Origin of the sequence: Dickeya sp. MK7, assembly GCF_000406305.1 — a bacterium.
GTDB classification, from domain to species: Bacteria; Pseudomonadota; Gammaproteobacteria; order Enterobacterales; family Enterobacteriaceae; genus Dickeya; species Dickeya fangzhongdai.
This window is the reverse complement of sequence record NZ_CM001984.1, coordinates 412,241-469,149: the sequence shown is the minus strand read 5'-3', so window position 1 is coordinate 469,149 and position 56,909 is coordinate 412,241. Positions and strand designations below refer to the sequence as shown.

Annotated in this window: 53 protein-coding genes, 1 tRNA gene and 1 CRISPR repeat array (1 of these 55 cut by a window edge); of the genes, 22 read left to right on the top strand and 32 right to left on the bottom strand. The window is 57.0% G+C overall.

From position 1 onward, the window contains the following. Together DXXMK7_RS02220 and DXXMK7_RS21520 are read right to left on the bottom strand one after the other, a co-directional pair. Positions 1 to 1,201 carry the 5' portion of an MFS transporter gene (locus DXXMK7_RS02220; protein ID WP_049842612.1) on the bottom strand. Its footprint begins 137 nt before the window's first position, so only the first 1,201 of its 1,338 coding nucleotides appear in the window; it begins with the start codon at positions 1,199 to 1,201; its stop codon lies off the left edge, out of view. Between the two features lie 188 nt (positions 1,202 to 1,389). Beyond that, positions 1,390 to 2,700 carry an MvaI/BcnI family restriction endonuclease gene (locus DXXMK7_RS21520; RefSeq protein ID WP_198677313.1) on the bottom strand — a complete coding sequence of 437 codons (1,311 nt, stop codon included), beginning with the start codon at positions 2,698 to 2,700 and terminating at the stop codon, positions 1,390 to 1,392. A 239-nt stretch (positions 2,701 to 2,939) separates the two neighbouring features. Here DXXMK7_RS21520 and DXXMK7_RS02210 point away from each other — a divergent pair, with 239 nt between their 5' ends. From DXXMK7_RS02210 to DXXMK7_RS02205, 3 genes are all read left to right on the top strand, one after another. Next, complete coding sequence (locus tag DXXMK7_RS02210) at positions 2,940 to 4,367, top strand: DNA cytosine methyltransferase (protein WP_038917662.1); 1,428 nt, start codon at positions 2,940 to 2,942, stop codon at positions 4,365 to 4,367. A 6-nt stretch (positions 4,368 to 4,373) separates the two neighbouring features. After that, positions 4,374 to 4,853 (top strand): very short patch repair endonuclease, encoded by a 480-nt coding sequence (locus tag DXXMK7_RS21515; RefSeq protein ID WP_071605141.1) that lies wholly within the window; start codon positions 4,374 to 4,376, stop codon positions 4,851 to 4,853. A 205-nt stretch (positions 4,854 to 5,058) separates the two neighbouring features. Next, positions 5,059 to 5,685 carry a LysE/ArgO family amino acid transporter gene (locus DXXMK7_RS02205; protein WP_049842614.1) on the top strand — a complete coding sequence of 209 codons (627 nt, stop codon included), beginning with the start codon at positions 5,059 to 5,061 and terminating at the stop codon, positions 5,683 to 5,685. On the opposite strand, the gene DXXMK7_RS02200 is transcribed toward DXXMK7_RS02205, so the two are convergent. The 9 genes from DXXMK7_RS02200 to DXXMK7_RS02160 all read right to left on the bottom strand — a co-directional run bounded on the left by DXXMK7_RS02200 (position 5,645) and on the right by DXXMK7_RS02160 (position 14,848). Then, positions 5,645 to 6,658: a ribokinase gene (locus DXXMK7_RS02200; RefSeq protein WP_038917660.1), complete on the bottom strand. Its 1,014-nt coding sequence runs from the start codon at positions 6,656 to 6,658 to the stop codon at positions 5,645 to 5,647. The two genes, DXXMK7_RS02205 and DXXMK7_RS02200, sit on opposite strands and share 41 nt — an antisense overlap. Positions 6,659 to 6,696: 38 nt before the next feature. After that, the gene (gene alsK / locus DXXMK7_RS02195) at positions 6,697 to 7,593 is read right to left on the bottom strand and encodes an allose kinase (protein WP_123130538.1); all 897 of its coding nucleotides are present in this window, start codon (positions 7,591 to 7,593) and stop codon (positions 6,697 to 6,699) included. Further along, on the bottom strand, positions 7,590 to 8,282 hold the full coding sequence (gene alsE / locus DXXMK7_RS02190; RefSeq protein WP_038662881.1) for a D-allulose 6-phosphate 3-epimerase: 693 nt from the start codon (positions 8,280 to 8,282) through the stop codon (positions 7,590 to 7,592). The genes alsK and alsE overlap by 4 nt, the downstream gene beginning before the upstream one ends. Continuing rightward, the gene (locus tag DXXMK7_RS02185; protein WP_038662884.1) at positions 8,282 to 9,346 is read right to left on the bottom strand and encodes an ABC transporter permease; all 1,065 of its coding nucleotides are present in this window, start codon (positions 9,344 to 9,346) and stop codon (positions 8,282 to 8,284) included. Before DXXMK7_RS02185 ends, alsE begins: the two co-directional genes overlap by 1 nt. Positions 9,347 to 9,365: 19 nt before the next feature. Further along, positions 9,366 to 10,355, bottom strand: a complete 990-nt coding sequence (locus DXXMK7_RS02180; RefSeq protein ID WP_038917658.1) for an ABC transporter permease — start codon at positions 10,353 to 10,355, stop codon at positions 9,366 to 9,368. Beyond that, positions 10,348 to 11,853 carry a sugar ABC transporter ATP-binding protein gene (locus DXXMK7_RS02175; RefSeq protein ID WP_038662890.1) on the bottom strand — a complete coding sequence of 502 codons (1,506 nt, stop codon included), beginning with the start codon at positions 11,851 to 11,853 and terminating at the stop codon, positions 10,348 to 10,350. The genes DXXMK7_RS02180 and DXXMK7_RS02175 overlap by 8 nt, the downstream gene beginning before the upstream one ends. Positions 11,854 to 11,856: 3 nt before the next feature. Beyond that, entirely contained in the window at positions 11,857 to 12,837 is a 981-nt protein-coding gene (locus tag DXXMK7_RS02170; RefSeq protein WP_038917657.1) for a substrate-binding domain-containing protein, read from the bottom strand. After that, positions 12,837 to 13,682, bottom strand: coding sequence for a DeoR/GlpR family DNA-binding transcription regulator (locus DXXMK7_RS02165; protein WP_038917656.1), 846 nt, complete (start codon positions 13,680 to 13,682; stop codon positions 12,837 to 12,839). Before DXXMK7_RS02165 ends, DXXMK7_RS02170 begins: the two co-directional genes overlap by 1 nt. Positions 13,683 to 14,044: 362 nt before the next feature. After that, positions 14,045 to 14,848, bottom strand: coding sequence for a hypothetical protein (locus DXXMK7_RS02160; RefSeq protein WP_038917654.1), 804 nt, complete (start codon positions 14,846 to 14,848; stop codon positions 14,045 to 14,047). Between the two features lie 549 nt (positions 14,849 to 15,397). Here DXXMK7_RS02160 and DXXMK7_RS02155 point away from each other — a divergent pair. The 3 genes from DXXMK7_RS02155 to DXXMK7_RS02145 all read left to right on the top strand — a co-directional run bounded on the left by DXXMK7_RS02155 (position 15,398) and on the right by DXXMK7_RS02145 (position 17,175). Continuing rightward, complete coding sequence (locus tag DXXMK7_RS02155; protein ID WP_038917653.1) at positions 15,398 to 15,736, top strand: hypothetical protein; 339 nt, start codon at positions 15,398 to 15,400, stop codon at positions 15,734 to 15,736. 451 nt (positions 15,737 to 16,187) lie between these two features. Continuing rightward, positions 16,188 to 16,445 carry a YjhX family toxin gene (locus tag DXXMK7_RS02150; protein WP_038917652.1) on the top strand — a complete coding sequence of 86 codons (258 nt, stop codon included), beginning with the start codon at positions 16,188 to 16,190 and terminating at the stop codon, positions 16,443 to 16,445. 10 nt (positions 16,446 to 16,455) lie between these two features. Further along, positions 16,456 to 17,175, top strand: coding sequence for a cyclopropane-fatty-acyl-phospholipid synthase family protein (locus tag DXXMK7_RS02145; protein ID WP_193745933.1), 720 nt, complete (start codon positions 16,456 to 16,458; stop codon positions 17,173 to 17,175). Positions 17,176 to 17,268: 93 nt separating this feature from the next. Here DXXMK7_RS02145 and DXXMK7_RS02140 read toward each other — a convergent pair. The 3 genes from DXXMK7_RS02140 to lptF form a co-directional block, all read right to left on the bottom strand. After that, a tRNA-Leu gene (locus tag DXXMK7_RS02140) sits at positions 17,269 to 17,353 on the bottom strand. 190 nt (positions 17,354 to 17,543) lie between these two features. Then, a complete protein-coding gene (lptG, locus tag DXXMK7_RS02135; protein ID WP_038917650.1) occupies positions 17,544 to 18,614 on the bottom strand; it encodes an LPS export ABC transporter permease LptG in 1,071 nt (356 codons plus the stop codon). Between the two features lies 1 nt (position 18,615). Continuing rightward, the gene (gene lptF / locus DXXMK7_RS02130; RefSeq protein ID WP_038917649.1) at positions 18,616 to 19,734 is read right to left on the bottom strand and encodes an LPS export ABC transporter permease LptF; all 1,119 of its coding nucleotides are present in this window, start codon (positions 19,732 to 19,734) and stop codon (positions 18,616 to 18,618) included. 283 nt (positions 19,735 to 20,017) lie between these two features. Here lptF and pepA point away from each other — a divergent pair, with 283 nt between their 5' ends. The 3 genes from pepA (at position 20,018) to DXXMK7_RS02115 (ending at position 24,977) form a co-directional block, all read left to right on the top strand. Then, positions 20,018 to 21,526, top strand: coding sequence for a leucyl aminopeptidase (gene pepA, locus DXXMK7_RS02125; protein ID WP_013316104.1), 1,509 nt, complete (start codon positions 20,018 to 20,020; stop codon positions 21,524 to 21,526). 114 nt (positions 21,527 to 21,640) lie between these two features. Then, positions 21,641 to 22,108: a DNA polymerase III subunit chi gene (locus tag DXXMK7_RS02120; RefSeq protein ID WP_038917648.1), complete on the top strand. Its 468-nt coding sequence runs from the start codon at positions 21,641 to 21,643 to the stop codon at positions 22,106 to 22,108. 13 nt (positions 22,109 to 22,121) lie between these two features. Next, a complete protein-coding gene (locus tag DXXMK7_RS02115; RefSeq protein ID WP_038917647.1) occupies positions 22,122 to 24,977 on the top strand; it encodes a valine--tRNA ligase in 2,856 nt (951 codons plus the stop codon). A 156-nt stretch (positions 24,978 to 25,133) separates the two neighbouring features. Here the strand turns inward: DXXMK7_RS02115 and DXXMK7_RS02110 are convergent, their stop codons facing one another. The 4 genes from DXXMK7_RS02110 to DXXMK7_RS02095 form a co-directional block, all read right to left on the bottom strand. Then, entirely contained in the window at positions 25,134 to 26,753 is a 1,620-nt protein-coding gene (locus DXXMK7_RS02110; protein ID WP_038662925.1) for a methyl-accepting chemotaxis protein, read from the bottom strand. Between the two features lie 155 nt (positions 26,754 to 26,908). Continuing rightward, entirely contained in the window at positions 26,909 to 27,976 is a 1,068-nt protein-coding gene (locus tag DXXMK7_RS02105) for an alpha/beta fold hydrolase (protein WP_038917645.1), read from the bottom strand. A gap of 282 nt (positions 27,977 to 28,258) precedes the next feature. Further along, a complete protein-coding gene (locus DXXMK7_RS02100) occupies positions 28,259 to 28,741 on the bottom strand; it encodes a GNAT family N-acetyltransferase (protein WP_038917644.1) in 483 nt (160 codons plus the stop codon). A 27-nt stretch (positions 28,742 to 28,768) separates the two neighbouring features. Further along, entirely contained in the window at positions 28,769 to 29,356 is a 588-nt protein-coding gene (locus DXXMK7_RS02095; RefSeq protein WP_038917643.1) for a helix-turn-helix domain-containing protein, read from the bottom strand. Between the two features lie 340 nt (positions 29,357 to 29,696). On the opposite strand from DXXMK7_RS02095, the gene DXXMK7_RS02090 reads away from it, so the two are divergent. Beyond that, complete coding sequence (locus tag DXXMK7_RS02090) at positions 29,697 to 30,200, top strand: GNAT family N-acetyltransferase (protein WP_038917642.1); 504 nt, start codon at positions 29,697 to 29,699, stop codon at positions 30,198 to 30,200. Between the two features lie 75 nt (positions 30,201 to 30,275). Here DXXMK7_RS02090 and rraB read toward each other — a convergent pair whose 3' ends face one another. Then, positions 30,276 to 30,704 (bottom strand): ribonuclease E inhibitor RraB, encoded by a 429-nt coding sequence (gene rraB / locus DXXMK7_RS02085; protein WP_038917641.1) that lies wholly within the window; start codon positions 30,702 to 30,704, stop codon positions 30,276 to 30,278. Between the two features lie 162 nt (positions 30,705 to 30,866). On the opposite strand from rraB, the gene argF reads away from it, so the two are divergent. Continuing rightward, on the top strand, positions 30,867 to 31,883 hold the full coding sequence (gene argF, locus DXXMK7_RS02080) for an ornithine carbamoyltransferase (protein ID WP_038917640.1): 1,017 nt from the start codon (positions 30,867 to 30,869) through the stop codon (positions 31,881 to 31,883). Between the two features lie 105 nt (positions 31,884 to 31,988). Here argF and DXXMK7_RS02075 read toward each other — a convergent pair whose 3' ends face one another. Both DXXMK7_RS02075 and DXXMK7_RS02070 read right to left on the bottom strand, forming a co-directional pair. After that, positions 31,989 to 33,425 carry a 6-phospho-beta-glucosidase gene (locus tag DXXMK7_RS02075; protein WP_038917639.1) on the bottom strand — a complete coding sequence of 479 codons (1,437 nt, stop codon included), beginning with the start codon at positions 33,423 to 33,425 and terminating at the stop codon, positions 31,989 to 31,991. A 66-nt stretch (positions 33,426 to 33,491) separates the two neighbouring features. Continuing rightward, positions 33,492 to 34,916, bottom strand: coding sequence for a PTS transporter subunit EIIC (locus DXXMK7_RS02070; RefSeq protein WP_038917638.1), 1,425 nt, complete (start codon positions 34,914 to 34,916; stop codon positions 33,492 to 33,494). A 71-nt stretch (positions 34,917 to 34,987) separates the two neighbouring features. Between DXXMK7_RS02070 and DXXMK7_RS22770 the strand changes: the two genes are divergently transcribed. Then, on the top strand, positions 34,988 to 35,140 hold the full coding sequence (locus DXXMK7_RS22770; protein WP_157987366.1) for a hypothetical protein: 153 nt from the start codon (positions 34,988 to 34,990) through the stop codon (positions 35,138 to 35,140). A gap of 8 nt (positions 35,141 to 35,148) precedes the next feature. Here DXXMK7_RS22770 and DXXMK7_RS02065 read toward each other — a convergent pair whose 3' ends face one another. After that, positions 35,149 to 35,616: a YhcH/YjgK/YiaL family protein gene (locus tag DXXMK7_RS02065; protein ID WP_038917637.1), complete on the bottom strand. Its 468-nt coding sequence runs from the start codon at positions 35,614 to 35,616 to the stop codon at positions 35,149 to 35,151. A 410-nt stretch (positions 35,617 to 36,026) separates the two neighbouring features. Between DXXMK7_RS02065 and pyrB the strand changes: the two genes are divergently transcribed. From pyrB to ridA, 3 genes are all read left to right on the top strand, one after another. Beyond that, on the top strand, positions 36,027 to 36,962 hold the full coding sequence (pyrB, locus tag DXXMK7_RS02060) for an aspartate carbamoyltransferase (RefSeq protein ID WP_038917636.1): 936 nt from the start codon (positions 36,027 to 36,029) through the stop codon (positions 36,960 to 36,962). 16 nt (positions 36,963 to 36,978) lie between these two features. Continuing rightward, the gene (gene pyrI, locus DXXMK7_RS02055; protein ID WP_038662952.1) at positions 36,979 to 37,443 is read left to right on the top strand and encodes an aspartate carbamoyltransferase regulatory subunit; all 465 of its coding nucleotides are present in this window, start codon (positions 36,979 to 36,981) and stop codon (positions 37,441 to 37,443) included. 113 nt (positions 37,444 to 37,556) lie between these two features. Further along, positions 37,557 to 37,943, top strand: a complete 387-nt coding sequence (gene ridA / locus DXXMK7_RS02050) for a 2-iminobutanoate/2-iminopropanoate deaminase (RefSeq protein ID WP_033570393.1) — start codon at positions 37,557 to 37,559, stop codon at positions 37,941 to 37,943. Positions 37,944 to 38,029: 86 nt separating this feature from the next. Here the strand turns inward: ridA and DXXMK7_RS02045 are convergent, their stop codons facing one another. Together DXXMK7_RS02045 and DXXMK7_RS21510 are read right to left on the bottom strand one after the other, a co-directional pair. Continuing rightward, the gene (locus tag DXXMK7_RS02045) at positions 38,030 to 38,359 is read right to left on the bottom strand and encodes a type II toxin-antitoxin system RelE/ParE family toxin (protein WP_038920775.1); all 330 of its coding nucleotides are present in this window, start codon (positions 38,357 to 38,359) and stop codon (positions 38,030 to 38,032) included. Next, positions 38,328 to 38,564, bottom strand: a complete 237-nt coding sequence (locus DXXMK7_RS21510; RefSeq protein ID WP_071605140.1) for a ParD-like family protein — start codon at positions 38,562 to 38,564, stop codon at positions 38,328 to 38,330. The genes DXXMK7_RS02045 and DXXMK7_RS21510 overlap by 32 nt, the downstream gene beginning before the upstream one ends. 450 nt (positions 38,565 to 39,014) lie before the next feature. On the opposite strand from DXXMK7_RS21510, the gene DXXMK7_RS02040 reads away from it, so the two are divergent. From DXXMK7_RS02040 to DXXMK7_RS02025, 4 genes are read left to right on the top strand one after another with little or no spacing between them, the layout of a single operon-like run. Further along, positions 39,015 to 40,454: a circularly permuted type 2 ATP-grasp protein gene (locus DXXMK7_RS02040; RefSeq protein ID WP_038917635.1), complete on the top strand. Its 1,440-nt coding sequence runs from the start codon at positions 39,015 to 39,017 to the stop codon at positions 40,452 to 40,454. Continuing rightward, entirely contained in the window at positions 40,448 to 41,377 is a 930-nt protein-coding gene (locus DXXMK7_RS02035; RefSeq protein ID WP_038917633.1) for an alpha-E domain-containing protein, read from the top strand. Before DXXMK7_RS02040 ends, DXXMK7_RS02035 begins: the two co-directional genes overlap by 7 nt. Then, complete coding sequence (locus DXXMK7_RS02030; RefSeq protein ID WP_038917632.1) at positions 41,374 to 42,195, top strand: transglutaminase family protein; 822 nt, start codon at positions 41,374 to 41,376, stop codon at positions 42,193 to 42,195. The genes DXXMK7_RS02035 and DXXMK7_RS02030 overlap by 4 nt, the downstream gene beginning before the upstream one ends. A gap of 29 nt (positions 42,196 to 42,224) precedes the next feature. Then, positions 42,225 to 42,974, top strand: coding sequence for a proteasome-type protease (locus DXXMK7_RS02025; protein WP_038917631.1), 750 nt, complete (start codon positions 42,225 to 42,227; stop codon positions 42,972 to 42,974). Between the two features lie 78 nt (positions 42,975 to 43,052). Here the strand turns inward: DXXMK7_RS02025 and DXXMK7_RS02020 are convergent, their stop codons facing one another. The 5 genes from DXXMK7_RS02020 to DXXMK7_RS02000 all read right to left on the bottom strand — a co-directional run bounded on the left by DXXMK7_RS02020 (position 43,053) and on the right by DXXMK7_RS02000 (position 49,148). Further along, complete coding sequence (locus DXXMK7_RS02020; protein WP_038917629.1) at positions 43,053 to 44,648, bottom strand: ABC transporter ATP-binding protein; 1,596 nt, start codon at positions 44,646 to 44,648, stop codon at positions 43,053 to 43,055. Continuing rightward, complete coding sequence (locus DXXMK7_RS02015) at positions 44,641 to 45,462, bottom strand: ABC transporter permease (RefSeq protein WP_038917627.1); 822 nt, start codon at positions 45,460 to 45,462, stop codon at positions 44,641 to 44,643. Before DXXMK7_RS02015 ends, DXXMK7_RS02020 begins: the two co-directional genes overlap by 8 nt. A 27-nt stretch (positions 45,463 to 45,489) precedes the next feature. Beyond that, positions 45,490 to 46,488 carry an ABC transporter permease gene (locus DXXMK7_RS02010; RefSeq protein WP_049842618.1) on the bottom strand — a complete coding sequence of 333 codons (999 nt, stop codon included), beginning with the start codon at positions 46,486 to 46,488 and terminating at the stop codon, positions 45,490 to 45,492. A 16-nt stretch (positions 46,489 to 46,504) separates the two neighbouring features. Next, on the bottom strand, positions 46,505 to 48,046 hold the full coding sequence (locus DXXMK7_RS02005) for an ABC transporter substrate-binding protein (protein WP_038917623.1): 1,542 nt from the start codon (positions 48,044 to 48,046) through the stop codon (positions 46,505 to 46,507). Between the two features lie 193 nt (positions 48,047 to 48,239). Continuing rightward, the gene (locus tag DXXMK7_RS02000) at positions 48,240 to 49,148 is read right to left on the bottom strand and encodes a homocysteine S-methyltransferase family protein (protein ID WP_038917622.1); all 909 of its coding nucleotides are present in this window, start codon (positions 49,146 to 49,148) and stop codon (positions 48,240 to 48,242) included. 379 nt (positions 49,149 to 49,527) lie between these two features. Here DXXMK7_RS02000 and nrdD point away from each other — a divergent pair, with 379 nt between their 5' ends. Next, positions 49,528 to 51,666 carry an anaerobic ribonucleoside-triphosphate reductase gene (gene nrdD, locus DXXMK7_RS01995; protein ID WP_038917621.1) on the top strand — a complete coding sequence of 713 codons (2,139 nt, stop codon included), beginning with the start codon at positions 49,528 to 49,530 and terminating at the stop codon, positions 51,664 to 51,666. Between the two features lie 98 nt (positions 51,667 to 51,764). Then, positions 51,765 to 52,229: an anaerobic ribonucleoside-triphosphate reductase-activating protein gene (nrdG, locus tag DXXMK7_RS01990; RefSeq protein ID WP_038917620.1), complete on the top strand. Its 465-nt coding sequence runs from the start codon at positions 51,765 to 51,767 to the stop codon at positions 52,227 to 52,229. Between the two features lie 111 nt (positions 52,230 to 52,340). On the opposite strand, the gene DXXMK7_RS01985 is transcribed toward nrdG, so the two are convergent. The 3 genes from DXXMK7_RS01985 to DXXMK7_RS01975 form a co-directional block, all read right to left on the bottom strand. Continuing rightward, positions 52,341 to 52,793 (bottom strand): YhbP family protein, encoded by a 453-nt coding sequence (locus DXXMK7_RS01985; protein WP_038917619.1) that lies wholly within the window; start codon positions 52,791 to 52,793, stop codon positions 52,341 to 52,343. A 223-nt stretch (positions 52,794 to 53,016) separates the two neighbouring features. Then, entirely contained in the window at positions 53,017 to 53,592 is a 576-nt protein-coding gene (locus DXXMK7_RS01980; RefSeq protein ID WP_038917617.1) for a putative toxin-antitoxin system toxin component, PIN family, read from the bottom strand. Further along, a complete protein-coding gene (locus DXXMK7_RS01975; RefSeq protein ID WP_038917616.1) occupies positions 53,592 to 54,053 on the bottom strand; it encodes a helix-turn-helix domain-containing protein in 462 nt (153 codons plus the stop codon). Before DXXMK7_RS01975 ends, DXXMK7_RS01980 begins: the two co-directional genes overlap by 1 nt. Positions 54,054 to 54,600: 547 nt before the next feature. Here DXXMK7_RS01975 and DXXMK7_RS01970 point away from each other — a divergent pair. Further along, on the top strand, positions 54,601 to 56,277 hold the full coding sequence (locus DXXMK7_RS01970) for a methyl-accepting chemotaxis protein (protein WP_038917615.1): 1,677 nt from the start codon (positions 54,601 to 54,603) through the stop codon (positions 56,275 to 56,277). Between the two features lie 59 nt (positions 56,278 to 56,336). Next, positions 56,337 to 56,909: direct repeats of the CRISPR family, unit length 24 nt; unit sequence CGGTTTATCCCCGCTGGCGCGGGG.

Here is a 56,909-nt window from a genome sequence, read left to right as displayed (position 1 = left end):
CGGCGGTCTGCCCCACCAGCCGGGCCGTGCCCAGCATACCGCTGGCGCCGCCGCTGCGATGACGGGGCGCCGCGCTGATGATGGTGTGATTATTCGGTGACTGGAACAGCCCGAAACCGATGCCGCACAGCACCATCCGCAGGCAGATATCCAGATAGCCCGGCGAAGCCGGCAGCCAGGCCAGCGAGAACAATCCCAGCGCGAACAACGACAGCCCGATGGTGCACAATACCCCGGCGTTAACGCGTTCAAGCCAGCGCCCCGCCAGCGGCGCCGTCGCCATGATCGCCAGCGGCCAGGGGGTGAGCAGCAGGCCGGTTTCGATTTCATTCATCCCCAGCGCGCTCTGGAAATAGAACGGCAGCGACACCATCGCCAGCATCTGGGCGCAGAACGAACCGATCGACGTGCCCATCGACAACGCAAACACCGGGATGCGCAGCAAGTCCACCGGCAGCAGCGGGTAAGACTGATTCAGTTGCCGCCGGAAGAAATAGCCGCCCACCAGCAGCGTCAGCGCCAGTTCGCCCAGCACCAGCCACAGATTTTGACCGTGAGCAAATCCGCCCAGCGCAATGAAAAACAGCCCGAAAGTCAGCGCGTTCAGCAACGCGCTCGGGGTGTCGAAGCGCTGCGCCCTCACCCCGTCGTTACGCGGCAGGAAACGCCAGCCCAGCAGCAGCGCCACAATACCGAACGGCACGTTGATGGCGAACAGCCACTGCCACGACGCCACGCCCAGAATTCCCGCCGCGACGGTCGGCCCGGCGGCGGTGGACACCGCCACCACCAGCGAGTTGATCGCCATGCCGCGCCCGAGCCGGACTTTGGGGTAAATCAACCGGATCAGCGCGGTGTTGACGCTCATCAGCGCCGCGGCCGCCAGCCCTTGCAGAATGCGCGCCAGCGTCAGCGTCGGCAGCGAATCCGCCAGCGCGCACACCACCGACATCAGCGTAAACAGCACCAGTCCCACCAGATAGACGCGGCGATAACCGACGATATCGCCAAGCGACGACAGCGACAGCAACGTCATGGTGATCGCCAGCTGATAGGCGTTGACGATCCAGATCGACGACGCCGGGCTGGTGTTGAAATCGGCGGCGATGGTAGGCAGCGCCACGTTGACCAGCGCCCCGTCCAGCACCGCCATAGCGATGCCGAAGGCAATAGCGAAAATGGCGCCGATACGCGCCGGCATCGGTAATCCGTCGACGGCGGATCCCGCGCTCTGAGAGGTAACAGCAGCGTTCAAAATAATGTCCGAAGATGAAAGGCGTGGAGTGCGCGGCAGGCCGCCGCCGCACGTTTTTCGTACCCGTTACCCTACTGGGTTTGGACGGGGGGTGCAATTGATGCATCAAAATATAATTGATTATATAATTCGTATCAGAGTTCACTGATATTAATATTTTCTATATTATCATATATATCTCCAACATCCTTCCATTTCATTCTAAACTGATTCCTCTTTTTAGCCCTCCACTCTTCATTATTATATTTAATATTAACACCCGGATCATAATATATTTTATTCGTAAAAAATGCAGAAATGAACTTTTTAATATTATTACCCTCAGCCAAAGTAACATTTGGCCCGAAGTGATATTCAGGATGCTCACCGGATAACTTATCATAGGAAACAAAACATGTTTTGCTATGCTTACGCCTCCAGTGATCGATTATTTTACTAAAACTCCATCCAGCGGCAATTATTCCACTTGTATTTTTTAGAAAAATACCGCCTTCCGGATCAATAATTTTATCCGCGTGAATATCATAGCCATCAATGCATAAAGTCAGGCCGGTTTTTTGATTATACTCTGATACTTTATGCATCCCTGTAAAATCTATACGTTCAGGCTTCTTACTGCTACCGTAACTATTCATAAACCCATAAATATCAGAAAGATATAATCCTGAATCAGGTTCTGGAGTCATCAATGTTACTACACTGCCAGAATGGGCTTTAAGTTCCCAGTCCATAAAATCAGGCTCAGAACGGCCATTGGGGATTATATTGAACAGACTTTCCAGCGTTAAGCCTGCACCATTTTGTGCTTTATATGGTATTATTGAACCTAAATAATTCATTCGCTGTGAACGTACATAGCCCATATTATAAATCTCTTTAAGATTTTTAATGAGAATGTGTCGGCTATCCTGTAGTAAATAGTAATACTCATAAAATACAGAAAAAACAGAGCGAAGAACACTATTCTCTATAAGATATTTTAATTCACAAGACAGCTCGTCATCCCATGCACTAACATAGGATAAGACTCGGCCTTTACCAATACCCATAACAAGATAGCGATTACTATTTATACGCTGCTGCCGCTCCTCTCCAGTTGGAGGACGCATCAAATGAGACGGGGCAGTAGAGCATCCCTGAAGGATGCCTGAAAGACGCACTTCTGGATAGTCTGGATATAATATAATTTGGGCGCCTTTAGCTTGTTCAGTTGAACCATCAAACGATAACCAGAACCAATCTATTTTCGCTTTAAATATAGCACCTTTTTCAGAAAGTCCCGAACTAACGATATTCCATAAAGGTAAGCCTTTTATCACACTGAAGTCTTTTCCAAAATATATTTGTTGTTTTGAATTATCGTTGTTAGCCAAAGGCTTAACAATAATTCTTGTAACTCCAAGGCTCTTCATCAGCTCAGATAAGCGAGTCATTCCACTAGCCACACCACTCTCCCATGAAAAAGATAATTGGCTTTGTAATTTTATAATGCCATCACAAAAAATATGATTCCATCAAAATAATGCGAGTAAACACACGGTTAGATTCAGATGGCATCATAAATTTCACACTTTTTTCAGACGATAATTCCATAACTGTATATTTATACACCCACAGTCTTTCCTCTGGGTCAATTGAGTGATAAGCTATCACTCAAAATTCCCTTTTAAAATGGCGTAATGTTATGAGTCAGTTGGAATTAGTCCCACAAGAACTACTTGAACAACATGAGCAAGATCAGATACAAAAACTTGAAGAAGATAAAACACTTATAGATCAACTTGTTGAGATCTATGACCAGAAGTACATCGCTGCTGTTTTACGCTCTGTTGGACAAAACGACTGGACCAGAGAAACATTGAATCGGTGGTTGAATGGCAAAGCAGCACCAAAACCGTTTACAAATGCGGAGATCATAAAACTCAAGGGATTACTGCCATCGCCTCCGGCATGTCATCCACACTATCATTTTCGTTTCATTGACCTTTTTGCCGGTATTGGTGGTATTAGAAAAGGATTTGAAGAGATCGGGGGAGAGTGCGTTTTTACTAGTGAATGGAACAAAGACGCAGTAAGAACTTACAAAGCGAATTGGTTTTGCAACCCCAAAAACCATAAATTTAATAATGACATTCGGGATATCACGTTGAGTAATGATCAGACGATAAGCGAGCAACAAGCTTACCAAAACATTGATCAGGAAATACCCGACCATGACGTTCTGCTGGCTGGATTTCCATGTCAGCCGTTCTCTCTTGCGGGCGTATCTAAGAAAAACTCGCTGGGCAGAGCACATGGGTTTGAATGTGAAACGCAGGGCACTCTCTTTTTTGATGTTGCACGAATTATTGCATCTAAGAAGCCGGCTATTTTCCTTCTCGAAAATGTAAAAAACTTAAAAAGTCATGATAAGGGAAAAACGTTTCGGATTATTATGGAAACGTTGAATGAACTTGGTTATATCGTAGCTGATTCAGAACACATTGGCTCGGATGATCCTAAAATTATTGATGGAAAAAATTTCCTTCCTCAACATAGAGAGCGTATTGTATTAGTTGGATTCAGAAAAGATATGAATATACACAAAGGCTTTACACTAAAAGACATTAAAAAACTCATACCAGAAAGCCGCCCAACGCTGTCTGAACTATTAGATAATAACATAGATAGTAAATATATATTAACACCATTACTATGGAAGTATCTTTATAATTACGCAAAGAAACATCAGGCTAAAGGAAATGGCTTTGGTTTTGGTCTCGTAAATCCGCATGATAAAAATAGCACAGCACGAACTCTATCGGCACGCTATCATAAAGATGGCTCAGAAATTCTGATAGACAGAGGCTGGGATAAAGAACTAGGTGAAAAAGATTTCGATAATAGCCTAAACCAGGACAAGCGTCCGCGCCGTCTGACCCCCAGAGAATGCGCACGTCTCATGGGCTTTGAGAAACCCGGGAAGTCTGAATTTAAAATCCCTGTTTCTGATACACAAGCATACCGCCAGTTTGGTAATTCTGTTGTAGTACCCGTATTTTCTGCTGTAGCTAAATTACTAAAACCATATATCGAAAAGGCTATCGAAAATACAGAAAAAAAGGAGATTTGATAAAAAATGGCTGATGTTCATAAACCAGAAATTCGCAGAAAAAACATGAAAGCGATTCGCAATCATGACACAGCCATTGAATTAAAAATATCCGATATACTCGTTCAACTTGGGTTCGAATTTCGAACCCAGGTTAAAGATATGCCGGGAAGGCCTGATTTCGTAATCGATGAATATCACAAAGTCATCTTCACTCATGGTTGTTTCTGGCATCATCATAACTGTTATCTATTCAAAGTCCCCGCAACAAGAACTGAGTTCTGGTTAGAAAAAATAGGCCAGAATGTCACCAGAGACAGAAGGAATAATGAAGAATTAACTTCTGGTGGATGGAGTATTTTGCTTATATGGGAGTGTGCTATTCGTGGCCGACATAAACTTTCAGATCAGAGTATTTCTGAACGTATAGAAGAATGGATCTGCGCAGGAGACTATTCAGCTGAAATAAACACATCAGGATTGCATCATCTTAAAATTTCGTTTTGATACCCCACAAAATTCTTCTTATCAACATATTACTATCGCTGTAATAATATATATTATTAAAAAAACTGATTGCCGATTAAATCTATTCATTGGCCTTAGCGCCGTAATTTATCAATGATGCACGCCGAGCGCCGGACGCGGGGAATAATGCCCGCCCCGGCCTCATTCCTCACGTTATTGATTCATTAGGGATTAAAGAGAAACCATGCCAATGCCTGTTTTTATCACCGGTTTTATGACCAGTGCCGGTTTGATCGTCGCGATCGGCGCGCAGAATTCGTTCGTGTTGCGTCAGGGGATGCGCCGGGAGCACGTGTTCTGGGTCAGTTCGGTGTGCTTTTTATGCGATATGGCGCTGATGACGCTCGGCGTGCTGGGTCTTGGCAAAATCATCAACGACAGCAAACCGGCGATCACCGCGCTGACGCTGGCCGGGGTGCTGTTTCTGCTGTGGTACGGTTATAACGCGCTGAAAAGCGCCTGGCGCGGCAACAATCAGCTGACGCTCACCACGCAGGGCGACGGCCTGCGCCGCCGGCGCACGGTGATCGGCGCCTGTCTGGCGGTCAGCCTGCTGAATCCACATGTCTATCTGGACACGGTGGCGATCATCGGCGGCATTTCCTCCGGCATCGCCCCCGACCTGAAACTGTTTTATCTGGCCGGCTCCATCAGCGCGTCGTTGATCTGGTTCTACACCATCGGCTACACGGCCGCCGCCTGCTCGCGCTATTTCTCCAACCCGCTAACCTGGCGCATCATCGATAGCCTGATCGGCTGCTACATGATTTTTATGGCGTTTCAGCTGTGTCGTTTTCTGTATCAGCAATAACGCTATCCGACGCGGTCGCTCCGCCGCGCAGCCACTCGATTGCCAGCGCCGGCCAGGCTTGCAGGCGCGCCAGCGCATCGGCGTAGAGCGGCATGGCGTTGGCTGCGCCTTCCCGTTCAACGCACACCGCCGCGTAGGCGGAGGCGAACAGCGCCGCCTCGGCCAGCGCTTCCCCCGCCGCCAGCCGGGCCGCCAGCGCGCCGTTGAAGGCATCGCCCGCGCCGGTGGTGTCTTTCGGTTGCGCCGGGAATACCGGAATACGCGCCAGACTGTCGCCGGTGGACAGCAGCGCGCCCTGCGTGCCCAGCGTAATCAGCAGTGTCGCCACGCCCTTGTCGTGCAGCACCTCGGCGGCGCGTTGGGCGCTGTCCCAGTCACTGACGGCGACGCCGGTGAGTTGAGCTGCTTCGGTGCTGTTGGGGGTGAGCAGATCGACGTGACGCAGAAAAGCGTTGCTGACCTTCTGCCACGGCGCCGGGTTGACGATGACGTAGGTGCCCGCCTCGCGGGCGGTGTCCATCATGCGCTGAATGGCGCTCAGATTATTTTCCAGTTGCATCAAAAGGATGTCTGCCGCCGCCACCGTCGGCCGACAGCGGGCGACTTCGACGGCGGTGACGGTGAGATTGGCGCCGGGGTAGACCGAAATCATGTTCTCGGCGTCGTCGCCCGCCACATAAATCAGCGCGTTGCCGGTCGGTTTTTCCTTGCAGGTGAACAGGGTGATGGCGTCAAAACCGCTGTGTTCCAGATGGCGACGGGCGTAGGAGCCGAAATCATCCCGCCCGACCTTGCCGATATAGTGCACCCGCGCCCCGGCCCGCATCGCCGCCATCGCCTGATTGGCGCCCTTGCCGCCCGGCCCCATCATACTGTGCTGGGCAATCAACGACTCGCCGGGTGCCGGAAAGCGCTGCATGTGCGAGACGATATCCAGATTGAACGAGCCAAACACGCACACCTTACCTTTCATACCTGCTCTCCCCAAATATGTCATCGCCCCACATCACGTTATCTCCCGAAATAACGTTCCGCCGCCAGACAGGCGCCGCGGCATCCGGTGTGATCGGTGGCGGCGCTGACGACCAGTTTCAGCCCGCGCCGGGTCACCGGCGGGCGCAGATGGCGCACCAGCAGCGACTGAAGCTGTTCGAGCGGGAAGTCCGTCATCGCCAGCACCCCGCCGCCCAGAATCAGGTATTCCGGGTCCAGAATATTCATTTCCGCCGCGATGGTTTTCGCCAACCGGTCGATGAACGCGCGCAGATCCGGGTGGTCGCGCTGTGCCGAAAACAGCGCTGAGAGCGGCAGCTCCGGGCAGTGCGCCTGCGCCCACTGACTCAGCCAGTGACCGCTGGCGATAGTCTCTACGCAGCCTTCGTTGCCGCACGGGCAGGCCAGCGGATTGTCCGGCCACGGAATGTGCCCCAGTTCGCCGGAGCCGCCGTGCCGGCCGTGGTAGAACTGGCCGTTGAGCCACAGGCTGTTGCCCATGCCGGTGCCGAGGTACACCCCCACCGCATGCTGCGGCAGGCGTTCCAGTTGCAGCAGGTCCCACAGCATCAGGTGGTTGACGTCTTTGTCCATCGCCACCGGCACGCCCACCCGCTCCGCCAGTTGGCGCGCTACCGGTTGATCATCCAGCGCGGGGATAAACGGCAGCGACACCACCTGCTGGCGGTCGTGGCTGAGGATACCCGGCAGCCCCAGCATTACGCCGCCGATGGCGCAGTCAGCCGCCGCCAGCGCCGGACGCAGCACCCCGGCCAGCGCGCCGAGCGCGTCCGGCTGACGCGCCCAACTGGCGGTAGGCACTTTGTGAAATCCTGACCAGCGACGCTGCGCGTCCATCACCAGCAACCGGGTGCTGGTGCCGCCGATATCCACCCCCAACCAGCCGGTCATCACGCGGACTCGCTTAGCGCGCCCTTCGCCTGCGCGATGTGTCCTTGCATCAGGTCCCACGCCTGCTCCAGCCGGTCGTGCAGGCCGAACAGACCGGAGGTGCCGACGATCAGCACCTCGGCTCCCGCCGCCAGCAACGTGCCGTAAGTGCGCTGGTTGCAGGAGCCGTCCACCTCGATCAGATAGCGGTGGCCGTGCCGCGCTTTCAGATCGCGCAGTTCCGCGATCTTGTTCACCATTTCCGGAATAAACGGCTGGCCGGCGTAACCGGGATCCACCGTCATCACCGTGATCTTGTCCAGCAGGTGAATGTAGTGACGAATAAACGACACCGGCGTCGCCGGGTTGAGCACCACGCCGACCCGGCGATTCAGCGCGCGGATCTGGTTGATGACCCGGAACGCATCGCGGTTGATGGTTTCGGCGTGCGGGCAGATCACGTCCGCCCCGGCCTTCGCCACCGCGTCGATAAAATCGGTCGGCGCTTCCACCATCAGATGCACGTCGATAGCCACGCGGGTAAACGGCCGAATCTGCTCGATGAAAAACGGCGACAGGGTGATGTTCTTGACGTAGTGCCCATCCATGATGTCCACGTGCAGAAAATCGGCCCGGGTGTCCAGCACCGCCAGTTGCTGCTTAATCTCCATGAGATTCATGCACATCAGCGAGGGGGAGAGTTGAGTACGCATCAGACGTCCTTTTTATCGTTTAACGGTGACTGGCGGGCCAGCCGCACGCTGCGGCGCACGGCCCGGTAATGGATGTACTGGTTTTTGAAGAACTTGAGCGACAGCACCACGATCAGCACCGCGCCCCACATCGCCAGGCTGAAGTGCTGGCTGATGTTCAGCAGGTTGAAACCGGTGGAGAGGATCTGTAGCGCCACCAGCGCCAGCACCACGCCGGTGACGCGGCCGAAACCGCCGTTGGGGTCGGCGCCGCCGAGAATGATCGCCAGCACCGTCAGCAGCAGGTAGGAATCGCCGTAGCCGATGCGCGCCGAGTTAAAGCGCGCCATCATCACCAGCCCGGCCAGCACGCACAGCAAGCTGGAGATGACGTACACCAGCACCAGCATGCGGTGGGTGTTGATGCCGCTGAACCAGGTGGCGTTGATGTTGCTGCCGCCCATATAGATGCACTTGCCGGCGCGGGTTTTGCCGAGGAACAGCGCCATCGCCGCGGCCGCCAGCAGGAACAGGTAGAGCGGCAGCGGCACGCCGAGCAGGGTGCCGGAACCGAGCGTGCGCACCACCTCCGGCATACCGCTCACCGCCGCGCCGCGCGTCAGCCAGATGCCGATGCCGTTGACCGTCATCATGGTGGCGAGCGTCACCAGAATCGGGTGCGCGCCCACTTTGGTCACCATCAACCCGGTGACGCCGCCGATCAGCACCGCAATCGCCACCGCCCCCAGCACGCCGATGCCGAGCCACAGCAGTTGCAGCGCGGTGCCCGCGCCGGACGGCAGATAATTCAGCAGCACCCAGGCGATAAACAGGCTGGTAAGGTTGGCGGTGGCGATGATGCACAGATTCAGGCCGCCGCTCAGGATGGCGACGAACATCGCCAGCGTGAACAGCCCCAGTTCCGGCAACTGGAACGCCATGCTCATGAAGGTGGAGCCGGTGAAAAAGCGCCCCGGCAGCGCCAGCGTAAAGGCGGCGACAGCAACGGCGATCAGCAGCAACAGACCGGGATGCGCGCCGCCCGCCAGACGGACAGCGGCGCGTAACCGGGTAACGGGGTTCATGGCGGAATACGCCTGTCGTTCAGGTAAAACTGACATCGGTTTCCTTCCGTTTCTTGTAGTGGGTAACGGTTATCGCCAGCATGATCACCGCGCCGATGACGATGTTCATGAAGTAGCTGGAGACGCCAATCAGGTTGAGGCCGTTTTTGAGGATGGCGATCAGAAATACGCCCATCAGCGTACCGGTGACGGTGCCTTTGCCGCCCATCAGGCTGGCGCCGCCCAGCACGGTGGCGGCCAGCACATCCAGTTCGCCGCCCACCAGTGCGTTCGGCACCACCTCGCCGACGCGGTAGACCTGCACCAGCCCGCCAACCGCCGCCATCACGCCGAGGTAACCGTAAGCCAGCAGGTGGATCAGCCCGACGCGAATGCCGATGCGCCGCGCCGACTCCTGATCGCCGCCGGTGGCGTACAGCTGGCGGCCAAGGTGGGTTTTGTTGAGCAGGATCCAGGTGAACAGCGCGATCGCCAGCATCAGCGTCAGCGGCAGGCCAAGCTGATAACTCTGACCATTGACGCTAAACGGCAGCACGCTACGCAATGTCACCCACCACTCCGGCAGGCTATACAGGCTGTGGCCGTTGGTGAGCCACATCAGCAGCCCGAACAGCAGCGACTGCATACTGATGGTGATGATGATCGACACGATGCGCAGCGAATAGATCAGCACCGCGTTGATCATGCCGAACAGCGCGCCGCACAGCACCGCCAGCCCGACGCCGAGCAGCGGATTGTCGATGCCGGCGCGTACGAACAGCGAGGCGATCAGGTACTGCGTCACCGAGGCCACCGCCGCGAACGAAATGTCGATGCCGCCGGTCACCAGCACCACGAACAGCCCCAGCGCGAAAATACCGGTGACGGCGTAGGTATCCGCCAGGTCGAGCAGGTTCTGCAACGTCAGGAACTGGTCGCTGGCGAGCGAGAAAAACACCACGAAACACAACAGCACCCAGGCCAGCCAGCCCTGACTCGACTGCGGTTTCAACCAGGATACGTCAGGCATTGATCACCTCCGCCAGTTGCTGCTGCGCGATGTCGTGCGGCCGGTATTCGGCGTGGATGGTGCCGTCCTGAAAATGCAGTACCCGGTCGCAGTTGTAGTAGACCTCCGGCACTTCATCGGAAATCAGGATGATGGCCAGCCCCTCGCGGGCCAGTTGGTGGATCAACTGATAGATGCTGGCCTTGGCGCCCACGTCCACCCCGACGGTAGGCGAGTCGAGGATCAGGATCCGCGGTTGGGTCAGCACCCATTTCGCCAGCACGATCTTTTGCTGGTTGCCGCCGGACAGCGTGGAGATCGCCTGATCCGGATCCGCCACCCGCACGCCCAGTTGCTGGATCCAACGCAGGATCAGCGTGTTCTTGCGGTATTCGTCGATCAGGTGGAAGCGGTTGCGCAGTTGATCGAGGATGGTCAGCACCATGTTGTCCGCCACCGACTGCTGCTGGATCAGCCCCAGCGTTAGCCGGTCTTCCGATACATAGCCGATACCGGATTTGATGGCGTCTTCATGGTTGCGAAAGCGCACCGGTTTGCTGTCGAGCCAGATTTTGCCGCCGTCGGGTTGGGTCATACCGAACAGCGACAGCGCCAGTTCGGTGCGCCCGGAGCCAAGCAGGCCGCACAGCCCCAGCACTTCGCCCTGATGCAGCCGGAAACTGACATCGTGGTACTGCCCGGCGCGGCTCAGCCGTTCCACCTCCAGCAACACGCGATCCGGATCGCCGGTGGGCGTTTTCAGTTGGTAGTCGAGCTTCAGGCCGGTCATCAGTTCGGTCAGCCGGGCGCCGTCCATCTCGCTGGCGGGCCAGGTGCCGACCTTGCGGCCATCGCGGATCACCGTCACCCGATCGGAGATCTCCAGCACCTCGTCCAGCCGGTGGCTGACGAACACCACGCAGATGTTTTTGTCCTTCAGGTAACGCACGGTGCGCAGCAATTGATTAACTTCGGTGCGGGTGAGCGAGGCGGTCGGCTCGTCCATGATCACCAACCGCGCGTCCGCTACCAGCGCCCGGCAGATCGCCACCTGCTGACGTTGCGCGATGGACAGCGCCGCTACCTTTGCATCCAGTTGTAAGTCAAACTGCAACTCGCTGATGATGCGCTGCGCGGTGTCCCGCACCCGGCGGGCGCTGTACCAGCCGAACAGCCCGTTCAGGTTGTGCTCGAAGGCGATATTCTCCGCCACGCTCAGGTTAGGAAACAGCGACAGATCCTGATAGATCACCTGAACGCCAAAATCGCGCGCCTGCCGGGCGGTGAGGCGGGCGATCGTGTCGCCCTCCCCCAGCCGGATACGGCTGCCGCTGTCTGGGGCATGCACCCCGGCGATCACCTTGATCAAGGTACTTTTGCCACAGCCGTTGGTGCCGGCCAGACAGTGCACTTCTCCCGCCATCAGCGACAGCGAGATATCGCTCAGCGCCCGGTTGCCGCCAAAGGTCTTCGACAGGTTATCCAGCGCAATCAGCGTCTGTGGTTCGGCCGCGTTCATCGCTTACAGCCCCATTTTGACCAGTTTCGGCAGGTTGGTTTTATCCAGGCTCTCGGTGGTGTTGCCGAGGATGGTGTGGGTCTGGCTATCCACCTTCACCTTGCCCAGGCCGTCGATGGTCATGCCGTCGGTGATGGCTTCCTTCTTCTGGATCATGTCCGCCAGCCGCACGAATACCTCGCCCGCCGTCATCGGGTTCCAGATATAGCCGCCCTTGATGGTGCCGCGGTTGACCAGCGACTGGCCCTGACCGGGGCTGAACGAACCGATAACGCAGATCTGGTCAATCTTATTGCGCGCCATCACCGCCCGCCCGGCGCCGATCGGCCCCTGTGAACCAAAGGCGATGATGCCTTTCAGGTCGGGGTATTTGGACATCAGTTCGTTGGTGGTGCGGATGGAGTCATCCAGCGATTCGCCGACGCCGAACTTGTCCGCCACCAGTTGCATCTTCGGGTAATGGGCTTTCTGCCACGCCACGGCGGAATCAACCCAGGCGTTGTGCAGCGGCACCGTCAGGCTGCCGACGTAAGCGGCGTATTTGCCCTCGCCTTTCATGCAGTCCGCCAGCGCTTTCATGTGGTTCTCGCCGTGGGTTTTGGCGTCCACCAGTTCAAAATCCCAATCGGCGTATTGCTGCCCCGGCGACTCATGCACCAGCACCTTGATGCCCGCTTCCTGCGCGCGTTTCAGCACCGGTTCCAGCACCTTCGGGTCGTTCGGCACCACGCCGATGATGTCCACCTTCTGGGCGATCAGATCTTCGATGGCGCGCACCTGAAGCGCCGGGTCCGCCGAGGTCGGCCCCACCTGCCAGGCATCGATGCCGCGTTTGGCCGCTTCGCTCTTGATGCCGGCTTCCATGGCGTTGAACCACGGAATGCCGCCGATTTTCACCACCACCCCCATGCGCAGCTTATCGGCGGCGTGGGCAGAAGCGGCGAACAGCGCCAGCAGGGTACAGGCGAGTAAGGTTCTTTTCATTATGCTTCTCCGATCGAGTTATTAATTAACTGCATGGCGGACGGCCGTTGCGAGCAATCGATAATATTGACGCCATTCCATGCCAGTTCCTGTTGAAGCGCTTTATCTTTCAAACTGTCGGTAATCAGAAAATCCACATCGCGGTAATGACAAATACGGGCGAATGACGGATGAGAAAATTTACTGGCGTCCATTAATAAATATTTTCTTTCCGACGCCAGCAGCATTTGTTGTTTTAAATGGGCGCTATTTTCATTTCCCTCGCGTAAATAACCGTCATTGCCCAGACTGCTACAGGAAAAGAAAATCTTATTAATTAAAAACTCCTTTAACGGTTGCTCCGCCACCACACCACTAAAATCTTCATAGCGATCGGAATATTCCCCGCCCAGACAAATGGTGCGAATATTGCCTTTCGGCGCCAGCGTTTGCACCGTACGCAATGAATTGGTTAATACCGTTAATTCAATATCCGGTAATTGCCGCGCCAGAAACCAACAGGTGGTGCTGCTGTCCAGTAAAATACAATCGCCGGGGCTGATAAAATCCAGCGCACGTTTAGCCATTTGCATTTTCTGCGACACATTTTCATTCATGCGCTGACGAAATGTGGCTTCCTGTTCGCTGTGGCCGTTTGTTATATTCGGAATATTTCCCTGGCTGCGCTGCGCGATAACCGCGCCGCCGTGACTGCGTAATAACACGCCTTTCTTTTCCAGCAGCGATAAATCCCGCCGGATGGTTTCCTGCGACACCTGGCATAACCTCACCAGCTCTGAAACCAATACACGACCATGCACGGTTAATTGCTCGACAATGCGCTGCTGACGCTCAATCGGCAACATGGCGACCTCCTGTGGGAATAAAGGTAATGGATAGCGGGAACACAAAATGTGCCCTGGGCAAAAGACCGGGGGCAGGAAAATGGCGGGGCTGCATTCAGTGATCCTGGTGGAAAATAAAAATGAAATTTGCATCACCGGCAGATTAAAAGGTGATGAATATCACAAAAAAGTGCCGTTTTAACGGCCATCATCGCGCCTTAACATAAGCACGCTAATAAATGTAGCAATAAATTAACCTGCCCGAATGTGACCGTTTCTGTGGATTTGACCGGTTTGAGAGAACAACGAGGAAGAGCAACATCAGAAGACGGAGCGGCGCACCACACACCACCCCGATAAAAGACATGAAGAATGCAACGATACTACGCGCCGCGATATGCCGTATTGGCGCCCATACCGCTAACATACACATTATGCGCCAGCCCGGTTTCCTTCATCGCTTCCCAGAAATTAACGTCTTTCACCAGCGCTGACAGGCTTTGCCACTGCAACGCGCTCCCCGCAACGCCTTTGCGCTGATACAGACCGAACCAGCCGGAAAAACCGTACGATTCCGCCACCGGCGCCAGCACCACCACCGTCGAGGACGGATTACCGTGCGCCTGCCGCATCCGTTCAAGCCAGCCTAACAGTTGCGACGGCGACAGCGGTTGACCGTCATGTCCATGCAATACCCCTGCGTAGAGGCAGGTCGGCTGGGGTTTGAGCTCCAGAAAATCGCTCGCCGACATGTCTTTGCCGGTCAGATGATTGTCGCTCCAACCCTGCGGCGAGATGCAGATATCCCCTTGCTCAACGGCGCCAAACAAATCCAGCCCCAGCAGCAGGTAATGTTTGTCTGGCAATACGTGGTCTTCCTGCGCGATCACCGGCAGCGCCAGATCGGCGCCGGGTACCCACTCCGGCGTAAACTCTTCTTTCACGGAGAAAATCTTCTCAATCTGGTGGATGTTTTGCCGGGCGTTGAAATCACACCGGTAGAGAATATCGAAAAAGGTTTCACCCTCAATGTCGCGGGTAATCACCGACGGCGGCACCGGCATCGCCAGCCCCAGCGCATTCAACAATTCGGGCAGATAATTAAGCGATGCCGCTTCCGCATCGGTGTTGGTATCACGCACCCAGGATTTCCGGCGATGTTGTTCTTTCAAATGGTAGCCTTTCATGGTGTTTCTCCCGACAGATGAATGTCTTCACACCATAATTCAGCACGAAAAAATCCCTCTGGTGGTAAATGGGGAAAAATGGGGGAGGAATGGGGTCTTCCGGCAAATCATTGCTTCAAAATAAAAAATTATCAGTCCCTAAAAGGGACATAACAAACGACTCAGAGAAGGATGTATTTCCCTTGCAACGGCAAGGTACCAGCAAGTACAAACTCACTGCATAACTACACTTTGCGAGGCACATTCCAAAACGCATCGCAACACCACTGTAAATTCATCCAGCCTCTTTCACCCGGTTGGCCGCTGGCATAGAGTGTCTGTGCTGCGGCAACGTCCGCAGCCGGGACTGGAACCCCCGACTATCTCAGGACTGAAAAACGCTTTGTTTTTTCAGGGGCTGCGTGCACACTCGTTACGGTGACGCAGGCAGGGCAACCGCAAGGTTGACCGGTCTTCTTGAGAGCCGGGGTTCCAACCCTGTCTGTGTCACCACCAAGTTTGGAACCCTTGAGTGGTGACGTGCTGATACTATCTCAAGGAAAACAGACTATGACGGACACCCACGCCACACCCACTGACAGTAGCATCAACATTTTCCGCGACCTGATCGCCAGCCTGCCGTTCTATCAGCTTGATGAGGTTCAACTGTGTGACCTTGGCGCTATCGCCGCTGAATCCGTCGCCGGGCTGTGCCACGGGCTTCACGAACTCGGCGATCGGTTGCAAAACGGCGCCGACATCGAACCCGAACAGCGCTACCAGTTGGGCGCCAGCCTGAATGCCGCCGCGCACCTAATCCCGGCGCTGCTGGAAATCTGCGAACAGGCGGAACGCCACACACGAGTGGTGCCGCATGCGAGCGAATTGATACCGCTCTACGTTATTTAAGTTCACCAGCATGGCCTGACCGCCGTTGACGGCACACTGCGATAGATGCCGGAGTCTGGATGAGTTGAACGATGTCGCAGTCATTGAACACGGTGAGTAATAAAACCGGCAGTGGCGGTGCGGTATGACGAATGATATAGCGACTATCTGGCCCCAAAACCGCGTCTTATATTCCCGTCCTGACGGACGGGACTTTACACCGCACTGGATAACATTATCAGAAATCACATTTCTACTGCGGGAGCGCTTTTAAAAAATCTAAGTGTGCTAGCCTTAACAGCGTAATGACCTTTCAACTCGTACCGAGGCTTTGATGCTGGAGAATGTAATCATCAGATAATCAGCTTTCCGACCTTCTCAGGCCGGACTGGTTATCGCTGCGCTTAAACTTTACGCAAACACCTGCGGGTGTTGGCTCGTTTTAGCACATGATGATTAACAGGTTTCCAGTATGAACTTATCCCGTCAGGAACAACGTACCTTACACGTTCTCGCTAAAGGCGGTTGTATTGCGCACGTGCGCGATGCTTCTGGGCACATCACTTCCGTTGAATGTTATAGCCGCGAAGGACTGCGACTCAGCGACTGCACGCTGGCCGTCTTCAAAAAACTTAAAACCAAAAAACTGATCAAATCCGTCAATGGTCAGCCGTACCGCATCAACACCACCGGGCTGAACACCGTTCGCGCCCAACCGGACAACCGTTAAGGTACTGGTGATGAATATGCCTATTAATACCCCTTTTACCGATAGTTATGACAAAGCTTTTCTGCTGGACACGATGATGGGGCCGAATGCCATGCGCATTACGGAAGAAATGGCCAATATGCTCCCCATTTCGCCGGGCATGCGTATCCTTGACCTTGGTTGCGGGAAAGGAATTTCGTCCATCCTGCTGGCGGAAAAGTACGACGTGACGGTGTTTGCCGCCGATTTATGGATCCCCCCGACCGAAAACGCACAGCGGTTCACCAGTCTGGGGGTTGATTCTAAAATTTTTCCCCTGCGGGTAGACGTAACGAAGGAGATCCCCTTTGCTGATGAATACTTTGACATGATCATCAGCGTGGACGCCTGGCAGTACTTTGGCAGCAACGACGGCATGCTGGCGAAACTGCTGCCTTTTGTGAAAAAAGGCGGGCTGATAGCGGTTGCCGTCCCCGGTTTTATACAGGACTACTCAGAAGGCAACTTGCCCGAAGTAGTCAAACCTTTCTGGACACCAGACTGGTATTTTTATTCCTGTCACTGGTGGAAAACATTATGGGAAAAAGAATCCGGCATAGAAATTACCATGCTGCGCGAAATGGATTCATGCCGGCAGGCGTGGGATGACTTTATGGAATGCACGCTTGCTCAGGAAATGATGGTTCCCATCATGGAGGCGGGGGCCGGAGAGTATTTCAACATTATTCAAATCGTGGGACGGAAAAAATAAGATTAAAAGTTTATTTAATAGTCAAATATGAACATTAATAGACGATGACGGACACAAAAAAAGCCACCCGAAGGTGGCTTGATTTTTGAATTTTGGTGCCGAAGGCCGGACTCGAACCGGCACGTATTTCTACGGTTGATTTTGAATCAACTGCGTCTACCGATTTCGCCACTTCGGCACGAAGTAGTACTTTGCGGAAAACGTGGTGGATTATACCGTGGTGCGGGCCCGGCGCAACCCCAATCCGTCGTATGGCGTTGCGAGCGCTGAAAAAATCGCCGTTGTCGGGACGATATCGGTGGATGGCAGAGAAGTCTGACAAAAAAACGGGCGTGCCGCAGGCCCGCCCGTTTGGTGGGAAAGATGACTTAGCGCCGTTTCAGCAGCAGCATGATGCTGATAAACAGGAACAACGCACTCGGCAACAAAGCGCCCAGCACCGGCGGAATGTGGTACACCAGACTGAGCGGGCCGAAGATCTGATCCAGCACGTAGAACATAAAGCCAAAGCTGATGCCGATAATGATACGCACACCAGCCGGCACGCTGCGTAGCGGACCAAAAATAAATGACAGCGCCATCAGCATCATCACCGCCACCGACAGCGGGGCAAACAGCTTACTCCACATGTTGAGCTGATAGCGGCTCGCTTCCTGGCCGCTCTGGTGCAGGTAGTTGATATAGTCGAACAGACCGCGGATCGATAACGCATCCGGATCCAGCGCCACCACGCCGAGCTTGTCCGGCGTCAGGTTAGTTTTCCACTCTCCGCTCACCGTCTGGCTGCCGCCAATCTGCTTGTTGTCGCGCAGGTCGGATTCTTCCACCTGCGACAGTTTCCAGGCGCCGTTCTCATACACCGCCGACGACGCGTAGCGTATCGATAACAGTTTGCTCTGTTTGTCGAAGTGATAGATATTGACCCCGGCCAGCTCGTTTTCTCCCGCCACCCGCTGGATATAGACAAAATCATTGCCGTCTTTGGCCCATAACCCGCCCTGGGTTGATAACATCGAGCCGCCGTACATCATCTGGGAACGGTAATTACGGGCCATCTGCTCGCCCGCCGGCGCCAGCCATTCGCCAATCGCCATGGTCAGCAGCACCAGCGGAATAGCGGTTTTCATCACCGCGGCGGCAATCTGTAAACGGGTAAAGCCGGAAGCCTGCATCACCACCAGTTCACTGCGGGTCGCCAGTGTGCCAAGCCCGAGCAGGGCGCCCAGCAACGCGGCCATCGGGAAGAAAATCTCAATATCTTTCGGCATGCTGAGCAGGGTATACAGCCCGGCGCCCATCACCGAGTAACCGCCCTGCCCGACTTTGCGTAGCTGATCGACAAATTTGATGATGCCGGAGAGCGACACCAGCATGAACAACGTCATCATGATGGTGTTGAAAATGGTTTTACCGATATAGCGGTCCAGTACGCGAAACATCTCAGGCCGCTCCTTTTATTTTCTGACGATTGCCCGATTTCAGGCTGGCGCGAATTTTACGCGCCGGCACGCTGTCCCACAGGTTCAGGATGATGGCAAGCGTAAGATAGGCCAGATTGGTCAGCCAAATCCACACCATCGGGTCAAGCTTACCTTTGCCGGCGTTGGAGCGTAGCGAACTCTGCAACAGGAAGAACACCAGATACAGCAACATGGCGGGCAGCATGCTCAGTACCCGGCCCTGACGCGGGTTAACCACGCTCAGCGGCACCACCATGATAGCCATCACCAACACCGACAAAATTAGCGTCAACCGCCAGTGAAACTCGGCTCGGGCGGCGATATCCGACGAACGCCACAGTGTTTGCATATCCATCTGATCGACGTTATTCGGATCGAGCGCGACCGGCTGGTAACCGATAATCGCCTGATAATCGATGAAGTCGGTAATGCGAAAATCGCGCAGCATCGCCGTGCCTTCATAGCGGGTGCCCTTGTTCAGCGTCACCACCTGGGAACCGTCGCTGCGTGCCGCAACCGTGCCGCTCTCCGCCACGACCACCGACGGTCGGGAGTTCTCGCGCGGATGCAATTGCGCCAGGAACACCCGCTCAAAATCACTGCCGTTCGCCTTGCCGACGAACAACACCGAGCTGCCGTCCTGCGTCTGCTGGAACTGGCCTTCCGCCAGCGACGCCATGCCCGGGTTGGCGCGCGCCTCCGCCAGCACTTCATCCTGATGGCGCGACGACCAGGGGCTCAGCCACAGCACGTTTGCGGCGGCGAGCGCCCCCGTCAGCAGCGACAGCAACAGCGCGGCCTTGAGCAACACGCCTTTGCTCAGCCCGCAGGCATGCATGACGGTGATTTCGCTTTCAGCATAGAGCCGCCCGAAGGTCATCAGCAGCCCGAGGAACAGACTCAACGGCAGAATCAGTTGCGCCATCGCAGGCACGCCCAGCCCCAGCAGGGACAAAACCAGATTCGTCGGGATGTCGCCGTCCACGGCAGCGCCCAATATCCGCACCAGTTTCTGACAGAAAAAAATCAGCAACAGGACAAACAGAATGGCCACCTGGCTCTTAAAGGTTTCCCGTACCAGATATCGAATGATGATCACGCTTAATTACGCCTGTGAAAACTTGTATTTTTGCAGGAAAGTCGATAGTTTTTTCGCTAACTCGCCATTTACACTCATTTGTGGCAACCTTCGTAGCTAAAGCTTTATTAAAATATCCCTGTTTGTAGGATGTTTATCAGAACCTGCTGAGTATCCTCTGCACAGATTCGCTACGTCGTTTAGATTAACACAGGTTATGTTAACGCAACGGCGGGAAAATATTACGGAATGTCACATTCTAGCCGTAGATCCCGCCGTTGTCTTTAAAGATTCAGGAGAGTACATGGAGTTCAGCGTAAAAAGCGGTAGCCCGGAAAAACAACGCAGTGCCTGCATTGTCGTCGGCGTGTTTGAACCGCGTCGGCTGTCCCCTATCGCAGAACAACTCGATAAAATCAGCGACGGTTACATCAGCGCGCTACTTCGCCGTGGCGAACTGGAGGGCAAGGTCGGGCAATCCCTGCTTTTGCACCATGTACCCAATATCCTTTCCGAACGCATTTTGCTGATTGGCTGCGGCAAAGAGCGCGAGCTTGATGAGCGTCAGTACAAGCAGGTGATCCAGAAAACCATCAACGCCCTCAATGAAACCGGCTCGATGGAAGCAGTCTGCTTTTTGACCGAACTGCATGTAAAAGGCCGCAACACCTACTGGAAAGTGCGTCAGGCGGTCGAAACCGCCAAAGAGACGCTCTATACCTTTGATCAACTGAAGACCAACAAGGTCGAACTGCGTCGCCCGTTGCGCAAGATGGTGTTCAACGTGCCGACCCGCCGCGAGCTGACTTCCGGCGAGCGCGCCATCCAACACGGTCTGGCGATTGCCTCCGGCATCAAGGCGGCCAAGGATTTGGGCAATATGCCGCCCAACATCTGCAACGCCGCCTATCTGGCCTCGCAGGCGCGTCAGCTGGCTGACGGCTACAGTCAGGTCACCACCCGCGTCATCGGCGAACAGCAGATGAAAGAGCTGGGTATGAACGCTTATCTGGCGGTAGGACAGGGCTCGCAGAACGAATCGCTGATGTCGGTGATCGAATACAAGGGCGACCCGGACAACAACAGCAAGCCGATCGTGCTGGTAGGCAAGGGCCTGACCTTTGACGCCGGCGGCATCTCCATTAAACCGGCCGACAGCATGGACGAAATGAAGTACGACATGTGCGGCGCGGCTTCGGTTTATGGCGTGATGCGCGTGGCGGCGGAGCTGGCGCTGCCGCTCAACATCATCGGCATTCTGGCCGGTTGCGAAAATATGGTCGATGGCCGTTCCTATCGTCCCGGCGACATTCTGACCACCATGTCCGGCCAGACGGTGGAAGTGCTGAACACCGACGCCGAAGGCCGTCTGGTACTGTGCGATACCCTGACCTACGTCGAGCGCTTCGAGCCGGACGTGGTGATTGACGTCGCCACCCTGACCGGCGCCTGCGTCATCGCGCTGGGGCACCACCTGACCGGGCTGATGTCGAACCATAATCCGCTGGCGCACGAACTGCTGGGCGCGTCGGAACAAGCGGGCGACCGCGCCTGGCGCCTGCCGCTGGGCGATGAGTACCAGGAACAGCTGGACTCCAACTTCGCCGACATGGCCAATATCGGCGGTCGTCCAGGCGGGGCAATCACCGCCGCCTGTTTCCTGTCGCGCTTTACCCGCAAGTACAGTTGGGCGCATCTGGATATCGCCGGCACCGCCTGGCGTTCCGGCAAAGCTAAAGGCGCGACCGGCCGCCCGGTGGCGCTGCTGTCGCAGTTCCTGCTGAACCGCGCCGGGTTGAATGACGCCGAGTAATCATCGGCAATCGCCACCGCCGGCCGGTGGCGCATTCATCCCCTTCCGGCCTGATCCCCGCGCTTGCGGGGATTTGTTATTCTGTCTGTGACCCTCATCGGTATGCGGAGCACCATGAAAAACGCGACCTTCTATCTTATTGATCACGAAAGCCTTATTGATCACGACCGCCCCGGCGGCGAACTGAACGCCTGCGAGGCGCTGGCCTGCTCCCTGGCGGCGGCGCGCTGGCGTGCCGGCCAGCGCGTGCTGATCGCCTGCGAGGACGAGCAGCAGGCATTAAGGCTGGACGAGGCGTTGTGGCAACGCGAACCTCACGCGTTCGTGCCGCATAATCTGGCGGGAGAAGGGCCGCGACAGGGCGCGCCGGTGGAACTGGCATGGCCGCAGAAGCGCGGCAACGCGCCGCGCGACGTGCTGATCAGCCTGCAGCCGCAGTTCGCAGATTTTGCCACCGCTTTCCATGAAGTGATAGACTTCGTCCCTTACGAAGAATCTCTGAAACAGTTGGCGCGCGACCGCTACAAGGCCTATCGCAGCGTCGGCTTCCAATTGACCACGGCGACGCCGCCAACTCACTGACTTTTTGAGCATAATGGAAAAGACATACAACCCGCACGACATTGAGCAGCCGCTGTACGAGCACTGGGAAAAACAGGGCTACTTCAAGCCCAACGGCGACACCAGCCAGGAAAGCTTCAGCATCATGATCCCGCCGCCCAACGTCACCGGCAGCCTGCACATGGGTCATGCTTTCCAGCAAACCATTATGGATACGATGATCCGCTACCAGCGCATGCAGGGTAAAAACACCCTGTGGCAGGCCGGGACCGACCACGCCGGTATCGCCACCCAGATGGTAGTGGAGCGCAAGATCGCCGCCGAAGAGGGCAAAACCCGCCACGATTACGGCCGTGAAGCGTTCATCGATAAAATCTGGCAGTGGAAGGCGGAATCCGGCGGCACCATTACCCGTCAGATGCGCCGTCTGGGCAACTCGGTAGACTGGGATCGCGAGCGCTTCACCATGGACGACGGCTTGTCCAACGCGGTGAAGGAAGTGTTCGTCCGTCTGTATAAAGAAGACCTGATCTACCGCGGCAAACGCCTGGTGAACTGGGACCCGAAACTGCGCACCGCCATTTCCGATCTGGAAGTGGAAAACCGCGACGTCAAAGGCTCGATGTGGCACCTGCGCTACCCGCTGGCGGACGGCGCCAAAACCGCTGACGGCAACGACTATCTGGTGGTCGCTACCACCCGTCCGGAAACCGTGCTGGGCGATACCGGCGTGGCGGTCAACCCGGAAGATCCGCGCTACAAGGATCTGATCGGCAAATTCCTGATCCTGCCGCTGGTCGGCCGCCGCATTCCGATCGTCGGCGACGAACACGCCGATATGGAAAAAGGCACCGGCTGCGTGAAAATCACCCCGGCGCACGATTTCAACGACTACGAAGTCGGTAAGCGTCATCAGTTGCCGATGATCAACATCCTGACCTTTGACGGCGATATCCGTCAGGAAGCGGAAGTCTTCAGCACCAACGGTGAAGCCAGCAGCGCCTACAGCAGCGAAATTCCGGACGCTTTCCGCGGGCTGGAACGTTTTGCCGCCCGTAAAGCAGTCGTGGCCGCCTTTGACGAACTGGGCCTGCTGGAAGAAATCAAAGCGCACGACCTGACGGTGCCGTACGGCGACCGCGGCGGCGTGGTTATCGAACCGATGCTGACCGACCAGTGGTACGTGCGCGCCGGCGTGCTGGCTAAGCCGGCCGTCGAAGCGGTGGAAGACGGCCGTATCCAGTTCGTGCCGAAACAGTACGAAAACATGTACTTCAGTTGGATGCGCGATATTCAGGACTGGTGTATCTCCCGCCAGCTGTGGTGGGGTCACCGTATCCCGGCGTGGTACGACGACAACGGCAAGGTGTATGTCGGCCGCGATGAAGCCGAAGTGCGCCGCGACAACAACCTGAGCGCCGATGTAGCGCTGCGTCAGGACGAAGACGTGCTGGACACCTGGTTCTCCTCCGGGCTGTGGACCTTCTCCACCCTGGGCTGGCCGGAGCAGACGCCGGAGTTGAAAGCCTTCCATCCGAGCAGCGTGATGGTCAGCGGCTTCGACATCATTTTCTTCTGGATTGCCCGCATGATCATGCTGACCATGCACTTCATCAAGGATGAAGACGGCAAGCCGCAGGTGCCGTTCCACACCGTGTACATGACCGGCCTGATCCGCGACGAGGAAGGCCAGAAGATGTCCAAATCCAAGGGCAACGTGATTGACCCGCTGGATATGGTGGACGGTATTTCGCTGGAAGCGTTGCTGGAAAAACGCACCGGCAACATGATGCAGCCGCAGTTGGCGGAAAAAATCCGCAAGCGCACCGAAAAACAGTTCCCGAACGGTATCGAGCCGCACGGCACCGATGCGCTGCGCTTTACGCTGGCGGCACTGGCTTCCACCGGCCGCGACATCAACTGGGACATGAAACGTCTGGAAGGTTACCGCAACTTCTGCAACAAGCTGTGGAACGCCAGCCGCTTCGTACTGATGAATACCGAAGAACAAGATTGCGGTTTCAATGGTGGGGAGAAAGTACTGTCGCTGGCAGACCGCTGGATTCTGGCGGAATTCAACCGCACGGTGAAAACCTACCGCGAAGCGCTGGACGGCTACCGTTTCGACTTGGCCGCCAACGTGCTGTACGAGTTCACCTGGAACCAGTTCTGCGACTGGTATCTGGAACTGACCAAACCGGTGATGACCGGCGGCAGCGAAGCCGAACTGCGCGGCACCCGCCATACGCTGGTCACCGTGCTGGAAGCGCTGCTGCGTCTGGCGCACCCGATCATCCCGTTCATTACCGAAACCATCTGGCAACGGGTGAAAGTGCTGAAAGGCGTGACTGCCGACACCATTATGCTGCAGCCGTTCCCGGCCTTTGACGCTGCGCTGGACGACGAGCAGGCGTTCAACGATCTGGAGTGGATCAAACAGGCGATCGTCGCGGTGCGCAACATCCGTGCCGAAATGAACATCGCGCCCAGCAAGCCGCTGACGCTGCTGCTGCGTGATGCCTCCGCCGATGCCGCCCGCCGCGTACAGGACAACCTCGGCTTTATTCAGACGCTGGCGCGTCTGGAGAGCATCACGCTGCTGCCGGCTGGCGACAAGGGCCCGGTATCCGTTACCAAACTGGTGGATGGCGCCGAGTTGCTGATCCCGATGGCGGGTCTGATCGACAAAGTGGCCGAGCTGGAGCGCCTGGCAAAAGAAGTGGCGAAGCTCGAACTGGAAATCAGCCGCATCGACAGCAAGCTGTCCAACGAGGGTTTTGTCGCGCGCGCGCCGGAAGCGGTTGTCGCCAAAGAGCGCGAAAAACGCGACGGTTACGCGGTCGCCAAAGCCAAGCTGCTGGAACAACAGGCCACCATCGCCGCGCTGTAATCAGGTCATTGGCCGGCGCAGATAAACGCGGCGTCGGTCTTGATTGATTCAATAATCAGCCTCTCCCCAGTGGGGTTTAACGCTGACAGTAAAAAGCCCCGCTTTTCATCGCGGGGCTTTTTCATTGATGTGATTCGACTTTATATCCAGCGTGGGTTACTGCGCGCCGACCAACGCCACGCGCGGCTGCGCATTGAGGCTGCCGCCCAGCACCGGCTGCGTCTCATTGTCGAGACGGAAGCTGGCGATCGACTGTTGCAGATGCGTCACCTGCGCCTGCAGCGAACTGGCGGCGGTCGCCACTTCCGCCACCAGGCTGGCGTTCTGCTGGGTCACCCCGTCCATCTGGCTGATGGCGATATTGATCTGCGAAATGCCCCGACTCTGCTCGCCGGAAGACAGCATGATTTCGCCCATAATATCCACCACCTTGCGGACATCCGACAGGATCTCATCCATCGTCTTGCCGGCCACTTCCACCAGCCCGGCGCCTTTTTCGATACGGCTCAGCGAGTTATCGATCATGTTGCCGATCTCTTTGGCGGCCGTGGCGCTGCGCTGCGCCAGCGTGCGCACTTCGGACGCCACCACCGCGAACCCTTTGCCCTGCTCGCCCGCCCGCGCCGCTTCCACCGCCGCGTTCAGCGCCAGCAGGTTGGTCTGGAAAGCGATGCCGTCGATGACGCCCACGATGTCGGAAATGCGGGACGAACTCTGCTGGATAGAACGCATGGTATCCACCACTTCCGTCACCACATCGCCGCCGCGGGATGCGGAATCCGACGCTTTCTTCGCCAGATCGTTGGCCTTGCGGGTGTTGTCTTCGTTATTGCTCACCGTCGCCAGAATCTGCTCCATACTGGCGGCGGTTTCATCCAGCGATGCGGCCTGCTGCTCAGTACGACTGGACAGATCGATGTTGCCGGACGCGATCTCCTCGACGCCGACGCTGATGGCGTCGGTGCCGTTACGCACCGCAAGCACCATATCTTCCAGCCCGTCGCGCATATGCTGTACCGCGCCAAACAGCTGGGCGATTTCATTATTGCCGCGAATCTCAATTTTCGCGCGCAGGTCGCCTTCGGCAATCCGGTCAAACACGGTAATCGCCTGATTGAGCGGTTTTACCACCAGATTGGTCAGAATCGACCAGGCCAACGCCGCCAGCACCAGCGCGCACACAATCACCACGGTCAGAATGACCTGCATACGGCTAACGCGCGCATTAGAATCACTGTACGCTTCATCAATGCTCTGACGTTTGTACTGCACCAGCTTTTTCGCCGCGCCGTCAAAATTGGCGTACAGCGAAGTGGATTTACCCGCCCGCTGGCGATACTCATCCAGATTACCGGCTTCCAACGCGATAAACGCCGGGTTGATGAATTCATTCATCAGGGTGTCGCGTTTGGTCGCCATATCGGAAGAAATGGCCTTTTCCTGTTCGAACTGCGGATACGTCAGATACTCCTGCCACTTCTTGCCGGCGTCATCGATTTTGCCTCTGGCGCGCTTGAGCGCCACCGTGGCGGCATCCTTATCTCCGTTGCTCATCAGCGACTCGTACAACCGTAAATCCAGACGGGCGCGCAATAACAATTCCGAGCTTTCATTCAGCGCCACCAGCCCCGGCAGCACCACGTTATCCACATGCGCAAAAGATTTATTACCCGACTGGACGGCTACCAGCCCCAGGATGCCCACAATCAATGACAGCACCGCCAGAGAGAACACCATAATACTGAGCGTTGTGCGGATCTTTATCTTACGAAACATAATTGTCCCTGTTGTTTGGTAATGAAAACCATGAGCTTCAGCTCACACGTAAACCGCAACAAAAATGAAAAGGAAATATCATGAAAGGAAAAGGCCGGCGTTATTGTATAGACATCATTGTGTAGTAGTCGCCGGCCCAGTGTTTTCAATTTCCGTTATTTATTATGTGGCGGAACCGCCGCCAGGAATTCACCCAGCTTATTTTTGTAAAACTTCGCCGACATCATGGTGGCGTGTCCGCTGGTTTCTTTACTTGCCGGGATCAAAAACAGCTCGGCGCGTTTCACTTTTTTCAGTTCACTTTCCAGTATTCCTGTTTCAACCGGATTACGCTCATCGTCGGCGGAATTGATCACCAGCAGCGGCGCCTTGATGCGGCTTAATTCCGGCGAGGCGTTATAATCCGCCGAGGAATTCCAGATATAAATAAAGTCGTTGGCGTCGCTGGTTACCGGCGCGGCCAGACGCTCGTCCACTAGTTTGTCCGCCTGCGCGCGGGTCGGCGCTTTGCTCTGGTAGGCCAGCGTACCGCCCGTGGTGGCGATGCTGAACATGATGTTGGCGGTCTGCAACGACGGTGGCTGGCTAGTGTAATCGCCGTTTTTCCACGCCGGATCGCGCTTGATGGTCTCAATCAGCATGCGGCGTAGCATCCAGTTGCGGCCCGAGAGTTCGTTCGGCTGCGACGCCATCGGCACCAGCGCATCCATCATGTCCGGGTATTTTTCGCCCCACATCCAGGTATGCATACCGCCCATCGAATATCCCATCACCAGACGCAGATGCTTAATGCCAAGACCTTCGGTCAGCAGGCGATATTGCGCCAGCACCATGTCATCGTAGTTATATTGTGGGAATTTAGTACGCAGGCCGTCGGACGGCTTGGCGGATTTTCCGGAACCGATGCTTTCAGGAATGATGATGAAATATTTGCTGACGTCCAGCGGCTGGCCGGGGCCAAATAATTCACCGCCAAAACCGGCGGCCAATAAGGCGCTGATCGGCTGATTAGTGCCGTGCAGCAATAATACGGCCGGCTTTTTACTGTCGCCCAACGTGTAATAATGAATACGGAGATTGTTGACGGTTTCTCCGGTATGGAATCGGAATTCAGGCGCGGCCCAATTTCCTTCTTGTGGTTGTAGCGTTTGTGCAGTCGAAAAAGGGGATAAAACAAACAGAAAAACCAGACCAGCCAGTCCAGACAACAAGCGATTAACCATAGAACAACTCTTCCGTAATCATAGGCGGGGGACCCTGATGTTAATATTTCCTGTAAAATATCCCAATAATGCTCGCAGACTAATGATTGAAAAAATAATTATATGCCGCCAATTTTAGTTATCGCGGCATATAATTTAGTCCTGAACAATACTCATGAAATAATCCGTGTCCCAATTCTGTTCAGGCATACGCCGCTAACCGCAAAGGACGCCCGCCGTTACCCTCCGGTTGCCGATATTGTCGCCTGTGCGCAGCGGCAAAGAGATGAACCAAGCCGTCATTTACAGTGGCAGATGCAGGAACTGATTGAATTCGCTGGCTGTATACTCAGCGAACGCCTCGCCATTCACGAAACCCTGTTTACGATACAGCGCCAGCGCCGGTTCAAATGCCGGACCGCTGCCGGTTTCCAGACTCAGGCGACGCAAGCCGCGCCGACGCGCTTCGGCCAGAATATGGGCCAGCAGACACGCGGCCACGCCCTGACGCAAACACTGCGGATGGGTGCGCATCGATTTCAGTTCTCCGCTGCCGTCCGGCAGCATTTTCAGCGCGCCGATACCGGCGATCTGCTCGCCGCGCCAGACGCTCCAGAACGTGATGTCCGGCGCCTGTAAACCGGACAAGTCCAGCGCAAATACCTGCTCCGGCGGCGAATTATCGTGCATTCCAGCCAGATGCAGGGCCACCAGCGCTCGCGTGGCCTCGCCGGTCAGGTCATCGTTGCGGATCACCAGCGGATCCCGTGGGGATGTGTTTGTCATTATCATCAGCTCCGTTGCAAAAAAAGATCAGGGGGCGCAGATAGCAATCAGGTAGCGAACCGGACCCGCACCGGGATTATGGAAACCGGACGCGCCATACAGGCGATAGCGCAGGCTGTCCCGCGGGCCAAGCGTGTGCGCCACGCCTTCCAGCGTCATAACCAGTTGGCCATCGAGCACATACAGATGATGTTCCAGGCCCGCCAGCGGCGGCGCGGCGTAATCGATACGCACGCCGGCCGGCAGCTCGCCGTGGATCATTTCGGCGCGAAACCCGGCGGAAGGGGGAGAAATACTGCGCCGGACAAACCCGGTTTCCGGGTCAATCCATACCGGTTGTTGCGCTTCGCTCAGCTTCTGCGGCAACTGAGTTTCCACCTCGGCCAGCAGGCACGATAGGGTACAGCCATACACCGCACACAGGCGGCCCAGCAACGCCGCCGTCGGGCTGGACTCCATACGTTCCAGCCGGGATAAGGTTGCGCGACTGATGCCGCTGTTCTGCGCCAGTTCGTCCAGCGACCAGCCGCGTTCACGTCGCAGCCCCGCCAGCCGCCCGGCCAAGCGACGATCGGTTTCGGAAAGACGATCGGTTTCAGAAATGGAAGGTTCCATCGCGTCTCCTGAAATATCAATTTTGATAAAAAATCTCATAAATGAGAAAACAGATCAAGATATGTTCAGAGTGAAACGCAGTGGGAACGGATTATTCAGCTGTATGTTTAACGCGGGATCCACATCATTGTCGGGCAATTACCGCTGCGCTAATCCGCTGTTGCGCTTTTTGTTACGCGCCTTTATCAATAACAGGGTTTTGAGCCGGCCCATCGGTACGTATAATCGGTGATACGTGTAAACGACGGTACGTATCACCGACGGTACGTACCATCGGGAAACGCCAGCCGATTACCAACGTTTTCGACCTGACAGGATTCTGCCGACAAGAGTGAGCAACATGACAACTTCAGCGTCCACACCACTGCTGACCCGCCCGATTACGGCCGCGGATAACGCGGCGATTGCCAGCGTGATACGCCGGGTTTCCGCTGAATTCGGCCTGACGGCCGACAAGGGATATACCGTGTCCGACCCGGACCTAGACCAGTTGTTCGAACTCTACTGTCGCCCCGCCAGCGCTTACTGGGTGGTGGAATGCAACGGCGAAGTGGTGGGCGGCGGCGGTCTGGCCCCGCTGTCCGGCGGCGAGCCGGATATTTGTGAATTGCAAAAAATGTATTTTCTGCCGCTGGCGCGCGGTCAGGGCATCGCCCGGCAACTGGCGGAACTGGCGCTGACGTTTGGCCGCGAGCAGGGGTTTCGCCGCTGCTATCTGGAAACCACCGCGCACCTGACCAGCGCCATCCACCTGTATGAAAGACTCGGCTTCGAGCATATCCCGCATGCCATGGGCAACACAGGTCATGTGGACTGTGAAGTCAGAATGCTGAAAACGCTGTAAGGGCGCAGGCGCCGTCATTGCGCTGCGTAGAAAACACATCGCCCGGCGGGTGCCGGGCGATAGAGAACACGAGAATCAGTGACGTTTGCCGTCGTCATCCTCATCGTAAAAGTCTTCGTCTTCCCCGAATTCGTCTTCATCCTCGCCGTCCGGGTCTTCGAAATAGGTGCCCCAGCCGTCGTAGTTGACGCCATGACGCTCGGCCAGCGACAGCAGTTGTTCCACCTGCTGATCGATCAGCTCGGCGCTCAACGCCACCTCGCTGATAGCATCGCAGCACATCAGCACCACGCCGTCTTCCATTTCCATTTCTTCGGCGTCGGTAACTTCGTAACCCAGTTTGAACGCATCCACCGCCACTTTTTCCAGATCTTCAAACTTCTCGGCGGAGAAATGGTGTTCGATGGTGTAGAGCGCATCGGGATCGCTGCCGTCCTCCAGCAATTCCTCAATGATCAGACGGGTCTCTTCACGTTGTTCTTCCAGCAGTTCGCGGTTTGCCATGTCTCAGTCCTCATAAAAGCGGCAAAGATAGGGTTATTTTCCCACAGGCTAGCCTCTCTCTCCACCATAAAGTTTGAACGCGGCACTTGAATTTGAATATTTACACATATAAAGTGAATTTTAATTCAACCTTCAGTGTTGAGCCACATGGAGAAGACAACGATGAACCCGTTCTACAAGCGCCATTTTTTACGGCTGATGGATTTCACGCCGGCTGAAATCAGCAGCCTTCTGGCTCTCGCCGCCACGCTCAAAACCAATAAGAAAAACGGCGCCGAAGCCCGCTACCTGCAAGGTAAAAACATCGCACTCATCTTCGAAAAAGATTCGACCCGCACTCGTTGCTCTTTCGAAGTTGCTGCATACGATCAGGGCGCGCAAGTCACCTACCTCGGCCCCAGCGGCAGCCAGATCGGTCATAAAGAATCAATGAAAGACACCGCCCGGGTGCTGGGCCGCATGTACGACGGCATCCAGTACCGCGGTTACGGTCAGGAGTTGGTGGAAACGCTGGCCGAGTTTTCCGGCGTGCCGGTCTGGAACGGCCTGACCAACGAATTTCACCCGACCCAGTTACTGGCGGACCTGCTGACCATGCAGGAGCACCTGCCGGGTAAATCGCTGTCGGGCATGAAGCTGGCCTACGTGGGCGACACCCGCAACAATATGGGCAACAGCATGCTGGAAGCCGCCGCCATCACCGGGCTGGATCTGCGATTAATCGCCCCGAAAGCCTGCTGGCCGGATGCCGGTCTGGTGGCGGAGTGTCAGGCGGCGGCAGCCAAAACCGGCGGTTCGATTACGCTAACAGAAGACGTGGCGGCCGGGGTGAACGGTGTGGACTTCATCTATACCGATGTGTGGGTTTCGATGGGGGAACCGAAAGAAGTGTGGCAGCAGCGTATCGACCTGCTGCGGCCGTATCAGGTTAACGCCGCGATGATCGCTGCTACCGGCAACCCGCAGGTGAAATTCCTCCACTGCCTGCCGGCGTTTCACGACGACCAGACTACGCTCGGCAAACAGATGGCGGAGCAATACGGCCTGCACAACGGTATGGAAGTCACCAACGATGTGTTTGAATCCGCCCACAGCATTGTGTTCGATCAGGCGGAAAACCGCATGCACACCATCAAAGCGGTGATGGTGGCGACACTGAGCCAGAGCGTCGAGATTTAAGTAGCGAGAATATGAGCCAAATCCACAGGTGATTTGGCTCAGCGTATGGGCCGGATAAACCAACGTTATCGGCCCAGTCACAAATCCCGGCGCTTCCGGCCCGGCTTACAGTTCTTCGCCGTTCGAGGTAATCACCCGCTGATACCAGTGGAAGGATTTCTTCGGCGTACGTTTTAACGTCCCGGTGCCGTCGTCATGCTTGTCGACGTGGATGAAACCGTAACGCTTCGCCATTTCACCCGTCGTGAACGACACCAGATCGATGCAGCCCCACGGCGTATAACCCATCAGGTCGACGCCATCTTCCCACACCGCCGCCTTCATGGCTTCAATATGGGAACGCAGATAATCGATACGGTAGTCATCCTGACACACGCCGCTCGCGTCCGGCTTATCGACGGCGCCCAGCCCGTTTTCCACGATAAACAGCGGCACTTCATAACGTTCATACAACGTCACCAGCGCATAGCGCAGCCCGGTCGGATCGATCTGCCAGCCCCAGTCGCTGGCTTTCAGGTGCGGGTTGGCAATCGAATGTTCGGAACTGCCGTCCATGCTGGCGTCAATATCGTTCTGTACATCGTGTTTCACCACGTTCGACATGTAATAGCTAAAGCCGATGTAGTCCGCCTTACCTTCCTGCAGAATCCGCTCGTCCTCCGGCTCCATATGGATGTGGTAGCCCTTGAGCGCCCACTCGCGTTTCGCATAGGCCGGATAGTGGCCGCGCACGTGCACATCGGAGAAGTAGAAACGGTCATGCATCGAACGCGCCGCCAGCATCACGTCTTCCGGATGGCAGGAATACGGGTAGTACGGCACAAACGAGCACATGCAACCCACTTTTATATCCGGGTTGATGTCATGCGCGGTTTTCACCACCAGCGCGCTGGCGACAAACTGATGATGCACCGCCTGATACATCGCTTCTTCCGGTTTTTCCTTCTGCGGGAACTTCACCCCGGAACACATCCAGCCGAAAATCTCGGCCGACACGTTCTTCTGGTTGTTGATCTCGTTGAAGGTCATCCAGTACTTCACTTTGTGCTGATAACGTTCGATCACCGTGGCGGCGAAATGCACGAAGCAGTCCAGCGTCTTGCGGCTCATCCAGCCGTCGTACTGCTGCACCAGATGCAGCGGCATCTCGAAATGACTGAGAGTCAGCACCGGCTCGATACCGTGTTTGAGCAGTTCGTCGATCAGGTCATCGTAAAACTTCAGCCCTGCTTCGCACGGCTCCGTTTCGTCGCCGTTGGGGAAAATACGCGTCCAGGCGATGCTGGTGCGAAAACATTTGAAGCCCATTTCCGCAAACAGCGCGATATCGTCCTTATAACGATGATAAAAGTCGATTGCCTCATGGTTCGGGTAGGACTCGCCGGGCATCACGCCGTCGGTAATGCGCCGCAGTTTGCCGTGCGCGCCGGCGGTCAGCACATCCACCACGCTGACGCCCTTGCCGCCTTCATTCCAGCCGCCTTCCAGCTGATGCGCAGCCACCGCGCCCCCCCATAAGAACCCTGCGGGTAATTGACTCATACTCTCCACCTCCTCTTTAAATGCCGTCATACGCCGACGGCAAGGCACTCAATATTCACAGTCATATCAAACCGATGCGCTGGTCCGGGTCGACGCCGCCTCCGCTGGCGCCGCGGCCGTTTCCTCCACCGGATCGTCAAACCCCACCACCATCACCAACCCGATAGTCAACACGATTGCCACGCCGCAGCCGGCCAGCTCGCCGATAAACGACATCGGTGCGGACGGGCTGATGGCGTTGATCACCGTCAGCACGCCCGGCAATGCGGCATAGGCGTAATACAGCGATCCGAACAGGCTGGCGACGACCGCCCCCACCGCACCGCCGATGCAGCCGCAGATAAAGGGTTTCTTGTAGCGCAGCGTCACCCCGTAAATAGCCGGTTCGGTGATGCCGAAAATCGCCGTTACCCCCGCCGACATCGAGCGCGCTTTCAGTTCACGGTTGCGCGTTTTCAAAAAACAGCCGAAAGCGGCCGCCATCTGAGCGACCACGGCGACGGTCTGGAACGCCTGAAACGAGTCGTAACCGTTCAGATCAAAGTTGGCGACCACTACCGGCGTGATGCCCCAGTGCACGCCGAAGATCACAATGATCTGCCACACGCCGCCAATAATCGCGGCCGCCAGCGCCGGGAAAGCATTGAACAACGCGTTGTAGCCGGCGGCGATCCCGGTGGCGACCCAGGTACTGGCCGGGCCGATCAACAGCAGCGTCAGCGGCACCACAATCACAAAGCAGATCAACGGGGTAAACAGCGCGCTGACGATATCCGGCAATCGCTTTTCCACCCGGCGCTCCACCCACGCCAGCACCCACACCAGAAACAGCGGCGGCAACACCGACGCGGTATACACCGTCTTCGCCAGCGGCAGCCCCAACAGAGTGATCGACTCGCCGGCGGCGATTTTCCCCGCCATCGCCGTCCATTCCGGGTTGATCAGCGCGCAGCAGCACAGCACCGCGATATAGGTATTACAGCGAAAATGACGGGAAGCCGTCAGGGCGATAAACACCGGCAGAAAGGCAAACGGCGTCCAGGACATGAAATTGAGCACACGATAGGTGCCGGTCAGCGTAAAACCGGCGGAGAACTGCTGAATAACGATCAGTATGCCCTGCAGTATCCCTGCCGCCGCCAGAATATACACAATCGGCGCGAACACCGCCGACATGGTGGCGATCACCGTATCCAGTACGCGCCGACGGGGCTCTTCGCCGCGCTTTGCGCCTTCGCCGAGCAACGCCGCCATCTGGCTGTACACTTCCGCCACATGCACGCCGATGACAACCTGAAACTGACCAGCGCTCTCCACCACCGCAATCACGCCGGGCAGGCTCTGAACGCGCGCTTTCGCGTTATCAGGCGTTTGCGCCAGTATCAGGCGTAGCCGGGTGGCGCAGCGGGAAAAATCGACAATATTCGGTTGACCACCCACTTCCTGCAGAATGCTTTGCGCTAATTTCGCGTAATCTCGAATCCCTGACATGGCGCTACCTCACGTTGATATTCGGTAACCACTTCGTTGATCGGCTACAACTGAAACCGGTTTCAGACTGCATGAAAGCCATGATTACTGCAACCGGTTTCATAAAGCCTTACGTCGGTTTTACGGGCGGGATCACATCAGATACGCTGTTAACAGAAGGGATATCAGGAGAAAAAACGAGGCCGGTCAAAATACAAAAGGCGCTGCTGCGCCTTTTGTCATGAATAGCAGATTACAGCACCAGCGAGGCGTCGATCTTCACCACCGCCTTGCGCACGTGGGCCGGGGCGCCGACCGCGCACAACGGTTTGTGCACTTCACCGGGGAAGAACACCACGAAGTCGCCTTTATGCAGCACAAACTGTTTTTCCTGTTCGCCGGCCGGCAGGAACGCGATGTCCTTGTCCGCCAGCCAGTCCACGTCCGGTTTGCCCGCCGGCAGGTTGCTGAAGGTCATGCCTTCGGTGCCGTTCAGCACAATCTGGATATCCAGGTATTTGGCGTGATACTCGGCGCGGCGTTTCTCAAACAGATCCGTGCTGTCGTTCGACACCAGCACAAACACCTTATTGCCGTCGATATCGTGCTTACCCAGCGGAGTATCGGCGTTGATATGCTGCTTCACATACTCAATCGCCTCGCGCAGTTTAATGGGCAGATAGGGAACCAGCTCCAGATGGTCGACATTACCGGTAATCATGATCGCTCCTTAAATAAATAAACTGAAACAACGTTTTGATTCCTTATACTCCTGTCGGCATCGGGCCGCCAGCCAGCGATAGTAAAAAAGTGATCCGAACGATGCGTTTCTTCTTACTGTGAAACAATCAACCGCAACCGATTGCCTATCGCGAAAAGACAGCGTTTTTCTGCTTGAATTCACCTCTTCGGCGCGTATAATTCCGGACAATTTGCCGGGAGGGAACATGTCTGACGCTGCTGTTTTTGTGAGTGCCGAACCGCAACTGCCTGTTGGCGGCATGACAGCGTTTTTCCTTCCGTTGCCTGACAGATTCGTAAAAAAAGCCCCTCGTTGAGGGGCTTTTTTTTGCCTGTCGCCGCCAGTCATACCGTTTGTTTACCGGGCCTAACCGAGGGGAGCATAGCCAAATGGTCAATCCGCTATATAAAAGACACATCATCTCAATCAACGATCTCAGCCGGGACGATCTGGAACTGACGCTCAAGGTGGCGGCCAGCCTGAAAGCCCGTCCGCAGCCGGAACTGCTGAAGCACAAAGTGATTGCCAGCTGTTTCTTTGAAGCCTCCACCCGTACCCGCCTGTCGTTTGAAACCGCCATTCACCGGCTGGGCGCGTCGGTGGTCGGGTTTGCCGACAGCAACAACACCTCGCTCGGCAAGAAAGGCGAAACCCTGGCGGACACCATTTCGGTCATCAGCAACTATGTGGATGCCATCGTGATGCGCCACCCGCAGGAAGGCGCGGCGCGACTGGCGACCGAGTTCTCCGGCGGCGTACCGGTGTTCAACGCCGGCGACGGCGCCAACCAGCACCCGTCCCAGACGCTGCTGGACCTGTTCACCATTCAGGAAACCCAGGGCCGTCTGAACAACATCAATATCGCCATGGTCGGCGACCTGAAGTACGGCCGCACCGTACACTCGCTGACCCAGGCGCTGGCCAAGTTCGACGGCAACCGCTTCTACTTCATCTCCCCGGACGCGCTGGCGATGCCGGATTACATCCTCAATATGCTGAAAGAGAAAGATATCCCCTACAGCCTGCACACCAGCATTGAGGAAGTGGCGCCGCAACTGGACATTCTGTACATGACTCGCGTGCAGAAAGAACGGCTGGACCCATCGGAGTACATCAATATCAAGTCGCAGTTTATCCTGCGCGCCGCCGACCTCGACAGCGCCCGCGACAATCTGAAAGTATTGCACCCGCTGCCGCGCATCGATGAAATCACCACCGACGTGGACAGCACCCCTTACGCCTACTACTTCCAGCAGGCGGGCAATGGTATTTACGCGCGCCAGGCTCTGCTGGCGCTGGTTCTGAACAGCGAACTGGTTCTGTGAGAGAGGAGCATACAGCATGACTCACGACAATAAATTGCAGGTAGAAGCCATCAAACGCGGCACCGTGATCGACCATATTCCGGCGCAGGTGGGCTTCAAGTTACTGACGTTGTTCAAACTGACCGCCACCGACCAGCGCATCACCATCGGCCTGAACCTGCCGTCCAACCATCTGGGCCGCAAGGATCTGATCAAGATCGAAAACATCTTCCTGACCGAAGAACAGGCCAACCAGCTGGCGATGTACGCCCCGCAGGCCACCGTTAACCAGATCGACAATTACGAAGTGGTGCGCAAACTGCACCCGCAACTGCCGTCGCACATCGAAGGCGTACTGACCTGCCCCAACAGCAACTGCATCAGCCGCAGCGAGCCGGTCAACTCCTCCTTCGGCGTGAAACAGCGCGGCGACGACGTGCAACTGAAATGCAAATACTGCGAGAAAGAGTTTGAACGCCAGGCGGTGCTGAACAGCCACTGATACGCGGCTGCCGTCAGGAAAACGCCGCCTATCGGATTGCGGTATTGGCCTGACGGCGGGCTTTTTGGAATAATGCGGAAGTCGCATCATTTCAGACATAATCAGGAGAAAACATGTCACGCATTATCAGTACGGAACAGGCTCCGGCCGCCATCGGCCCTTATGTTCAGGGTGTTGACCTGGGCAGCATGATCATCACCTCCGGCCAGATCCCGGTGGATCCGAAAACCGGTCTGGTGCCGGACGACGTCACCGCACAGGCCCGTCAGTCGCTGGAAAACGTGAAAGCCATCGTGGAAGCGGCCGGTCTGAAAGTGGGCAACATCGTCAAAACCACGGTGTTCGTGAAAGATCTGAACGACTTCGCCACGGTTAACGCTGCATACGAAGCCTTCTTCACCGAGCACAACGCGCCGTTCCCGGCCCGCTCCTGCGTGGAAGTGGCCCGCCTGCCGAAAGATGTGAAAATCGAGATCGAAGCTATCGCGGTTCGGGGTTAAAAACCAACCGGCATCTCTGCAATAACGACAGATTGCGAATAGAGTTATTGTTAAATGACGAACCCCGGTTAGTACCGGGGTTTCATTTACCTGATGAGTTTTAAATCTGACTTTCTCATCCTTTTCTGTTCCTGATAAAAGTTCTCATGAGAACCCAAACTTAACAGGTGGATGATAAGCTGGTTCTGGTTCCAACTGTATCCCAGCAATATTAACTGGTTGTTCAGCTTGAACTTATGAACTCTTAAATAACTCAAGTCGCCTTTCTTGAGCTCACCCAGTTCAGGGTTTTCAACAATCAAATCAATCTCATCTTCAACAACGGTTCTGAACTGCTGCGGCAATTTGTCCAATGCTTTTTCAAACCGGTTGGTCTGATAAACCTCAATCTCTGCTCGGTTTTGTTCTTCGGACATAACGAGAAACCTTACCATTCTCTGCTTCGCTTCGGGCGAGCAAAGTTTCCATAATAAATTCGTATGTCAGATCGGGATTATCCTCAGCAATCCTGCCGATTCTGGCCCAGTGTTCTATCTGCTTGGGCACACTACGGCTGGATGCTTCTGCATACACCTTTACTTCGGTGACAAAATCTTCATCCAATCGAATGCTGATAGCCATACTGTTGATACCTATATGAATTCGTAGTGTTCGTAGTGTTCGTAGTGTTCGTAGTGTTCGTAGTGTTCGTAGTGTTCGTAGTGTTCGTAGTGTTCGTAGTGTTCGTAGTGTTCGTAGTGTTCGTAGTGTTCACTGTAGCCGCAGGCATTTTGCTATAGCGTATTAAGATACTAGGACATTAAATCGCAATACGCAACATTTTGTCGCATCGAAGTATCTATCCAATATTAATGGTGCTTACCCAAATAGGTGCGCCCGCCTCCGCTATCGCACCATTCTCTCTCGTTATTTTCGCTGCATCACCCCGCTATAGCGCACCGTTCGTCGTCATTTGCACCAGCGAAGTGCAGTTTTTCCCCGCCGCCAGCAATAAGCAGCTCATTTACCACACTGGCATGTTTTCTGCATTTTTCTCAGTATCTTCCATCAAGCGGAATGCAGGGGACGACAATGATAAAAATGACGCTTCCGACCGCGCCTTACTACGATGAGATGCTCAGCGCAGAAGGCGGGCAACGCCAGCACTACGACGCCTACTGGCAATGGTTGCAACAGACTGACCAGCACGCTATCCGCCAGAAGAAAGAACAGGCGGAATTGCTGTTCCACCGGGTGGGGATTACCTTTAACGTGTATGGCGAAGAAGGCGGTACCGAGCGCCTGATTCCTTTTGACAGCGTGCCGCGCATCATTCCGGCCCATGAATGGCGCATGCTTGACCTTGGCATCCGCCAGCGCGTCAAAGCCCTCAACGCCTTCCTCTACGACATCTACCATCAGCAACACATTCTCAACGCCGGCATCGTGCCCCGCGAACAGGTGCTCGCCAACGAGCAGTATCAGCCGTGCATGCAGGGCGTCGACTTGCACAACAATATCTACGCCCACATCACCGGCATCGACATGGTGCGCAACAGCGACGGCCACTATTACGTGCTGGAAGACAATCTGCGCACGCCGTCCGGCGTGTCGTATATGCTGGAAAACCGCAAGATGATGATGCGGCTCTACCCGGACCTGTTCGCCAGCCAGCACATCGCGCCGGTGGAGCGTTACCCCAGCTACCTGTTGCAGACGCTGCGGGAAAGTACCCACGTCGACGACCCGACGGTGGTGGTAATGACGCCCGGCCGCTTCAACAGCGCCTATTTCGAGCACAGTTTCCTCGCCCAGCAAATGGGGGTGGAACTGGTGGAAAGCGCCGATCTGTTTGTCAAAGAAGGCGCGGTGTATATGCGCACCACCGAAGGCCCGTGCCGGGTGGATGTGATCTACCGCCGCATCGACGACGCCTTTCTTGACCCGCTGGCGTTCCGCGCCGATTCGATGCTCGGCGTGCCGGGGCTGCTGTCGGTGTACCGCGCCGGCGGCGTGGTGCTGGCGAACGCCATCGGCACCGGCGTGGCGGACGACAAATCCATCTACCCTTACGTGCCGGAGATGATCCGCTTTTACCTGTCCGAAGAGCCGATTCTCGGCAATATTCCCACCTGGCAGTGCCGCAAGCCCGACGATCTCAGCTACGTGCTGGCTCATCTGGACAGCATGGTAGTGAAAGAGGTTCACGGCGCGGGCGGCTACGGCATGCTGGTCGGCCCCAAATCCACCCGCCAGCAAATCGAGGATTTCCGCCAGCGATTGCTGGCTAACCCCGGCAACTATATTGCTCAGGACACGCTGGCGCTCTCCACCTGCCCGACGTTTGTCGAGGAAGGACTGGCGCCGCGCCACATCGACCTGCGCCCGTTCGTGCTGTACGGCGAGGAGATCCGGCTGGTGCCCGGCGGGCTGACCCGCGTGGCGCTGACCGAAGGCTCGCTGGTGGTGAACTCCTCGCAAGGAGGCGGCACCAAGGACACCTGGGTGATGGAGGAGGACGAATCATGCTAAGCCGTACCGCCAGCGAACTGTACTGGATGGCCCGTTATCTGGAACGGGCGGAGAGTTTTGCCCGCGTGCTGGACGTCACCTACAAGCTGTCGATGATGCCGCGTCACAACCAGCAGCAGCATGACCTGTCGCTGCCGCTCAACCTGACGTTTACTCACGAGCTGTTTCAGCAGCGCTACGCCCGCTTCACCATGAACAACCTGCTGAACTTCTTTGCGCTGGACAGCCACAACCCCAGCAGCATCTACAGTTGCATCGAAATGGCGTGGAATAACGCCCACGCGGTGCGCGGCAGTCTGTCGTCCGAAGTGTGGGAATGCATCAACACCACCCGCATCGATATCCGTAATCTGCGGCAGTCCGGGGTGGACAAGATCGGCATCGACGCCTTTTTCGACTGGGTGAAAGAGCGTGCGCACCTGTTTCGCGGCGCCATGTTCGGCACCCTGCTGCGCAACGACGCCCAGTGTTTTATCCGCATCGGCACCCTGATCGAACGGGCGTTCGCTACCGCGCAATTGCTGGCGGTCAAGGATCAGCAGCTCAACAACGACCCGGACCCGGTGCGTGAATACTACCGGCTCGACACCCTGCTGCGCGCGGTGAGCGCCCGCGAGGCGTACCACAGTATTTATCGCCAACCCATCAGCCGGGAAACCGTCACCGAATTGCTGGTGCTGCGCAACGACGTGCCGCGCTCGCTGCACGCCTGCGTGGGCGATCTGGTGCAACAGCTGGAGATGATCGGCAGCGAGCGGGCACGCATCCCGCAGCGGCAGGCTCACCTGCTGCACGTGGAGCTGCGCTTCGGCTCGATAGACGACGTACTGGCCGACGACCTGCAACATTACCTCAGTCGTTTCCTCATTAAAATCAATGGACTGGCTGACAGCATCCGTCATACCTATCTGGAGGCGCTATGAAACTCACCATCAATCACCTGACCCACTACCGTTACGATGAAGAAGTGAAGTTCAGCACCCAGTACCTGCGGCTCACGCCGCAGAGTTCCGCCCGCCAGCGTATCCGCGACTGGAAGCTGACGCTGCCGGCCTCGGCGGTCGCCACCACCGACGCCTACGGCAACCTGATGCACGTGCTAACGCTGGACCATCCTCATCACGACATTCTGATCCACGCTCAGGGTGTGGTGGAAATCGCCGATAATGGAGAAGAGCAGCCCGAGGAGAGCAGCGAGTCGCTGTCGCCGCTGGTGTTCCTGCGCGGCACCGAGCTGACCGAGGCGGACGAGCCGATCCGCGAGTTTGCCCGGCGCTATTACCGCGAGGCCGATCCGGCGGGCAGCCTGGAAACGCTGATGGCGGAGCTGCGGCTGAAAATGCCGTATACTCCCGGCGCCACCCGGGTGCACGATACCGCGGCGGCGGCTTTTGCCAAAGGCAAAGGGGTGTGTCAGGATCACTCCCACGTGTTCCTGGCCTGCTGTCGCAGCCTGCGCATTCCGGCGCGCTACGTCAGCGGCTACGTCTACAGCCGGGATACCGAGCACGTGGCGATGCACGCCTGGGCCGAAGCCTGGCTGAACGAGCGCTGGCACAGTTTTGATATCACCAACAATACCCGCCGGCTCAATCAGCACTTGCGGCTGGCGGTGGGGATGGATTATCTGGATGCCTGCCCGGTGCGCGGCAGCCGCCTCGGCGGTGGTTGTGAAGAGATGTTTTCCGAGGCTGAAGTGAGCCTGTTTGAGCGACAGCAGCAGGTGCAACAACAGCAATAGTGAGCACTGTTTAACTCAAAAGGTGTTGTATGACCTACTGTGTGGCCATGCGTCTGTCTGACGGTCTGGTTTTCGCTTCCGACTCCCGTACCAACGCGGGGGTCGACCACATCGCAACCTTCAGAAAGCTCCATGTGTTCCGTCAGGAAGGCGAACGGGTGCTGGTGCTGCAGTCCGCCGGCAATCTCGCCACCACCCAGAGCATCATCAGCCTGCTGAACGCCCGCATTCAGGACCAGCACACGCCGAACCTGATGCAGGTCAGCACGCTGTACGACGCCGCCACGCTGGTGGGCGAAACCGTGCGCGAGGTCATTCACCGCGACAGCCAGGCCCAGCAAAACGGCAGCAGCACCAATTTCGGCTGCAACCTGCTGCTGGGCGGTCAGATTGGCGACGAAACGCCGCGGCTGTTCCACATCTATCCGGAAGGCAATTTTATCGAAGCCACCGTCGACACCCCCTACTTTCAGATCGGCGAAAGCAAGTACGGCAAACCGATTATCGACCGGGTACTGACGGCGGACACCTCGCTGGAACAGGCGATGTGCTGCGCGCTGATTTCCATCGACTCCACGCTGCGCAGCAACCTATCGGTCGGCCTGCCGCTGGACGTGATGATTTATCGCACCGGCAGCTTCGATGCCAGCGAACAGCACCGCATCACCGAAAGCGACCCTTACTTCGTCGCCATCCGCAAAGCCTGGTCGGAAGGCCTATTGAATACCTTTCGGCAACTGCCGCCGTTTCCGGCGCAGGGCATGCCGCCAAAACAGTAAACGTCGGGATGTTTGATGCGAATACCGGGCCGACAACAACACGTGCCCGGTAGAAACGGATGATTCCGCCCGCGCCAATCAGTACCCCTTATCCATCACTTCCCGCAGCCAGCCGCAGCGCATTTCCGGCACCGCCAGCAGCAGTTGCTGCGTGTAGTCGTCCAGCGGCGGTGACAGCGCTTGCGCTACCTGCCCTTGCCGGACAATGCGCCCCTGGCGCAGCACCGCCACGGTATCGGCCACTTCCCGCACCACGTGTAAATCGTGGGTGATGAACAGATAGGCGACGCCGGTTTCCTGCTGGATCTGGCGCAGTAGCGAGAGCACGTCGCGCGCCACCAGCGGGTCCAACGCCGATGTCGGTTCGTCGCAGACGATAAGCGACGGCTGCGCCGCCAGCGCGCGGGCGATACATACCCGCTGTTTTTGACCGCCGGACAGCGCGGTGGGATAACGCTGCGCCATCTCCGGCGGCAATCCGACCTGATGCAGCAGGTCGTTCACACGCGAACGTCGCGTCGCGGCGTCCAGTTGGGTCAGGCACACCATCGCCCGCTCAATCTGCACGCCGATCGGCAGACGCGGGTTGAGCGCGGTATCCGGGTGCTGGTGAATCATCTGGACAGCTTGCAACTGGGCGCGACTGCGCTGCGCCAGTCGCGGCGGCAAGGCGTCGCCATTCAGTCGAATCTCGCCGCCCGCCGGAGCCAGCAGCCCGCACAGGGTACGCCCAAGCGTCGATTTGCCGGAGCCGGATTCGCCGATCACCGCCAGTGTGCGTCCGCGCGCCAGTTGCAGCGACACGTCCTGCAATACCGGCTGTTGCTGGTAACGGGCATCAAGATGGCGGATATCCAGCAGGACGTCGCCGGTCGCCGGTTGCGGCGTTTTCGGCTCGCCGCGCGCCTGTAGCAGCGCGCGGGTGTACTCTTCGGCTGGGTTTTCCAGCAATGGCGCGGTGTCGCCGGTTTCCACCTGACGGCCGTGACGCAGCACCATGATGCGGTGGCTGATTTGCGCCACCACCGCCAGATCGTGACTGATATACAGCGCGGCCACGCCGGTCAGGCGGATAATATCATCGATGGCGTTGAGCACCCCGAGTTGGGTGGTGACGTCCAGCGCGGTGGTCGGCTCGTCAAAAATAATCAGGTCGGGGCCGGCGCACATCGCCATCGCGATCATCGCCCGCTGCAACTGCCCGCCGGAAACCTGATGCGGGTAGCGCTGGAAAAAGATCTGCGGTTCCGGCAGCGACAGCTGTGCAAACAGTTCGATCGCCCGCGTGATGGCCTGCTGACGCGACAGCACGCCGTGGCGTACCGCCGTTTCAATCACCTGCTCGCCGATGCGCTGCGCCGGGTTGAACGACGCGCTGGCCGACTGCGCCACATACGCGATGCGCGCGCCGCGCACCCGCCGTAACTGCCGCTCCGATAACGCCGCCAGGTCGCTGTTGTTATCGCCGTTCTGAAACCAGATATGCCCGCTGTCGATACGCATGCCGTGACGGCAGTGGCCGAGAATCGCCTGGCCGATGGTGGACTTGCCCGCGCCGGACTCGCCAATCAGCCCCAGCACTTCGCCTTTATTGAGGGTAAAGCTGATGTCCTGCACCAGCGCCCGACCGCCCGCCATGACGCGCAGATGTTCAACCCGCAGCAACTCACTCATGACGGCCTCCGCGCCAGTTACGCCCATCGCGGCTCAGCAGCCAGTCGGCCACCACATTGAGCGACACCGCCAGCAGGGCGATAGCCGCCCCCGGCACCAGCGCCGCCCATACGCCAAACAAAATGCCGTCTTTGTTGTCGCGCGCCAGCCCGCCCCAGTCGGCGGTCGGCGGCTGGATCCCCAGCCCCAGAAACGACAGCGCCGACAGAAACAGCAGGATGAAGATGAAGCGCAGCGCGAACTCCGCCACCAGCGTGTTGCGCGCGTTCGGCAAAATTTCGCGCCACAGAATCCAGCCCATCGACTCGCCGCGCATGCGCGCCGCTTCGATGAACTCCTGCGTGGCGATATCCACCGCCAGCGCGCGCGAAACGCGCAGCACGCGGGTGGCCTCCAGCACGCCCAGCACCAGAATGATGATCAGCGTGCTTTTCGGCAGCATCGCCAATACCACCAGCGCCAGAATCAGCGTCGGGATCGCCATCAGCACGTCGTTAACGCGGGAAATCAGTTGGTCGACCCAGCCGCCGCACACCCCGGCCAGAAACCCCAGCCCGGCGCCCAGCACAAACGCCAATGCGGCCGCCAGCGCGGTCACCGCCAGCGAAGTGCGGGTACCCCAGACTAAACGGGAGAACAGATCGCGCCCGATATTGTCGGTGCCGAGCCAGACCTGCGGCATCGGCCCCAGCCAGGCGCCGCCGACCACCTTGTCGGCCGGGTAAGGCGCAATCCAGGGCGCAAACAGCGCCACCCCAATAAACAGGCCCAGCCCCAGCAGGCCGAACGCCACGGAAGGTTTCACAGCAGGCATGTACAGATATCCATTCGGTTGACGGTATTACCGCCGGGCATGGCGCAAACGCGGATTCGCCATCAGCGATACCACGTCCGCCAGCAGATTAAGCAGGATGTAAATCGTCGCCAGCACCAGCGCGCAGCCCTGAATCACCGGCATGTCGCGCTTGCTGATGCTGTCGACCATATACTGCCCCAGCCCTGGGTAAACAAACACGCTTTCGACGATCACTACCCCCACCATCAGATATGCCAGGTTGAGCACGATAACGTTGATGATCGGCCCCCAGGCGTTGGGCAGCACGTGGCGCAGCAGAATAGCGGAAGGCGACATCCCTTTCAGCAACGCCGTGTCGACATAGGCCGCGTTTTGCGCGCCGATCAACGCCGCGCGAGTCATGTTGCTCATGTGCCCCAGCACCGCCAGCACCAGCGTCAGGCACGGCAGCGCGATGGCGGTCAGATGCGCGCCGAGCGGCATACCATCGCTGACGCTGCTGTTGCTCGGCAGCCAGAACAGGGTGATGGAAAAAATCAGAATCAGCAGGTAGCCGGAGAAAAACTCCGGCAGCGCCACCGCGACGCGGGTAAACAGGTTCAGTAGCCTGTCCAGCCAACTGCCCTGATAACGCACCGACAGAAAGCCGATCAGCAGCGCCAGCGGCACCGCAATCACCGCCGTGCACCCGGCAAGAAACAGCGTGTTTTCCAGCCGCCAGGCCAGCACCGGCGCAATGCTCTGACGGCTGGTGAAGCTGTGGCCGAAATCGCCGCCCAGCACGCCCCACAGCCAGCCGAGATAGCGCGAAACCGCCGGCTGATCCAACCCCAGTTGGGCATTCAGCGCCCGCACCGCTTCCGGCGTCGCCGTCTGCCCCAGAATGGCGGTGGCGGCGTTGCCCGGCAACAGCTGGATACCGGCGAAAATCAGCGCCGATACCACCGCGATCATCGCCACGCCCGCCAGCAGACGCCGCAGAATCAGCGTCAGCAGCGGGTAGCGCTCGGTCCATTGGTAAAGATCGGTCCATCGGTGAAGAATCGTCACGTTACCCGCCTCAGGCCAGCCACACTTTTTCCGCCGCGCGGTTGCCGCTCAGCGGGAAGCCCGGAATGGCGGTCAGCCCTTTCACCTTATTGCTGCAGGCATCGAGCGCGTCAGCGTATAGCGGGATGATTTCGCTGCCCTTGTCCACCAACATCACCTGAATGTCGTGGTAGATCTGACGACGCTTTTCTTCGTTCACTTCACCGCGCGCCGCCTGCACCAGTTGGTCGAAGCCGGCGTCTTTCCAGGCGGACTCGTTCCACGGCGCCTGACTGGTGAACACCAGCGACAGCAGCGCATCGGCGGTCGGACGCACCGACCAGTTGGAGGAGACGAACGGTTTTTTCATCCACACATTGTCCCAGAAAGCGTCGTCCGGCACGCGCTCCACATTCAGCGGAATACCGGCTTTCTGCGCAGACGCCTGATACAGCTGGCCAGCGTCCACCGCGCCGGGGAAACCGGCATCGGCGACCGACAGCGTCAGCGGGCCGCTGAAACCGGCTTTCTGCCAGTGCCATTTGGCTTTTTCCGGATCGTACGGACGCTGGGGAATGTCTTTGGCGAAATAACGGTTGGACGGGAAAATCGGGTTGTCGTTGGCTACGCTGGCGTAGCCGCCCAGCACGGTGTCGATGATCTGCTGGCGATCGATGGCGTATTTCAGCGCCAGCCGGCCGTCTTCGGTGTTGAACGGCGCCACATTGCCGAGGCCGGGGAAAGTGAAAATCTGGCTGTCGCGCGAGCGCAACAGTTGCAGGGTCGGCATGTTCTGGATACGGCCGACGATGCGCGGGTTAACGCGGTTAATGATGTGCGCCGAGCCGCTCACCAGCGCCGCCACGCGGGCGGTGGAGTCGTTCATCGCCAGCGTTTCGACCGAGTCGACGTGGCCGCGTTCGCTGTTCCAGTGATTCGGGTTACGTTTCACCAGCGTGCGCACGCCCGGCTGGAAGCTCTCCAGCATAAAGGCGCCGGTGCCGATGCCCTTGTCGAAGCTCTCGTTTTCCGGGGTAATGGCAAAGTGCACGTCGCTCAGCAGCGCGACGAATTCCACGTTCGGTTCGCTCAGGCGGATAGTCACTTCATGGCTGCCGGTGGCGTCCATCGCTATCACCGGGTCCAGATAGCCTTTCACCGACGAGCTGGATTTCTCGCCGCGGTGATGGTTGAGCGAGTAGATCACGTCTTTGGCGCCGAGCGTACGGCCATCGTGGAACTGCACGCCTTGGCGGATGTGCAGCACCCAGGTGCGGCCGCCGTCTTTGCTGTCCCAGGATTCGGCCAGCGACGGCGCCAGTTCGCCTTTTTCGTCCAGTTCCAGCAGGTTGTTGAACAGTTGGGAACCCACGAAGTACATATAAGTCTCGAACCAGAACGCCGGGTCGAGGCGGTCGGTGCTGGAGGCGTTGTCCACGCCGACAATCAGGTGACCGCCCTTTTTCGGTTGTTCACCGCCTTCCGCTCCCCAGGCGGCGCTCAACGGCCAGCCGGTAGCGGCCGCGGCGACAGACAGGGCGCAGGCGCTCTTGATAAAATGACGACGATTCATGTTGTGTTCCCTTCGTGAGTGCTCATCCGTTACGGATGATTATTATCCCCGTCATACTTCAAGTTGCAGGTGCGTTGGCTTTCCTCGCTCACCCCAGTCACTTACTAAAGTAAGCTCCTGGGGATTCGCTGCGTCGCCGCCTTCCTGCAGCTCGAATTATTTAGGGGACATATCGTTATATTTTTCGCCGCCATCAGGACTGACGGTGAAATGCCTGCGCCAGACGGGCGATGTGCTCCGGGCCGATGCCGCAGCAGCCGCCGACCAGCGACGCCCCCTGCGCCACCCATTCCTGCGCCCATTGCAGGTATCCTTCCGGGTGCGTGTCGGTACGTAAACGGCTCAGCCCTTCGTTAGCGCCGCGCTGATTATCTTCCGGCTCGAAGGCGTTGGCATACACGCCCACGCCGATATTGGCGGGCTGCGCTTGCAGCACCGCGCTCGCCTGCGCCACCGCCGGCGCCATCACTTCCGGCCGACTACAGTTAAACAGCACATTGGCGGCGTGCAGGCGGGCAGCCGTTTGCGCCGCGTCCGTCACGGTTTCGCCGGAACGCAGGCGGGCGTGGCCGTCGGCATCCAGTTCATCCTGCAACGTAAACGACAGCCACAGCTCGCGCGGATCGCTCGCCAGCAGCTCGCGCACCAGCGTCACCTCCGCCAGCGAACTCTGGGTTTCCGCCAGCCACACATCCACGTAGGGATTCAGGGCGTCGATGAGCGTTTTCAGAATCGGCGTCGCCGCGGCGGCGTCGAACAGATCCGGACGATAAGAACCCAGCACCGGCGGCAGCGAACCGGCGACGCGCACCGAATGCGCAGCGGCATCCGCCGCCTGACGGGCCAGTTGCCCGGCCAGTGTCGCCAGCGCCTGACCGCGCGCGTTGAACACCGCCTCGCTAATATGGAAAGGCACCACGGCGTAGCTATTAGTCGTAATCACCTGCGCGCCGGCGGCAATAAAGCTGTCATGCACCCGCCGCACATGCTGCGGCGACTCCATCAGCGCCAACGCCGACCACTCCGGCTGGCGAAAAGGCGCGCCGATGCGTGCCAGTTCACGCCCCATTCCCCCGTCCAGAATCAGAACGTTGTCTGCCATCGTCTTTCCTTATCGCGTAAAAAAATTTCCCGCCACCATACAAAAAACCCTATATGGATGTCTAGATGCCTTGATAGCCAAAAAGCACAGACTGTCGTCAGGCCAGTGATGACGGGGCTGCATCACGGCCGGTCACTTTTGTGCGTTATTTGTACAAGACTGATTTATCTACGATGCCGGAATTTCCTTGAGCCAGGTCAATTTCGGCGCAATAAAACCGGGTCCCCTCCCAGGCGAATTCAATATATAGTGTCTATCCTTTTACAAGAACCTACATATTGTGTTTATCCACAAGAACATCCACAGCCTCCGCATCCGTTGTCAGCCGCGGCTTCCGCCTGTGGATAACATCAACAAAGGAAGAACACCGAGGAACAACATGAAACCAGTAGTGATTAAACGGGACGGATGTCAGGTACCTTTTGACGAAAACCGAATCAATGACGCAGTCATCAAAGCGGCAAAAGCTGCCGGCGTGGATGATGCGGACTACTGTGCCACCGTCGCCGGCGCCGTCGCTCAGCAGGTGCAGGGAAAAGCGCGCGTTGATATTCGCGAGATTCAGAACGTGGTGGAAAACCTGCTGATGTCCGGCAAGTACAAGCAACTGGCGCGTACCTATATCGAATACCGCCACGACCGCGATGTGGCTCGTGAGCGTCAGGGGCGGTTGAATCAGGAAATCCGCGGACTGGTGGAGCAAAGCAACGTCGCCCTGCTCAACGAAAACGCCAACAAGGACAGCAAGGTCATCCCTACCCAGCGCGACCTGCTGGCGGGGATTGTCGCCAAACATTACGCCAAACAGCACATCCTGCCGCGCGACGTGGTGCTGGCTCACGAACGCGGCGAGATCCATTACCACGACCTCGACTACTCGCCGTTCTTCCCCATGTTCAACTGCATGCTGATCGACCTCAACGGCATGCTGACGCAGGGTTTCAAGATGGGCAACGCGGAAATAGAGCCGCCCAAGTCCATCTCCACCGCTACCGCGGTCACCGCGCAGATCATCGCGCAGGTCGCCAGCCATATCTACGGCGGCACCACCATCAACCGTATCGATGAAATTCTGGCGCCGTTCGTCACCGCCAGCCACGAGAAGCACTGCGCCGTGGCGCGCGAATGGCAGATTCCGGACGCCGAAGGCTACGCGCTCAGCCGTACCGAGAAAGAGTGCTACGACGCTTTCCAGTCGCTGGAGTACGAAGTCAACACCCTGCACACCGCCAACGGCCAGACGCCGTTCGTCACCTTCGGTTTTGGGCTTGGCACCAGTTGGCAATCGCGGCTGATTCAGCAGTCGATCCTGCGCAACCGTATCGCCGGACTGGGCAAAAACCACAAGACGGCGGTGTTCCCGAAACTGGTGTTCGCCATCCGTGACGGCGTTAACCACAAACCGGGCGACGCGAATTACGACATCAAGCAACTGGCTCTGGAGTGCGCCAGCAAGCGCATGTACCCGGATATTCTCAATTACGATCAGGTGGTGGAAGTCACCGGCTCGTTCAAGACGCCGATGGGCTGCCGCAGTTTCCTGGGGATATACGAAGAAAACGGCGAACAGATCCACGACGGCCGCAACAACCTGGGCGTCATCAGCCTGAACCTGCCGCGCATCGCGCTGGAAGCCCACGGCGACGAAGCCCGCTTCTGGCAATTGCTGGACCAGCGGCTGCTGCTGGCGAAAAAGGCGCTGATGACGCGTATCGCGCGGCTGGAAAATGTAAAAGCCCGTGTAGCGCCTATACTTTATATGGAAGGGGCATGCGGAGTACGCCTGAAGGCGGACGACAATATCGCCGAGATTTTCAAGAACGGCCGCGCTTCCATTTCGCTGGGTTATATCGGGGTGCATGAGACCATCAACGCCCTGTTCGGCAATCAGGTTCATGTGTTCGATGATGAAACCCTGCGGCAGAAAGCGGTGGCGATTATCGCCCGTTTGAAGGCCGCGACCGAAGGCTGGAAGGAAGAGACCGGTTATGGTTTCAGCCTGTACAGTACGCCAAGCGAAAACCTGTGCGACCGCTTCTGTCGTCTGGATACCGCTGAATTCGGCGTAGTGGCCGGCGTCACCGACAAAGGCTACTACACCAACAGCTTCCATCTCGACGTGGAGAAAAAGGTCAATCCGTACCAGAAGATCGATTTTGAGGCCCCTTATCCGCCGCTGGCGAATGGCGGTTTTATCTGTTACGGCGAGTATCCCAACCTGCAGCACAACCTCAGGGCGCTGGAAGACGTATGGGACTACAGCTACACCCGAGTCCCTTATTACGGCACCAACACGCCGATCGACGAGTGCTACGAGTGCGGCTTTACCGGCGAGTTCGACTGCACCAGCAAAGGCTTTACCTGCCCGCAGTGCGGTAACCACGACTCCTCGCGCGTCTCGGTGACGCGGCGGGTGTGCGGCTACCTGGGTAGCCCGGATGCGCGTCCGTTCAACGCCGGCAAGCAGGAAGAGGTCAAACGCCGGGTAAAACACCTTGCCAGCGGACAACTGGGCTGACAGTCTGCGCCGCGCTCCTTCTGGGCGCGCGGCCTCATGCACGACTGCGGCGTTAGGCTGATGCCGCCCGGTGGGCGGCCTTTTGGACGGTAATCGCTATGAACTACCATCAATACTACCCGGTGGATGTGGTCAACGGTCCGGGAACGCGCTGTACGCTGTTTGTGGCAGGCTGCGAGCACCAGTGCGCCGGCTGCTATAACCAGAGCACCTGGCGAGTGAACTCCGGGCACCCTTTCACGCAGGAAATGGAAGATCGCATCATCGCCGATCTGCAAAACACCGACGTACCGTTGCAGGGACTGTCGCTGTCGGGCGGCGACCCGCTGCACCCGCAAAACGTGCCCGATATCCTGCGGCTGGTGAAACGGGTGCATGACGAATGCCCCGGTAAGAATATCTGGATGTGGACCGGTTATCGGCTGGATGAACTGACGCCGGAACAGCGCGACATAGTGGATCTGATCAACGTGCTGGTGGACGGCCGGTTCGTGCAGGAACAGCGGGATTTGACGCTGATATGGCGCGGCAGCCGCAATCAGGTGATTCACCATCTGCGCTGAGCCGGCGGCGGGTACAGACAAACCGCGTGGCGCAGGCATCGCTCCACGCGGATACCGTTAGATGAAAACGGCACATATATGGAAAACCGGCACACGGAAAACCGACGTCGGTTACATCGGTTCCGTCACCGTATCACGACGCCAAAGGTGCTTTTTTCCAAACCCCAGCGCGTTATCGGTCATTTTCATTTCATTGATCGACAGCTTCCAGACCGGCGCGCCGCTGCTGCGGGCAATCGGAAAGCGAACGTTATAGCGACTGCGCGCCTGCGCTTCTTCATCGCCGCTCAATCGGCTGATCTCGCCCAGAAACTGCACGCCTTTAATCAGCAGCACGCTCTTCGGCTGACCATTGACCGTGCCCGCCACCTGTGGGCATCGCCGCATAATCTCGCCATGCCTCGTATCCGGTTCCGTCATCAGATAAAAGGCGATCTGTTCATCATCAAACACATAAAAGCAGTTAGCACACCATAAATCGTCATCGTCGCTGACACACAGCGTCAGCACATGCAATTTCTTCAGATAGCGGGAAATAACTCCCAGGGTATTCTCTGCCTCCACGGCCCCTCTCCCGGTAGAACGTCGTTAATCCTTGCCTGACCGGATAGCATCAGTCCCTGTTATCACGAACTGCACATAATGCCACTTCCCGGGCAAAATACAGACCTGTTGCGCGGATATTTTGCCCGAGATTGATAGAAAAAACGGATAACGTCTTCACAGAAAGGGAAATTTTGGTGATGTTGGCGGTGGGTTGGATTGTCCGCTATGGTCACCAAGCAGACTAAATCAGGGCGTGGAATTTACTCAATTCTTTTACTGTTTGCGGTAAGCTCTGCCGGAGTAACGCATCAAGATACTCATCAACCGATTTAGGCGGTTTTCTCATGCTGTGACGCTGCCTGCTTACTGCGGATAACACAAGCGCCTGATTCAAATCGAGCAGGTCTGTGATGAAATCATCCGGGTGTAGCGCTTCAATGCCAAAGTTATCGATCTCGGGATGGGGAAAATCTTTCAGGTTAAACGTAACGATGATTTCAGCGTTACTGCGAATGGCGGCTGCAACCACATGCTGATCATCAGGATCAGGGAGCGTGATGCCTGGAATGAGCGCTTCAAACCCAGTAATCATCGCATCAGGAATAGCCTGATTCATCAGCTCGCGTGTCCGCGAGATTTGCTCCGGGGTTAAATCAGGTCTATTCAGCAGTAGATTGCGTTGCCATTCATCCTCGATGATGGCCGTCCACTTAGGCTGATACAGCCCTGTTAGTCCTAAGTGGATTAATAAATCCCGCAGGAGAGATGGATAAATTACGCACGCATCTAGCACGACAGGATAAGGTGTATGGGTCATTAGTACAATCCAAGCTCTTGGCTATGATCTGCCAACGCCTGCATTGCTCTACTGCTTTCATTATCCCTCTGGTGTTTATAGTCCATCAGGTCAGCGAAAAGCACACGGCGGTGGCGACCAGTTTTATGAAAAGGTAGTTTCCCATCCTCCAGAAGCTTCACCATGTGAGGGCGTGAAACATTCAGAATGTTGGCTGCCTCCTGTGTCGTTAATTCAGCATGAACAGGAACAACCTGAACCGCGTTACCCACAGCCAGCTCGCCTAAAATCGACATCAATAATGTCAGTGCCGACGTCGGTAATTCGACCTGACGAGTGTTGTTATCTGCGTCCTGAATCGAGATTTTTTGTGTTTCCATCTTTGTGGAGAGATAGGCAGCAAGCTCCCTTTGTCCACGAACAGCCGCCTCAATCTCCCCTGGTGCCGGAAGGCTCAGGCTATCAAGAATTGAGTTTGTCATTTTGGGTATTCCATTTTCAGTTTGAGGTCTAGTGATAACCGTAACGGTTGCAATCAGACTATACGAAATAAACGAAAAGCACAACAAACGAAATAAACGAAACAACGCCGAGTTCGACAAGCAACCGCAGAGGTGCATGGTTTATCCCCGCTGGCGCGGGGAACACCTCGGCGGTAGGGTCGTCACGGGGGCGCTCAGCAGCCAAAGAACCCTGGCTTATTTTCAGCAGCACAGACGAGTTTAAGCCACGTGAAGTGATGAAAAATTAGCGGAGAATGTCCTGCGACACTCTCCGCTAATGTTAAGACGAACGGTGCTGAGCACCGTTCTTAACCACCTCGCCAACACCTACCGGAGTATGGTGTTGGTTTATTAGCGCTGATTTTATGGGGATCCCTCAGGACCCCCGTGGGGAAAAAGAGTCAACACAAATCCGGCGAGCCTGCTGCACACCTGAGAATATCTGCTATACAAATCACTGAGCACATCCGTTACGTCGAACATAAGAAAATCTGACAAACAGCGACAGAGAAACCCAGGAGTAAAAATGAAAAACTACAACATTGGTATTCGGCTATCCATAGGGTTTGGGATACTTATCGCATTTTCGTTAACCATGCTTGCCAGCGGCATCTATCAACTCCGCCAGATTAGCCAAAACGCGGAACAGATTATGCAAATACCGCTGCGCAAAGAACGGCTGGTGGCGGACTGGGGCGCGGCTCTCGCCGCCGGCATACAACGGGCCACCGCCACCGCGCGCAGCAGTGATGCCTCACTGACGCAGGTGTTCGCGGCGGATAACGCCAACGCAACCAAAGAGAACAATGAGCGTGCGGCGCAATTTACCGCGCTGGTGTCTTCGAGTGAAGAAAAGGCCCTGCTGGATAACTTAAACACCAACCGTCAGGCGTACATCAAAGCGCGGGATGACATTTTCGCCGCCAAGTCAGCGGGAAACTCGGAACAGGCCAAGCAATTCTTTGAACAAAGATTGCAGCCTATCGCCATCGAGTACCAAAAAAGCATGAACATCTTGCGCGACTACCAGCGCACCAGCATTGACCGGATGCGGATGGACATTGCCGAACGCGCCAGTAACAGCTATTTCTTTCTCGGCGGGCTGGGGGTGTTGATTACCGTCATCGGTTCGCTGCTCGCCTGGATGCTGACCCGCAGCATTGTGCGCCCGCTGCAAAAAGCGGTACTGATAACGCATGCCGTCGCCAAAGGCGATCTCACCGCAGAGATCTCCCCGCAAGGCCGCGATGAACTGGCGCAGCTGCAATTCGCGCTAAAAGCCATGATCGCCCAGTTACGGACGGTGGTCGGAGAGGTGCGCGAAGGGGCAGAAGCCATCGCCGGCGCATCATCGCAGCTCTCAGCGGGCAACCTGGACCTCTCAAGCCGTACCGAAGAGCAGTCCGGCGCGCTGCAAGAAACAGCGTCCTCGATCGAACAGCTCACCTCGACCGTTCGGCACAATGCCGATAACGCCAGACAAGCCAGCCAGTTGGCGCAAGATACCGCCATTCAGGCGCAATCCGGCGGGCAACTGGTCAGCGAAGTGGTGCAAACCATGGGCGCTATCGATAGCTCTTCCAAAAAAATCGTCGATATCATCGGCGTCATCGACAGCATCGCGTTTCAGACCAATATCCTGGCGCTCAATGCAGCGGTTGAAGCGGCTCGCGCCGGCGAGCAAGGCCGGGGGTTTGCGGTGGTGGCAAGCGAAGTGCGCAGTCTGGCCCAACGCAGCGCCTCGGCCGCCAGAGAAATCAAAGAGCTTATCGGTCACTCGGTACAAACGGTGGACGCCGGGAACCAACTGGTGGAAAAAGCCGGCGCCTCAATTCAGGGAATTGTGGATGGCGTGCGCAAAGTGAGCGAGCTGGTGGGGGAAATCAGCGTCGCCAGTCAGGAGCAGTCGCTTGGCATCGAACAGGTGAATATGGCGATCAATAAGATGGAGCAAACCACCTTGCAAAATGCCTCGCTGGTCAGAGAAGGCAACACCGCCACGCAAGCCTTGCAACAGCAGGCCGAACAGTTAAAACAGGTGGTCAGCATCTTCCATCAGGAAGAAACCAGCCACCGCGCTTATAGCGCACCCGGCAACAAACCCCGGCTTTCCGCCCCACCCGCCGCGAAAACACTGGCGTTAAAACCGGCGGCATCATCGGGCAAGGCATCAGGCAGCGAGGACGACTGGCACGCGTTTTAACCCAAACCTGAGTAGTGGCTTTTTCCGTAACCGGTCGCCGATCAGGCTATCTTAATCAACGGGTTATCCCCGCTGGCGCGGGGAACACGCCCTGTACAACCAGGTAAACGGCCGTCGTGTCGGTTTATCCCCGCTGGCGCGGGGAACACCGATTCCCATCCACTAAAGCCCGTTTCTGCACCGGTTTATCCCCGCTCTCGCGGGGAACACTTTTTTATCGCCTGCGACCCACTCCAGCCATTCGGTTTATCCCCGCTGGCGCGGGGAACACATACGCATCCATATGCCAGCTGCCGTTGTCCACGGTTTATCCCCGCTGGCGCGGGGAACACCCGCTCATTCCAGTAATTCCACGGAACATTAACGGTTTATCCCCGCTGGCGCGGGGAACACGCTTTGGTCGGCCAATCGGCGTACAAACCCGCCGGTTTATCCCCGCTGGCGCGGGGAACACCAGGTTTGATGCAAGCGCCTGCTCGCGGAACTCGGTTTATCCCCGCTGGCGCGGGGAACACCGTATCGTTAACCGAGCCGGACTTAATAACCACGGTTTATCCCCGCTGGCGCGGGGAACACTCCAGTACGGTAAGGATGGTGCCCATTGCATCCGGTTTATCCCCGCTGGCGCGGGG

Bases quoted from the DNA above. Each gene is read 5' to 3' on its own strand.
- DXXMK7_RS02210 (WP_038917662.1), top strand. From the start codon at position 2,940: ATGAGTCAGTTGGAATTAGTCCCACAAGAACTACTTGAACAACATGAG.
- DXXMK7_RS21515 (WP_071605141.1), top strand. From the start codon at position 4,374: ATGGCTGATGTTCATAAACCAGAAATTCGCAGAAAAAACATGAAAGCG.
- DXXMK7_RS02205 (WP_049842614.1), top strand. From the start codon at position 5,059: ATGCCAATGCCTGTTTTTATCACCGGTTTTATGACCAGTGCCGGTTTG.
- DXXMK7_RS02200 (WP_038917660.1), bottom strand. From the start codon at position 6,658: ATGAAAGGTAAGGTGTGCGTGTTTGGCTCGTTCAATCTGGATATCGTC.
- alsE (WP_038662881.1), bottom strand. From the start codon at position 8,282: ATGCGTACTCAACTCTCCCCCTCGCTGATGTGCATGAATCTCATGGAG.
- DXXMK7_RS02185 (WP_038662884.1), bottom strand. From the start codon at position 9,346: ATGAACCCCGTTACCCGGTTACGCGCCGCTGTCCGTCTGGCGGGCGGC.
- DXXMK7_RS02180 (WP_038917658.1), bottom strand. From the start codon at position 10,355: ATGCCTGACGTATCCTGGTTGAAACCGCAGTCGAGTCAGGGCTGGCTG.
- DXXMK7_RS02175 (WP_038662890.1), bottom strand. From the start codon at position 11,853: ATGAACGCGGCCGAACCACAGACGCTGATTGCGCTGGATAACCTGTCG.
- DXXMK7_RS02170 (WP_038917657.1), bottom strand. From the start codon at position 12,837: ATGAAAAGAACCTTACTCGCCTGTACCCTGCTGGCGCTGTTCGCCGCT.
- DXXMK7_RS02165 (WP_038917656.1), bottom strand. From the start codon at position 13,682: ATGTTGCCGATTGAGCGTCAGCAGCGCATTGTCGAGCAATTAACCGTG.
- DXXMK7_RS02160 (WP_038917654.1), bottom strand. From the start codon at position 14,848: ATGAAAGGCTACCATTTGAAAGAACAACATCGCCGGAAATCCTGGGTG.
- DXXMK7_RS02155 (WP_038917653.1), top strand. From the start codon at position 15,398: ATGACGGACACCCACGCCACACCCACTGACAGTAGCATCAACATTTTC.
- DXXMK7_RS02150 (WP_038917652.1), top strand. From the start codon at position 16,188: ATGAACTTATCCCGTCAGGAACAACGTACCTTACACGTTCTCGCTAAA.
- DXXMK7_RS02145 (WP_193745933.1), top strand. From the start codon at position 16,456: ATGAATATGCCTATTAATACCCCTTTTACCGATAGTTATGACAAAGCT.
- lptG (WP_038917650.1), bottom strand. From the start codon at position 18,614: ATGTTTCGCGTACTGGACCGCTATATCGGTAAAACCATTTTCAACACC.
- pepA (WP_013316104.1), top strand. From the start codon at position 20,018: ATGGAGTTCAGCGTAAAAAGCGGTAGCCCGGAAAAACAACGCAGTGCC.
- DXXMK7_RS02120 (WP_038917648.1), top strand. From the start codon at position 21,641: ATGAAAAACGCGACCTTCTATCTTATTGATCACGAAAGCCTTATTGAT.
- DXXMK7_RS02115 (WP_038917647.1), top strand. From the start codon at position 22,122: ATGGAAAAGACATACAACCCGCACGACATTGAGCAGCCGCTGTACGAG.
- DXXMK7_RS02110 (WP_038662925.1), bottom strand. From the start codon at position 26,753: ATGTTTCGTAAGATAAAGATCCGCACAACGCTCAGTATTATGGTGTTC.
- DXXMK7_RS02105 (WP_038917645.1), bottom strand. From the start codon at position 27,976: ATGGTTAATCGCTTGTTGTCTGGACTGGCTGGTCTGGTTTTTCTGTTT.
- DXXMK7_RS02100 (WP_038917644.1), bottom strand. From the start codon at position 28,741: ATGACAAACACATCCCCACGGGATCCGCTGGTGATCCGCAACGATGAC.
- DXXMK7_RS02095 (WP_038917643.1), bottom strand. From the start codon at position 29,356: ATGGAACCTTCCATTTCTGAAACCGATCGTCTTTCCGAAACCGATCGT.
- DXXMK7_RS02090 (WP_038917642.1), top strand. From the start codon at position 29,697: ATGACAACTTCAGCGTCCACACCACTGCTGACCCGCCCGATTACGGCC.
- rraB (WP_038917641.1), bottom strand. From the start codon at position 30,704: ATGGCAAACCGCGAACTGCTGGAAGAACAACGTGAAGAGACCCGTCTG.
- argF (WP_038917640.1), top strand. From the start codon at position 30,867: ATGAACCCGTTCTACAAGCGCCATTTTTTACGGCTGATGGATTTCACG.
- DXXMK7_RS02075 (WP_038917639.1), bottom strand. From the start codon at position 33,425: ATGAGTCAATTACCCGCAGGGTTCTTATGGGGGGGCGCGGTGGCTGCG.
- DXXMK7_RS02070 (WP_038917638.1), bottom strand. From the start codon at position 34,916: ATGTCAGGGATTCGAGATTACGCGAAATTAGCGCAAAGCATTCTGCAG.
- DXXMK7_RS22770 (WP_157987366.1), top strand. From the start codon at position 34,988: ATGAAAGCCATGATTACTGCAACCGGTTTCATAAAGCCTTACGTCGGT.
- DXXMK7_RS02065 (WP_038917637.1), bottom strand. From the start codon at position 35,616: ATGATTACCGGTAATGTCGACCATCTGGAGCTGGTTCCCTATCTGCCC.
- pyrB (WP_038917636.1), top strand. From the start codon at position 36,027: ATGGTCAATCCGCTATATAAAAGACACATCATCTCAATCAACGATCTC.
- pyrI (WP_038662952.1), top strand. From the start codon at position 36,979: ATGACTCACGACAATAAATTGCAGGTAGAAGCCATCAAACGCGGCACC.
- ridA (WP_033570393.1), top strand. From the start codon at position 37,557: ATGTCACGCATTATCAGTACGGAACAGGCTCCGGCCGCCATCGGCCCT.
- DXXMK7_RS02045 (WP_038920775.1), bottom strand. From the start codon at position 38,359: ATGTCCGAAGAACAAAACCGAGCAGAGATTGAGGTTTATCAGACCAAC.
- DXXMK7_RS21510 (WP_071605140.1), bottom strand. From the start codon at position 38,564: ATGGCTATCAGCATTCGATTGGATGAAGATTTTGTCACCGAAGTAAAG.
- DXXMK7_RS02040 (WP_038917635.1), top strand. From the start codon at position 39,015: ATGATAAAAATGACGCTTCCGACCGCGCCTTACTACGATGAGATGCTC.
- DXXMK7_RS02035 (WP_038917633.1), top strand. From the start codon at position 40,448: ATGCTAAGCCGTACCGCCAGCGAACTGTACTGGATGGCCCGTTATCTG.
- DXXMK7_RS02030 (WP_038917632.1), top strand. From the start codon at position 41,374: ATGAAACTCACCATCAATCACCTGACCCACTACCGTTACGATGAAGAA.
- DXXMK7_RS02025 (WP_038917631.1), top strand. From the start codon at position 42,225: ATGACCTACTGTGTGGCCATGCGTCTGTCTGACGGTCTGGTTTTCGCT.
- DXXMK7_RS02020 (WP_038917629.1), bottom strand. From the start codon at position 44,648: ATGAGTGAGTTGCTGCGGGTTGAACATCTGCGCGTCATGGCGGGCGGT.
- DXXMK7_RS02015 (WP_038917627.1), bottom strand. From the start codon at position 45,462: ATGCCTGCTGTGAAACCTTCCGTGGCGTTCGGCCTGCTGGGGCTGGGC.
- DXXMK7_RS02005 (WP_038917623.1), bottom strand. From the start codon at position 48,046: ATGAATCGTCGTCATTTTATCAAGAGCGCCTGCGCCCTGTCTGTCGCC.
- DXXMK7_RS02000 (WP_038917622.1), bottom strand. From the start codon at position 49,148: ATGGCAGACAACGTTCTGATTCTGGACGGGGGAATGGGGCGTGAACTG.
- nrdD (WP_038917621.1), top strand. From the start codon at position 49,528: ATGAAACCAGTAGTGATTAAACGGGACGGATGTCAGGTACCTTTTGAC.
- nrdG (WP_038917620.1), top strand. From the start codon at position 51,765: ATGAACTACCATCAATACTACCCGGTGGATGTGGTCAACGGTCCGGGA.
- DXXMK7_RS01980 (WP_038917617.1), bottom strand. From the start codon at position 53,592: ATGACCCATACACCTTATCCTGTCGTGCTAGATGCGTGCGTAATTTAT.
- DXXMK7_RS01975 (WP_038917616.1), bottom strand. From the start codon at position 54,053: ATGACAAACTCAATTCTTGATAGCCTGAGCCTTCCGGCACCAGGGGAG.
- DXXMK7_RS01970 (WP_038917615.1), top strand. From the start codon at position 54,601: ATGAAAAACTACAACATTGGTATTCGGCTATCCATAGGGTTTGGGATA.